The sequence below is a fragment of the Vibrio sinensis genome (genome assembly GCF_003605645.1).
Lineage (GTDB): Bacteria > Pseudomonadota > Gammaproteobacteria > Enterobacterales > Vibrionaceae > Vibrio > Vibrio sinensis.
The window spans coordinates 230686-288356 of record NZ_QVMU01000003.1; the positions used below are offsets into that span (position 1 = coordinate 230686).

General features: G+C 43.3%; 53 protein-coding genes (2 of these 53 only partly in view). 12 read left to right on the forward strand and 41 right to left on the reverse strand.

Features of this window, described 5'->3' with window-relative positions:
* A protein-coding gene (locus tag DZ860_RS06060) for a BCCT family transporter (protein ID WP_120030097.1) crosses the window boundary here: on the forward strand, positions 1-1806 show its 3' portion. 90 nt of this gene lie to the left of the window's left edge; 1806 of the gene's 1896 nt are visible here — the last part of the coding sequence; the start codon falls outside the window, past its left edge; the stop codon is at positions 1804-1806.
* A gap of 236 nt (positions 1807-2042) precedes the next feature.
* Here DZ860_RS06060 and DZ860_RS06065 read toward each other — a convergent pair whose 3' ends face one another.
* Both DZ860_RS06065 and DZ860_RS06070 read right to left on the reverse strand, forming a co-directional pair.
* Positions 2043-3719, reverse strand: coding sequence for a mechanosensitive ion channel family protein (locus DZ860_RS06065; RefSeq protein WP_439333099.1), 1677 nt, complete (start codon positions 3717-3719; stop codon positions 2043-2045).
* Between the two features lie 246 nt (positions 3720-3965).
* Positions 3966-4406 (reverse strand): YcgN family cysteine cluster protein, encoded by a 441-nt coding sequence (locus DZ860_RS06070; RefSeq protein WP_120030024.1) that lies wholly within the window; start codon positions 4404-4406, stop codon positions 3966-3968.
* A gap of 189 nt (positions 4407-4595) precedes the next feature.
* Here DZ860_RS06070 and DZ860_RS06075 point away from each other — a divergent pair, with 189 nt between their 5' ends.
* From DZ860_RS06075 to aqpZ, 3 genes are all read left to right on the forward strand, one after another.
* Entirely contained in the window at positions 4596-4847 is a 252-nt protein-coding gene (locus tag DZ860_RS06075; protein ID WP_120030025.1) for a GlsB/YeaQ/YmgE family stress response membrane protein, read from the forward strand.
* 168 nt (positions 4848-5015) lie between these two features.
* On the forward strand, positions 5016-5264 hold the full coding sequence (locus DZ860_RS06080; protein ID WP_120030026.1) for a YkgJ family cysteine cluster protein: 249 nt from the start codon (positions 5016-5018) through the stop codon (positions 5262-5264).
* 113 nt (positions 5265-5377) lie between these two features.
* Positions 5378-6073, forward strand: coding sequence for an aquaporin Z (gene aqpZ / locus DZ860_RS06085; protein ID WP_120030027.1), 696 nt, complete (start codon positions 5378-5380; stop codon positions 6071-6073).
* Between the two features lie 170 nt (positions 6074-6243).
* Here the strand turns inward: aqpZ and recR are convergent, their stop codons facing one another.
* The 7 genes from recR to DZ860_RS06120 all read right to left on the reverse strand — a co-directional run bounded on the left by recR (position 6244) and on the right by DZ860_RS06120 (position 12189).
* Positions 6244-6843, reverse strand: a complete 600-nt coding sequence (gene recR, locus DZ860_RS06090) for a recombination mediator RecR (protein WP_120030028.1) — start codon at positions 6841-6843, stop codon at positions 6244-6246.
* A gap of 15 nt (positions 6844-6858) precedes the next feature.
* Positions 6859-7188 carry a YbaB/EbfC family nucleoid-associated protein gene (locus DZ860_RS06095; RefSeq protein WP_120030029.1) on the reverse strand — a complete coding sequence of 110 codons (330 nt, stop codon included), beginning with the start codon at positions 7186-7188 and terminating at the stop codon, positions 6859-6861.
* Positions 7189-7265: 77 nt separating this feature from the next.
* Positions 7266-9503, reverse strand: a complete 2238-nt coding sequence (gene dnaX, locus DZ860_RS06100; RefSeq protein ID WP_120030030.1) for a DNA polymerase III subunit gamma/tau — start codon at positions 9501-9503, stop codon at positions 7266-7268.
* 12 nt (positions 9504-9515) lie between these two features.
* Positions 9516-10061, reverse strand: coding sequence for an adenine phosphoribosyltransferase (gene apt, locus DZ860_RS06105; RefSeq protein WP_120030031.1), 546 nt, complete (start codon positions 10059-10061; stop codon positions 9516-9518).
* A 182-nt stretch (positions 10062-10243) separates the two neighbouring features.
* Positions 10244-10609, reverse strand: coding sequence for a YbaN family protein (locus tag DZ860_RS06110; RefSeq protein WP_165862858.1), 366 nt, complete (start codon positions 10607-10609; stop codon positions 10244-10246).
* Positions 10610-10656: 47 nt separating this feature from the next.
* On the reverse strand, positions 10657-10788 hold the full coding sequence (locus DZ860_RS24875; protein ID WP_120030032.1) for a hypothetical protein: 132 nt from the start codon (positions 10786-10788) through the stop codon (positions 10657-10659).
* A 300-nt stretch (positions 10789-11088) separates the two neighbouring features.
* Positions 11089-12189: a response regulator gene (locus DZ860_RS06120; protein ID WP_120030033.1), complete on the reverse strand. Its 1101-nt coding sequence runs from the start codon at positions 12187-12189 to the stop codon at positions 11089-11091.
* Positions 12190-12436: 247 nt separating this feature from the next.
* Here DZ860_RS06120 and DZ860_RS06125 point away from each other — a divergent pair, with 247 nt between their 5' ends.
* On the forward strand, positions 12437-13312 hold the full coding sequence (locus tag DZ860_RS06125) for a LysR family transcriptional regulator (protein ID WP_120030034.1): 876 nt from the start codon (positions 12437-12439) through the stop codon (positions 13310-13312).
* Positions 13313-13359: 47 nt separating this feature from the next.
* On the opposite strand, the gene DZ860_RS06130 is transcribed toward DZ860_RS06125, so the two are convergent.
* The 4 genes from DZ860_RS06130 to fadI all read right to left on the reverse strand — a co-directional run bounded on the left by DZ860_RS06130 (position 13360) and on the right by fadI (position 19036).
* Positions 13360-13908 carry an NAD(P)H nitroreductase gene (locus DZ860_RS06130; protein WP_120030035.1) on the reverse strand — a complete coding sequence of 183 codons (549 nt, stop codon included), beginning with the start codon at positions 13906-13908 and terminating at the stop codon, positions 13360-13362.
* Positions 13909-14158: 250 nt separating this feature from the next.
* Entirely contained in the window at positions 14159-15382 is a 1224-nt protein-coding gene (trpB, locus tag DZ860_RS06135; RefSeq protein WP_120030036.1) for a tryptophan synthase subunit beta, read from the reverse strand.
* Between the two features lie 232 nt (positions 15383-15614).
* Positions 15615-17729, reverse strand: a complete 2115-nt coding sequence (gene fadJ, locus DZ860_RS06140; RefSeq protein ID WP_120030037.1) for a fatty acid oxidation complex subunit alpha FadJ — start codon at positions 17727-17729, stop codon at positions 15615-15617.
* Complete coding sequence (gene fadI, locus DZ860_RS06145) at positions 17729-19036, reverse strand: acetyl-CoA C-acyltransferase FadI (RefSeq protein WP_120030038.1); 1308 nt, start codon at positions 19034-19036, stop codon at positions 17729-17731. Before fadI ends, fadJ begins: the two co-directional genes overlap by 1 nt.
* 760 nt (positions 19037-19796) lie before the next feature.
* Between fadI and DZ860_RS06150 the strand changes: the two genes are divergently transcribed.
* The 4 genes from DZ860_RS06150 (at position 19797) to DZ860_RS06165 (ending at position 24117) form a co-directional block, all read left to right on the forward strand.
* Positions 19797-20303 (forward strand): sigma-70 family RNA polymerase sigma factor, encoded by a 507-nt coding sequence (locus DZ860_RS06150; protein WP_439333102.1) that lies wholly within the window; start codon positions 19797-19799, stop codon positions 20301-20303.
* Positions 20296-21027, forward strand: a complete 732-nt coding sequence (locus tag DZ860_RS06155) for a DUF3379 domain-containing protein (RefSeq protein WP_120030040.1) — start codon at positions 20296-20298, stop codon at positions 21025-21027. The genes DZ860_RS06150 and DZ860_RS06155 overlap by 8 nt, the downstream gene beginning before the upstream one ends.
* A 242-nt stretch (positions 21028-21269) precedes the next feature.
* Positions 21270-22499: an outer membrane protein transport protein gene (locus DZ860_RS06160; RefSeq protein WP_120030041.1), complete on the forward strand. Its 1230-nt coding sequence runs from the start codon at positions 21270-21272 to the stop codon at positions 22497-22499.
* Between the two features lie 328 nt (positions 22500-22827).
* Positions 22828-24117: an outer membrane protein transport protein gene (locus DZ860_RS06165; RefSeq protein ID WP_120030042.1), complete on the forward strand. Its 1290-nt coding sequence runs from the start codon at positions 22828-22830 to the stop codon at positions 24115-24117.
* Between the two features lie 471 nt (positions 24118-24588).
* On the opposite strand, the gene DZ860_RS06170 is transcribed toward DZ860_RS06165, so the two are convergent.
* From DZ860_RS06170 to sixA, 23 genes are all read right to left on the reverse strand, one after another.
* Positions 24589-25368: an MlaA family lipoprotein gene (locus DZ860_RS06170; protein WP_120030043.1), complete on the reverse strand. Its 780-nt coding sequence runs from the start codon at positions 25366-25368 to the stop codon at positions 24589-24591.
* A 69-nt stretch (positions 25369-25437) separates the two neighbouring features.
* Positions 25438-26655, reverse strand: coding sequence for a c-type cytochrome biogenesis protein CcmI (ccmI, locus tag DZ860_RS06175; RefSeq protein WP_120030044.1), 1218 nt, complete (start codon positions 26653-26655; stop codon positions 25438-25440).
* Positions 26655-27134 carry a cytochrome c-type biogenesis protein gene (locus tag DZ860_RS06180; protein ID WP_120030045.1) on the reverse strand — a complete coding sequence of 160 codons (480 nt, stop codon included), beginning with the start codon at positions 27132-27134 and terminating at the stop codon, positions 26655-26657. Before DZ860_RS06180 ends, ccmI begins: the two co-directional genes overlap by 1 nt.
* Positions 27131-27685 carry a DsbE family thiol:disulfide interchange protein gene (locus tag DZ860_RS06185; RefSeq protein WP_120030046.1) on the reverse strand — a complete coding sequence of 185 codons (555 nt, stop codon included), beginning with the start codon at positions 27683-27685 and terminating at the stop codon, positions 27131-27133. Before DZ860_RS06185 ends, DZ860_RS06180 begins: the two co-directional genes overlap by 4 nt.
* Positions 27686-29644 (reverse strand): heme lyase CcmF/NrfE family subunit, encoded by a 1959-nt coding sequence (locus DZ860_RS06190; RefSeq protein WP_120030047.1) that lies wholly within the window; start codon positions 29642-29644, stop codon positions 27686-27688.
* Positions 29641-30126 carry a cytochrome c maturation protein CcmE gene (gene ccmE / locus DZ860_RS06195; protein ID WP_120030048.1) on the reverse strand — a complete coding sequence of 162 codons (486 nt, stop codon included), beginning with the start codon at positions 30124-30126 and terminating at the stop codon, positions 29641-29643. The genes DZ860_RS06190 and ccmE overlap by 4 nt, the downstream gene beginning before the upstream one ends.
* On the reverse strand, positions 30123-30329 hold the full coding sequence (ccmD, locus tag DZ860_RS06200; RefSeq protein WP_120030049.1) for a heme exporter protein CcmD: 207 nt from the start codon (positions 30327-30329) through the stop codon (positions 30123-30125). The genes ccmE and ccmD overlap by 4 nt, the downstream gene beginning before the upstream one ends.
* Before the next feature lie 3 nt (positions 30330-30332).
* Complete coding sequence (locus tag DZ860_RS06205) at positions 30333-31085, reverse strand: heme ABC transporter permease (RefSeq protein WP_120030050.1); 753 nt, start codon at positions 31083-31085, stop codon at positions 30333-30335.
* A 107-nt stretch (positions 31086-31192) separates the two neighbouring features.
* On the reverse strand, positions 31193-31861 hold the full coding sequence (gene ccmB / locus DZ860_RS06210) for a heme exporter protein CcmB (RefSeq protein ID WP_120030051.1): 669 nt from the start codon (positions 31859-31861) through the stop codon (positions 31193-31195).
* A gap of 2 nt (positions 31862-31863) precedes the next feature.
* Positions 31864-32484: a cytochrome c biogenesis heme-transporting ATPase CcmA gene (ccmA, locus tag DZ860_RS06215; RefSeq protein ID WP_120030052.1), complete on the reverse strand. Its 621-nt coding sequence runs from the start codon at positions 32482-32484 to the stop codon at positions 31864-31866.
* Between the two features lie 192 nt (positions 32485-32676).
* A complete protein-coding gene (locus tag DZ860_RS06220) occupies positions 32677-33177 on the reverse strand; it encodes a DUF2802 domain-containing protein (RefSeq protein ID WP_120030053.1) in 501 nt (166 codons plus the stop codon).
* Positions 33177-33671 (reverse strand): chemotaxis protein CheW, encoded by a 495-nt coding sequence (locus DZ860_RS06225; protein ID WP_120030054.1) that lies wholly within the window; start codon positions 33669-33671, stop codon positions 33177-33179. Before DZ860_RS06225 ends, DZ860_RS06220 begins: the two co-directional genes overlap by 1 nt.
* A gap of 38 nt (positions 33672-33709) precedes the next feature.
* Positions 33710-34831 (reverse strand): chemotaxis protein CheW, encoded by a 1122-nt coding sequence (locus DZ860_RS06230; protein ID WP_120030055.1) that lies wholly within the window; start codon positions 34829-34831, stop codon positions 33710-33712.
* Positions 34824-35600: a ParA family protein gene (locus DZ860_RS06235; protein WP_120030056.1), complete on the reverse strand. Its 777-nt coding sequence runs from the start codon at positions 35598-35600 to the stop codon at positions 34824-34826. Before DZ860_RS06235 ends, DZ860_RS06230 begins: the two co-directional genes overlap by 8 nt.
* A gap of 10 nt (positions 35601-35610) precedes the next feature.
* Positions 35611-36762 (reverse strand): protein-glutamate methylesterase/protein-glutamine glutaminase, encoded by a 1152-nt coding sequence (locus DZ860_RS06240; protein WP_120030057.1) that lies wholly within the window; start codon positions 36760-36762, stop codon positions 35611-35613.
* A gap of 26 nt (positions 36763-36788) precedes the next feature.
* Complete coding sequence (locus DZ860_RS06245; RefSeq protein ID WP_120030058.1) at positions 36789-38990, reverse strand: chemotaxis protein CheA; 2202 nt, start codon at positions 38988-38990, stop codon at positions 36789-36791.
* 9 nt (positions 38991-38999) lie between these two features.
* Positions 39000-39719, reverse strand: coding sequence for a protein phosphatase CheZ (locus DZ860_RS06250; RefSeq protein WP_120030059.1), 720 nt, complete (start codon positions 39717-39719; stop codon positions 39000-39002).
* 45 nt (positions 39720-39764) lie between these two features.
* Complete coding sequence (gene cheY, locus DZ860_RS06255) at positions 39765-40133, reverse strand: chemotaxis response regulator CheY (RefSeq protein WP_120030060.1); 369 nt, start codon at positions 40131-40133, stop codon at positions 39765-39767.
* Between the two features lie 43 nt (positions 40134-40176).
* Entirely contained in the window at positions 40177-40911 is a 735-nt protein-coding gene (locus DZ860_RS06260) for an RNA polymerase sigma factor FliA (RefSeq protein ID WP_120030061.1), read from the reverse strand.
* Positions 40904-41797, reverse strand: coding sequence for a MinD/ParA family protein (locus DZ860_RS06265; RefSeq protein WP_120030100.1), 894 nt, complete (start codon positions 41795-41797; stop codon positions 40904-40906). The genes DZ860_RS06260 and DZ860_RS06265 overlap by 8 nt, the downstream gene beginning before the upstream one ends.
* Before the next feature lie 13 nt (positions 41798-41810).
* Positions 41811-43316 carry a flagellar biosynthesis GTPase FlhF gene (flhF, locus tag DZ860_RS06270; protein WP_120030062.1) on the reverse strand — a complete coding sequence of 502 codons (1506 nt, stop codon included), beginning with the start codon at positions 43314-43316 and terminating at the stop codon, positions 41811-41813.
* 30 nt (positions 43317-43346) lie between these two features.
* Complete coding sequence (flhA, locus tag DZ860_RS06275) at positions 43347-45440, reverse strand: flagellar biosynthesis protein FlhA (protein WP_120030063.1); 2094 nt, start codon at positions 45438-45440, stop codon at positions 43347-43349.
* 113 nt (positions 45441-45553) lie between these two features.
* Entirely contained in the window at positions 45554-46018 is a 465-nt protein-coding gene (gene sixA / locus DZ860_RS06280; RefSeq protein WP_120030064.1) for a phosphohistidine phosphatase SixA, read from the reverse strand.
* 331 nt (positions 46019-46349) lie between these two features.
* Between sixA and DZ860_RS06285 the strand changes: the two genes are divergently transcribed.
* Positions 46350-49124: an insulinase family protein gene (locus tag DZ860_RS06285; RefSeq protein ID WP_120030065.1), complete on the forward strand. Its 2775-nt coding sequence runs from the start codon at positions 46350-46352 to the stop codon at positions 49122-49124.
* Here the strand turns inward: DZ860_RS06285 and DZ860_RS06290 are convergent.
* Entirely contained in the window at positions 49116-49712 is a 597-nt protein-coding gene (locus DZ860_RS06290) for a VOC family protein (protein ID WP_120030066.1), read from the reverse strand. The genes DZ860_RS06285 and DZ860_RS06290 overlap by 9 nt on opposite strands.
* Before the next feature lie 210 nt (positions 49713-49922).
* Between DZ860_RS06290 and argS the strand changes: the two genes are divergently transcribed.
* Both argS and DZ860_RS06300 read left to right on the forward strand, forming a co-directional pair.
* Entirely contained in the window at positions 49923-51656 is a 1734-nt protein-coding gene (gene argS, locus DZ860_RS06295; RefSeq protein ID WP_120030067.1) for an arginine--tRNA ligase, read from the forward strand.
* A gap of 125 nt (positions 51657-51781) precedes the next feature.
* Entirely contained in the window at positions 51782-52210 is a 429-nt protein-coding gene (locus tag DZ860_RS06300; protein ID WP_165862857.1) for an HIT family protein, read from the forward strand.
* 132 nt (positions 52211-52342) lie between these two features.
* On the opposite strand, the gene DZ860_RS06305 is transcribed toward DZ860_RS06300, so the two are convergent.
* The 4 genes from DZ860_RS06305 to DZ860_RS06320 form a co-directional block, all read right to left on the reverse strand.
* Positions 52343-52573, reverse strand: coding sequence for a FeoC-like transcriptional regulator (locus DZ860_RS06305; protein WP_120030069.1), 231 nt, complete (start codon positions 52571-52573; stop codon positions 52343-52345).
* Positions 52570-54843: a Fe(2+) transporter permease subunit FeoB gene (gene feoB, locus DZ860_RS06310; RefSeq protein ID WP_120030070.1), complete on the reverse strand. Its 2274-nt coding sequence runs from the start codon at positions 54841-54843 to the stop codon at positions 52570-52572. Before feoB ends, DZ860_RS06305 begins: the two co-directional genes overlap by 4 nt.
* On the reverse strand, positions 54840-55070 hold the full coding sequence (locus tag DZ860_RS06315) for a FeoA family protein (RefSeq protein WP_120030071.1): 231 nt from the start codon (positions 55068-55070) through the stop codon (positions 54840-54842). Before DZ860_RS06315 ends, feoB begins: the two co-directional genes overlap by 4 nt.
* A 740-nt stretch (positions 55071-55810) precedes the next feature.
* Positions 55811-57671, reverse strand: partial view of a helix-turn-helix domain-containing protein gene (locus tag DZ860_RS06320; RefSeq protein WP_243641821.1) — the 3' portion only. It continues 1502 nt past the right edge of the window; only the last 1861 of its 3363 coding nucleotides appear in the window; the start codon falls outside the window, past its right edge; its stop codon occupies positions 55811-55813.

The window sequence follows — 57671 nt, forward strand, 5'->3', positions numbered from 1 at the left end:
CCTGAACAAGGGGCAGATTGGATTGCTATCGCCAAAACATTCATGACCGACAAACTCGGTTTTCTCTATCTGGCTCTAGGGATCAGCGCCCTATTTTTCATGATTTACGTTATCTTCAGTGATATGGGTCAAATCAAACTTGGTGAAGCCGACGAGAAACCTGAATTTACCACTGCCTCATGGGCAGCCATGCTTTTCTGTGGCGGTATCGGCGCTAGTATTCTTTACTGGGGCTGTATTGAGTGGGCTTACTATTACCAATCACCACCATTTCAACTAGAACCTGGCAGTGAAGAAGCGGTTAGATGGGCAGCAACCTATGGTATTTTCCACTGGGGTCCTATTGCTTGGTCAATCTATTTGATTCCAGCTCTTCCTATTGCTTACTTCTTCTATGTACGCAAACAACCTGTTCTCAAAGTTTCGAGTGCGTTAATGCCAGTATTAGGTGAAGAACGCAGTAAAGGTGCTTGGGGTAAAGTTGTCGATGTTCTATTTATCTTTGGTCTTTTAGGCGGCGCAGCGACCAGTTTAGGCCTCGCAGCACCACTGATTGGTGAAGGTCTTCACTATTTATTCGGTCTACCTAAAAACACGTTCAGCCAAGTACTCGTATTGTTGGTGTGTACTGCTATATTCGCTTATTCATCTTACGCTGGCCTAGAGAAAGGCATCAAAATCCTCAGTAACATCAACTTTTGGGGTGCGATGGGGCTATTGGCGTTCGTATTAGCGGCAGGTCCAACTATTTTCATGCTAGAAACGGGCTTAGATTCCATCGGCCGCATGCTGTCTAATTTCTTTGTCATGGCAACTTGGGCTGAACCATTCGGCGGCTATGGCTCGTTTGAAGATACCCACTTCCCACAAGATTGGACCATTTTCTACTGGGCATGGTGGTTAGTATTTGCACCAAGCATGGGACTATTTGTTGCTCGAATCTCTCGTGGTCGCACAATTAAACAGATGGTCGCAGGTTCTATTTTCTTCGGATCATTGGGCTGTTTCTTATTCTTTATGATTTTGGGTAACTACGGTTTATCTCTACAGTTATCTGGCGAACTCGATGTAGTAGGAATCCTCAATAGTGAGGGGGCGACCAAAGCTATATTCTCGATGCTTGAAGCTCTACCTATGGGGACAGCTGTTATCGCTGTGTTTACGGTACTTTGTATTATTTTTACCGCGACAACATTTGACTCTATTTCATACATTCTCGCGTCAGTAGTACAAAACAACGTCACTGAAGAGCCAATGCGCTGGAACCGTATGTTCTGGGCATTCACTCTATCATTCTTACCAACGGTATTAATGTTCATGGGTGGGTTGAGTACTCTACAAACGGCAGCGATCGTCGGTGGTTTACCTCTGCTTGGTATTTCTGTCATGCTGATGATCTCGGCGGTTCGTGCCACCAGTCACGATTTACGTCATCAAGAAGATTACGTTGAGCCAACAATCAATATTGAAGATCTCCCAGATATTGACCCATGGTCAGCTGAGGGCATGGCATTAGCACGCTTTGAGCGTAGCCGCGATGCTGCGCAAGAAGCGGCTGAGCTTGAGCGTGAAGCTATGGCTGCTGTTATTAGTGTGAAGAAACGTATTCGAGCCTTTGCACTTGAGCACTCTCTGGATGAAGCTTTTGCCGATCATCATATTCCTCAAGACTTGCAAGAAGCCTTACAGGCCGCTTTAGGCAATGTAATGAAAGCACAAGACAACAAACGCAATGCTTCAGAACAAGCCCAACTGGCGCGTATGGAATTTAATGAGTCCGTACTGGTAGCAAGTGCCGCCACTTAATTGGCATAACAAATCCTTCCATTAAGACAAAACCCACCATTCGGTGGGTTTTTTTTGAGCAAGATTTAATTCATTCAATCTCTCGAGCTAAAGCAAGCCTGTCCGTATCACATCAGCTGTTATTAGATAGTAAGTTTGGGGTACTGGTGTTAATGATTTTGACCAACACCCTCAGCACTTTAAATCAAACTATCTGACTTGCTTAGCTTTTTACTTTTTACTTTTTACTTTTTACTTTATTTAGCATCTTGCTGAACCATGTGTAAGTGAACATCCTGTTGAGGGAATGGAATTGAAATACCCTCTCGGTCAAACCTTAGTTTTACTTCTTTAGTGACATCCCAATACACATCCCAGTAATCCTCTGTTTTCACCCATGGTCGAACAATGAAATCAACGGAAGAGGTATTCAGCGTATGTACCTTAATCATCGGCTCAGGTGTACGTAATACCGAGGGGTGAGAGGTGATAATATCGATTAGAACGGCTTCAGCTTGAAGCAAATCATCGCTGTATCCAATACCAAACACCATATCAACACGACGAATACGTTCATGAGTGACATTCTTGATAACATCTCCCCATATTTTACTGTTCGGCACAATGATGATTTGGTTATCAAAGGTACGAATCGTGGTATTGACTAAGCTCATGTGGCTCACCTTGCCATCAACACCGCCAGCGTAGACAAAATCACCAACATCAAATGGACGATAAATCAGTAGCATCATACCCGCAGCGAAATTAGACAGTGTATCTTGCAACGCAAAACCAACAATCACCCCGGCAATACCGAAACCCGTCAGCACCGGAGCTAAGTTCAGACCGATTTGCGATAGCCCGATTAAGATACCAATCACCCATACGATATTCCCCGACATCGAAACAAAAAAGTCCTGCATCAATTGGGAAAACTTCAGGTTTTTAGAGGTAACGGCTTTGGCAACGACCTTACGTGTCAATTTGGCAAGAGATCGAGCCACCAGCAAGATAAGAGCGAAAACAAACAGCTGGAATAATTGTTGTGGTGCGTTTTGGCCAATCCAATCGAACGCGGAATTGGACCAATGGCTCAATATGGAAAGGATCACCTTTGAATTGAGAATGTCGTGAGTAATATTCCCGGTCACTTCAAATATCAGACGCTTATATTCTGAGGTTTCAATTCCCATCTTATCAGCGATGGTGATCAATGAACGTAAACTGTCAGTTGCAATCCCTAAGCGTTGTTTAATGATTAACTGGCTTAGTTGTAAAGTCGCTTTCTCGGATTCTGGGCTAGCGGTAACTTGCTTATCAACAATACCTACCTGTTGGTTAAAATATTCCACGGATGCCGACAGTAACCGCATTCGGCTTGCAACGAGATCACTTAATGTTGCTTCAGCAACTTTATCTTGAACTCCTAACTGTTTTAACCAATTTAAGTTCTGCCAGCGCCCCTCGTATACCGAGTCTAGGTAATGCTGCAGCTCTTGATAGCTGTTAAGCAAAGAGAGTTTCTCATCATCCTTGGCTGTATCAATCGCCTCATTCAATGCTTTGATTTTCTCTTCTAGATAAGCCGTCGCGCCTTCCGAATACTTCTGCTGAATTTTGACTTGAGCAATCAGTTGCTTTTTAGGGATAACGTCACGCTTAATAGCAGAGGAGAGCTGCTCACGTAGTGCTTCATTTTTTTGGAATAGTTGTAACTGAATCGCATCTCGCTCATCACCGCTAGCTTGCTCTAAGCTTTCTGATAATTGTTTAATCTCGTTATTTACAGCAGCAATTGCTTGCTCCGTTTTACTTATTGATGGCGGTGATTCTTGCTCTGCAAAAGCGCTTCCTGCAATAGAGATCGCCAGCGCAATCATCAATACAGTCACATAAGATTTAAAGTGATCATAAAATCGTGCGATAAACGTCATTTTACCTGTTCCTTCATTGGGTTGAGTGTAAATAACACTCACGAATGACTTAGTTTACACTGGCAGTACAAATAAAAATGTCAGATGCAGTTCAATAACAATAGGTTATTTTTGACGCATAAGAGAAATACTGAAATTTGAGGACGCTTGAATTTAAAAAGAGGTGTGGGAGCGTGGGGAGTGAAGTATCAAACAAGAAAACAAAGACTTACTACTCAAGGTGAGTAGTAAGTCTGCAAAGCTCAATTAAGCGCGATTAGGATGATTCAAAATGTGGTCTTCCCAATTGACGACATCGATTTCATACACGACTTTGTCACGAACACTTTCGCCAGCTTTGTGCATTTCAGACTTTGAGCCCGTAATTAGAGGGTGCCATTCTGGTAATGGTTCGCCAGCTGCCAATAATCGATAAGCACACGTATGTGGCAACCAATTAAAGTCATCAATATCCTCACGAGTGAGCTTGGTGCACTCCTCTCCTGAGGTAAAACGATTTATATAATCTTTACAAGAACAAGTCTTACTGTTTAACCAACTACACGCAACGTTGGTGTAATAGATCTCATCAGTATCCTCATCCATCAGTTTATGTAAACAGCACTTACCACAGCCATCGCAGAGTCCTTCCCACTCTTCTTCTGTCATCTGTTCTAGTTTTTTACTTTGCCAATAGGGTGTGCTCATAAACTCGTACTACGTTATCGGGATAAGGGTGCGTTTTATACCGCTACCAAAAAAAAAGTGCAAGCCCACAGGATAAGTTTGTCTAAACCCTAACACCTCGTTACTCTACTCGAAATCTCGTATCTTGAAGTCACTTATGTATAGCTGTTCTATTCTTATAAAGTGTTTTTCAACTTCAAAGGTAACAGCATGGGCATCATTTCATGGATCATACTCGGGTTAATCGCAGGTGCATTGGCAAAATGGCTAATGCCCGGCAATGATGGTGGTGGCTGGATCGCAACGATGGCTCTAGGTATTGGGGGCGCGTTTGTCGGCGGCTGGCTTGGAGGCTTTCTTGGTTTTGGTGGTGCCGATGGCATCAATATAGGTAGTATCATCACGGCGACGATTGGCGCTTTCGTTTTGTTGTTCATCTACAATCGTTTTTTAAGGGGCTAGCCCCATTTACGCAGTATTATAGGGTGAAGCCATTAGGTTTCACCTGCCCCAACTCTCAGTTGTATTCTCTCTGTAGTAGCCGCTCTGAATAAGAGTTTTCTGCACAACACTTCCATTCTCAAACAAAATACTGATAATAGCCTCCTTATTTTTTCAAGAGGCTTCATTATGGACTGCCGATTAGGCTGTGGTGCTTGCTGCATTGCTCCAAGTATTTCGTCATCGATCCCCGGTATGCCAAATGGCAAGCCTGCGGGCGTTCGATGCATCCAACTAAATGACAATAATTTGTGTAAACTTTTTGGTCAGCCTGAGCGTCCAAAAGTATGTCACGACTTTAAGGCCTGCCCAATTGTTTGTGGTTCAACTAATCAAGAAGCTCTCGACAACATTACTGAACTAGAGCAACTCACTTAGTCTCATATTCGATTCCTACATGCCATTCGTTTTATCTTAGTCATAGAATTTTTGTAGCGACGCTATTTGTCGACTATGTTCAAGGGTGTTTCTATTAAAAAGCAGGAACCCTCATGAATAAATATATTGCAGAAGCATTCGGTACATTTTGGCTCGTACTTGGCGGTTGTGGTAGCGCCGTTCTAGCTGCTGGTTTTCCCGAAGTTGGTATTGGGCTACTCGGTGTTGCCTTTGCATTCGGTCTCACCGTCCTCACCATGGCTTTTGCTATCGGTCATATTTCAGGTTGTCACCTCAACCCTGCCATTACTCTTGGTTTATGGGTCGGTGGTCGATTTGAAGCTAAAGATGTTATTCCTTACATCGTAGCTCAACTGATTGGCGGTATCATTGCCGGTGGGGTCTTAGCGGTTATCGCTTCAGGGCAAGCAGGGTTTGATGTCGCAGCCTCTGGATTTGCAGCCAATGGTTACGGCGAACACTCACCAGGGCATTACAATTTAACCTCTGCACTCGTAACTGAAATCGTTATGACCATGATGTTCCTGATCGTCATCATGGGGGCAACGGATTCTCGAGCTCCACAAGGTTTTGCACCCATCGCGATCGGTCTTTGTTTAACTCTTATCCATCTCATTTCTATTCCGGTCACGAACACATCTGTTAACCCTGCTCGAAGTACAGGGGTCGCGGTTTACGTGGGTGATTGGGCGATTAGCCAGCTGTGGTTGTTCTGGGTTGCTCCTATTATTGGCGCTATTTTAGGTGCTCTTATCTATAAGTCACTGTTGAGTGGACGAAGCGATTGATAAATCACTTAAAACTCAACCAATATAGAGCGTATTGAAATAAAAGAGACAAATTGAAGAGACAAAAAAGCCGTTCGATAATAAGAACGGCTTTGTTTATCTCAATGACTTCAAACAATTGAATATATTTCAATATGCACTGATGTCAGTCAGCTAGCACTGAAAGCACATTACAGCCTATGACGACCAAGTAATGAGTGAGACAAAGTCGTCCCATCAACGAGCTCTAACTCTCCACCGACAGGAACGCCATGTGCAATGCGACTAGCAACCACTTGGTGTTCACGACAAAGATCGGCAATATAGTGAGCCGTCGCTTCGCCCTCCACCGTTGGGTTGGTTGCTAAGATAACTTCGCTCACATCACCACGACGTAAACGATAATCCAGCACATCAAGGCCGATATCGCTTGGACCGATACCATCAAGTGGTGATAGGTGTCCCATCAACACGAAGTAACGTCCAGAATATTGCCCAGTTGCTTCCACCGCAGCGATATCTGCTGGGCTTTCCACCACACAAATCTGACCATTTTCCTGTCGTTTAGGATTAGTACAGATATGACAAGTATCTTCTTCAGTGAACGTTCGGCACTCGTTACAATGGCCTATTTCTGTCATTGCATGATTCAATGACTCGGCCAGTTGTAATCCACCTTTTCTATCGCGCTGTAACAAATAAAAGGCCATACGTTGTGCAGACTTAGGACCAACCCCAGGTAAGCAACGTAAGGCCTCCATTAATTGCTCCAGCATATGACTGGTGCGCATTAAATACCTACTCGATTAGAATGGCATTTTCATGCCTGGTGGTAATTGCATACCGCCAGTCACTGATGCCATTTTTTCTTTTTGCGTTTCTTCAACGCGACGCGCTGCATCGTTAAATGCCGCTGCGATAAGATCTTCAAGCATCTCTTTGTCGTCTTCCATCAAGCTTTCGTCAATTTCAACACGACGAACGCTGTGGCTACCAGTGATAGTTACTTTCACTAGGCCAGCACCTGACTCACCTGTGATTTCCATATTTGCGATTTCTTCTTGAAGCTTTTGCATGCGATCTTGCATTTGCTGGGCTTGCTTCATCAGGTTGCCCATACCGCCTTTACCAAACATGATTATCTCTCTGATTAGTTAGCTTGTTTCGTTATTAAATGGGGCTGAACAGATAAAATTCAACCCAATTTCGTAGATTAAATCGGTCTTACACTATCGTTGTCTAACTCAGCAGCAAAACGGCGTTGAATGAAATTAACGTTCTCATCCGACGCTAGACTACTAAATGCCGTTTTTAGTTTTGTCTGATAGAGTTTTTCACGCAGCTCTAACGGCGTTTCACCTTGGTCGCCGACAGTCACTGACAGATGACACTCTTCACCTAATACTCGGTTCAGAGCATCAAGCAGTTCACCTTGAGCACGCTCAGTATTCAAATGAGCTTGCTGAGGGCGCAATGTTAACAGAATCGACGATCCATTTTTCTCGTAGTATGAATTTAATGCCAACTGTTGAGTAAGCTTTGCTGTATCAAGGGACTGTACTAAAGCAGACCAAGAGTCTTGCGCGACACTTTCTTGCAACAATTTTTCCGCCATCTCTGGCGTTTTTTCGTGCTCCAATGCTCGCTTTAGCTGCGTTGGCGTTAGCTCTTGAACCACAACGCTTTCTTGTGGCAAAGAAGCTTTCCATCGATAAGCTTCATCTTTACTTGAATCGGGAACTTGCTGATGCTGAGCAAAGTGTTTTGGCGACACCTGCCCTGCCTTGCCGTGCTTTTGTGCTACACGTTCAAGAACAGATTCTGACTTTGCAGATGCCGCATTAACCTTTTTTGATGTTTGACTGCTCGCTGCTTGGCTTGACGCATTAGACAAACCGTTACGTTGCGATCGCAGTTGATGCCTTAAACCACTGGCCGGAGACGTTGAACGCGTCGTAACTTGCACACGCTCTTGAGTGGGAATAGCCTGAGTTGCCGGCGGCGTATTCTCTGAATACGTCGGCATACTTTGATATTCATTGGATAGATGCTCTGGTGGCATCATATCGTAATCTGGTTGTCCCACATCAGACGGCATCGATGAATGAGCCTGATACTGTGGCGGTTCATTATAAACAGGAGCGCTTTGAGTCGCCGCTCTTGGTGCTGACGGAGCTTGATGAACACTAGGTTGAGCCATTGTTGACGCTGGTTGATGCCCTGCAACTGTCCCTTGGGTAGCCCCTTGGATTGGTTGACGTTGAGCAGCATGAACTTGAGTCGCGTTAACTTGAGTGGTATTTGCTTGACTAGCGCTTACTTGAGTTACATTCGTTTGCGTCGATATGACGTTTGCCTGCACATTAGTGACAGGGCGAAACGCTAACATACGCAGCATAACCATCTCTAATCCAATTCGCTCAGATGGCGCCATTGGTAAATCTTGACGACCTTTTAGAGCAATTTGATAGTAAAGCTGAACATCTTCTGGAGAAAGCGCACGAGCCAATAGCGTCACTTTTTCAGCATCAGGTTGTGTATTGTCTAATGTTGATGGCAACGCTTGGTACATAGCTAAACGGTGTAACTGTGTCGCTAATTGTTGTAACAACCCATCCCACTCTACGCCATTTTGCGCAAGTTTCTGAACGCTATCGAGCACCGCTTGCGGATCTTTCGCGCTGATCGCTTCGAGTAGATGAATCGCTTGGTCCGTATCTAAGGTCCCAAGCATTTGAGTAACAAGATCCGTTTCAACGACGCCATTACCCAACGCAATTGCTTGGTCGGTGAGGCTAAGCGCATCTCGCATACTGCCATCAGCCGCATGAGCTATCATGCCTAAGGCTCTGTTTTCCGCCGTAACATTCTCTTTAGAGAGAATATTTTCAAGCTGCTCACGAATAACATCAACGCTGATAGGTTTTAGATGAAACTGTAGGCATCGTGACAAAATAGTCACAGGAAGCTTTTGAGGATCCGTCGTAGCCAATATAAATTTCACATACTCAGGCGGCTCTTCAAGCGTTTTCAGTAACGCGTTAAAGCTGTGACGCGAGAGCATGTGAACTTCATCAATCAGATAAACTTTAAATCGACCACGAGCAGGTTTGTACTGGACGTTATCGAGTAATTCACGAGTATCTTCAACTTTGGTACGTGACGCAGCATCGATCTCGAGTAAGTCAACAAAACGACCTTCATCGATCTCTTTACACGTCGCACACTCTCCACACGGAGTCGCAGTAATGCCCGTTTCGCAATTCAGTCCTTTAGCAAACAAACGCCCAATAGACGTTTTACCCACACCTCGCGTCCCACTAAATAGGTACGCGTGATGCAGACGATTTTGTGCCAAGGCATTTTCTAATGCGGTTAATACATGGGCTTGGCCAACCACTTCTTTAAACTTGGTCGGACGCCATTTTCGCGCTAAGGCAAGATAACTCATGAAAACTTCCGATTAATGACCGTCAAACTCACAAATGCTGTAAACGTTTAGGCCTAATGCCTCTAAACGTTTGTCACCACCAATTTCTGGCAGATTGATAACGAATGCAGCGTGATCGACAACACCACCCAACTGACGGATCAATTTAGTTGTTGCTTCAATCGTACCGCCGGTTGCTAGTAAGTCATCAACCATTAATACTTTGTCGCCCTCAGAAATCGCATCGACATGGATTTCTAACGTATCAACGCCGTACTCTAGCTCGTAAGTTTGAGCAATCGTCTTACGTGGCAGTTTACCCGGTTTACGTACTGGCACAAAACCAACACCCAGTTCAAGAGCAAGAGGTGCACCAAACAAGAAACCACGTGCTTCTGTACCCACTACTTTTGTGAAGCCCATATCTTTGTACTTTTCAACAAGCAGTTGGATAGTTGCTCGGTATGCTTGTGCATCTTCCATTAGGCTAGTTACGTCGCGGAACAAAATACCCGCTTTAGGATAATCTGGAATGCTCTTGATGCTTGATTTGATCAATGCGATTGTTTCAGTAGTCATAACTCTATACTTGAATTCATTTGGCCCTGTCTAACAACATAAGTGGCTATCAGTCCAATGTAATGGCTCTCGACACAACAACGTATTCATTCGTAGAAAATAGGACTTCCGACAAAATGCTTGGTCTATTGTGCTGAAAAAACAAACGCCCGCTCGAAGAGCAGGCACACTTCCCTTCAATCTTAGTGATTTTCTTCTCTGTCAGCAAGGCACTCGACCACTGGTAAGCGAGAAAACCAAGTAACCAAAACCACCATCATAAGAACTAGGCTAATCTTTAGCCAAACTTGAGGGACGATCCAAATTGAAAAACAAAAACTGGCCACCATAACCAAAATGCCACGTTGTTTGACTTTGATACTTACCGCACGGTGCTGAGACCAATTATCGATGATCGGACCAAAGGTTTTATGTTGGATTAACCAGTTGTGAAACTTAGGGCTGCTGCGCATAAAGCATGCACTAGCGAGGAGTACGAATGGAGTTGTAGGGAGGACAGGAAGAAATATACCCAAAAAACCGAGGCATAAGCTCAAGCCGCCAACAATATTTAAACCGAGTTTACGAATACTGATGGCAAGCTCCAGTAAGGTATTTAAAAACCAGCATACCCTTTCATCACTCGAATCCAAGTCAGTGTTGCGGGAAGGGTTGGGATCAGAAGGACTGCAATAAATCCTAAAAAGTAAAATACATTATAAGGTTCTTTAAAATCTTTGTCTGCCATGGTTTGCTTCTCTTTGAATCGCTGATTGATGAACTACTGCATAAGTTAATAACTGGTTACTTAAATGCTTTATTATTGTTTCAGCCATTTACTATACCCGAGACAATCACGGTTAAACACGGATGAAAAATAGGGTTATAACAAAAGCGTGATCTCTAAATGTCCAAACATCGTTTACCGTTTCAGGGAACATACCATCGTATAAACGCCATTATTATTAATTCTGTTACTTGTTGGTTGATACTGTTTGTCGGCATCACCAAGAGCCTACGCTCATTACGAAACGGTTACACTGACCGATTAGGTGATTCTATTACGATAAATATCAAAGCTAAAACTGCTTGAACCAAGTCGGCTCATCGTTAACTTGCAGCTTTCATGGATAGGCAGATCCTTGACCACTGCATTTTTTAGGCTCTGGGATCCCAATAGATTACCAGCAAAAATATGTTTATTTTTACCCGAACCAGCCCATTGAGCTTGCAAACCAGCAGGTAAAATATCTAATGTCCCCTCACTCAAATCAGCTAACCCAAATAGTGATCTGACTGGATCTGCACTCGCCATGCAACTCATGCCATTTTCTAGTAGCTCAGCAATATCTTTGAGATCAGCATTAAACGATTTCAAATTTCGCAAGTAGTCATTGAACAGCGCTCGCACCAATAAAGTTGCCGCTACACCATTATTGGTCTCATTTTGAGAATCAACAAGGTAGAAGATGAATTGACCATTCATTAGCCATGCATAATCAAAAATCAACGGCATGGTATCAGTCGATTGCAACAACCGATAAGCACATTTCCATTGCCCTTGAGCTGTGTCTTTCTCTGGTAACAATGCATGAAGAAGATCTTTAGCTGCGTTAGGGTTATTTTGTAAATATTCGAGATGCCAGTGCAGCTCTTGATCCTCGGGCATATCACCACTATCGATACGAAACCACTGACTAGAAAAATCACGCTGGTCGCACAAGTAATTATCAGCATCGTGGAGGGTACTTTCTATCGCTTTACCAAGATTGCCAAAATTACTGATGGGTTTGGGTAGAAAATCTTTTATGCCAAATTTTAAAGCTTGAGCCACATCGGACATTTCATCGGTCGCGGATACGACGATGACGGGCAAGGACGGATATTCCAAACTGATTTCCGCTACTAATTCGATACCATCCATTACAGGCATAGATAAATCACAAATTACAAGCTCTGGACTGACGTCTCGAATCACTCGTAGCCCTTCCAGCCCGTCATTAGCTTCATGCACAAGATAGCCTTGAGCCTTCAAATATTCACTCGTGATACAACGAAAAATAGGGTCATCATCGATCAATGCGATTCGTTTTTCTTGAATAGACCGATCTGCAGATGGTAATGTGGCTGTCTGATAAAGCTTATACATACACCTACGCCTCACACAACTTCAGGAGGGACCTGAATTGTTTATTATTATTTTTATAAATTATTTTAAATGACTCATTCAAAAATAGTCTGGAAAAGCCATTTATACAAATCTTCCCCTGTGCAGGCTTGTTGCATACTATATGTATGAAATGTGAAAGATTGCGTGACTTGTTGACGTGACTCAACTTTTAGCATTTGATATCAATATAAATTAGTTAAAATCGTAAAAAAGTGTGTCCTAGCCGATGAAATTAGATGATCTAAACCTGTTTCGCTTAGTTGTCGAAAATGGGAGCTACACTGCAACGTCCCGAAAAACCTCGATCCCTGTTGCAACTATTACAAGACGTATCCAAGCATTGGAGGACTCGCTGAACCTGAGGCTACTCAATCGCCATGCAAGGAAGCTAACATTAACTGAGGCAGGCGAACGCTTCTATAACGAGTGCTCTCCACTATTACAACGCCTATCTATAACCGCTGAAGAAATTACCGACGACTGTCGTGGTGCTGCTGGTAAGATTAGAATTTCAGCCCCATCAAACCTGACCAAGCGTATGATGATGCCGATGTTCTCTGAGTTCATGAAACAGTTTCCTGATATTTATATTGAACTCACCACCAGCAATCATGCCGATCAACTCGATCCAACTGAATGGGATGTTATTTTCCGCGTTGGTCCGCAAAGAGATTCCAGTCTCATTGCACGTAAAATCAGCTCAGTAAAAGATATTCTGATCGCAAGCCCTGAATACTTACAAGCGCATCCAGCGCCTAAGCATGCTGAAGATCTCCATAGCCACTCGCTGCTAAAAGGCCACCCACTAATGAAGTGGCAACTGATGAATGAAAGTGGCGAAAGCATTATTAATAACGATCAAGGTCGATTTGAAGCCAATGCGCTTAACGTCGTGCGCAACGCTTGCTCAGACGGTTTAGGGATCACATTGATGCCTGACGTCATGATTAAAGAGTTCATTGCCGACGGTAGCTTGGTTCAGGTGTTAGCCGACTGGAGTGCTAACCCTCGTGATATTTACATGCTGTACAACCATAAAGATCACTTGCCAGAAAAAGTTCGTTTGTTCATTGACTTCGTCATTGCTTACAACATCCATTAATTTGCTGGCCTGTAAAAAAAATGCCTACTGAAAAGTAGGCATTTTTTTTACAGATACTCAACGAAGCGACTCAAATCTCGATCCGGAACCTTCATTGCACTGCAACCCGCAGTACCTAAATAAAGAAAACCAACGATCTCATCCTGACCTTGTAGTTGAAATGCTTGCCTTACTTCATCATTGAACATCCACTTCCCTGAACGCCAAAAGCCTTGAAAACCTTGAGCAACCGCTGCCATTTGCATCGCTTGAACCGCGCAGCCTGCGGATAAGTGTTGCTCAATGACAGGAACTTTTTCATGTGGTGTCACTTTAGCAATTACTGTAATCACCATCGGTGCTCGATACGGCGCTTTTTTAACTTTCTCAACAATGGCCTCTTCACTTTTCTCAGCCACCGCAGCCCGAACCAGAATATCAGACAGCTTATGTAAGCCCTCTCCTTGGGCAATAACAAATCGCCACGGTGTTAATCCCGCATGATCAGGCGCTCTTAAACCAGCACGTATAATATTTTCAAGAACAACACCCTCGGGAGCCGGCTGCGATAACTTAGCGATTGAGCGACGATTTAGCAGCAGATCTAATGCATCCATTTGAATTCCTTACCGACTTTTAGTTCTATTTATTAATTACTTGTATTCAGACTCTTATCCCATGTAACTTCGAAACACTTGGGTATAGTACCGGTACAGATTTGTGCTCCTTAAGCGATTCTATCTATAAACCCGCCATGCTACGAAGACTAAATAACTCATCATTAATATAAAGTGTTAAAAATGTGATCAAAAAAGCCAGCGTCATGGCACTGGCTTGATTCGTCAAAATTTAGCGGAACACTCGAACTTAAATCAAGCTTTCGATACCATAATCACAGCCATAGTTTTCCACCACAAAGTCGATATCTTTATCACCACGACCCGATAAGTTTAATAAAATCGAGCCTTGTTCACCTTGCTGTGCCAGTTTAATCGCGTAAGCAACCGCATGTGCTGATTCAATCGCAGGAATGATGCCCTCACAACGAGACAGCTCAAAAAACGCATCAATCGCTTCTTGATCATTGGCGGTACCATATTGGACTCGACCTGAATCTTTAAGATAACTATGTTGTGGGCCAACTGACGGGTAATCTAAACCACTCGCCACCGAATGAACCAATTGTGGTTCACCTTGCTCATCTTTCAACATATAAGATTTAAAGCCGTGCATCACACCAGGCTCACCTAAACTTAAAGTGGCCGCATGCTCACCAACCTGTGTTAAAGATCGCCCTGCAGGCTCAACACCATGAATGGCGACTGACTTATCCTCTAGAAACGCAGTAAATAATCCCATCGCATTAGAGCCACCACCCACACACGCCACCAAATTATCTGGCAAGGTACCGGTCATTTCTTGAAATTGAACGCGAGCTTCATTACCAATGATGGATTGGAAATCACGAACCATCATCGGGAAAGGATGTGGACCAACAACCGAACCGATTGCATATAACTGATTAATTGGGTCTTTTAAATACGCTTCAAACGCTGCATCAACCGCTTCTTTTAATGTTTTACGTCCATGTGTCGCTGGAATCACGTTGGCACCTAGAATACGCATTCGCACGACATTTGGGTGCTCTTTCGCGATATCCACTTCGCCCATGTAGATATCACACTCCAAACCAACTAAAGCTGCTGCTGTGGCAAGTGCAACCCCATGTTGACCCGCCCCAGTTTCTGCAATCAGCTTCTGCTTACCCATTTTTTTGGCAATAAGAGCTTCGCCTAAACAGTGGTTAATTTTGTGAGCCCCAGTATGGTTTAGATCCTCACGTTTTAAGTAAATCGGTGTACCGTATTTCTTGGAAAGGTTTTCAGCATGAAAAATAGGGCTAGGTCGACCAACAAAGTGCTTATAAAGACGAGCCAATTCACTTTGAAATTCAGGGTCTTGACGACATTCATTGTAAGCCGTATTGATGTCATCCATCACTTTTTGTAACTCTTCAGGAATAAAGCTCCCGCCATATTCGCCGAAATATCCTTGAGCGTTAGGTAACGCATGTTCAAATGTATTCTTCATTGAAACTCCTTGTCCTACTCAACTAGTACACCAACGCTATCTTAAAGTTTCTTTTTACTGACGACAAACGCAACTAGTCACTTATCTAGCTGCTTCACACTTTTAACGTTTTTCATTCAGTAAATATGTCTACTCTTTAAAAAGATAAAAGAACGGCGAGCTAAAAAGCCCGCCGCACACTTATTACAAACCATCTCTATTATGGTTTTCTATCTACTCTATTTTCTATCAACTAATAGAAACTATGTCCCAGCTCAGCTCGAGTTAACAAACCATCACAAGGTGCAAAGCGATCACCGTATTTCTGTGCATGTTCATTCATTTTAGCGACAACTTCACGAACACCTATTTGATCAATGCAACGGAATGGGCCACCTAAGAATGGAGGGAAGCCGATGCCAAAAATAGCACCAATATCACCGTCTCTTGGACTTCGGATAATCCCCTCATCTAAGCATCGTACCGCTTCATTCAGCATGGGTAACACACAACGCCATGCAATATCTTGTTCTGAAAGTGAAGCTTCCGGCGTTAAGCTAAGCAATTGGTAAACGCTTTTATCTACCTGCTTTTTCTTACCTTTGTATTCATAGAAACCTTTACCACTCTTACGACCTTTACGGCCATCGTTTAGCAAAGTGTCAAAGACATCGGGGCCTTGGAAACGTTCGCCTAATTCTTGAACAAGTATCGGCATGATTTTCGAACCAACATCGACACCCACTTCATCAAGCAAAGTAATTGGCCCGACAGGGAACCCAAAATTTAACAACGCCATGTCAAGATGTTCGATAGGCTCACCACCCATCAGGACTTGAGCAGCTTCATTCATATAAGGAGCTAAGATGCGATTGACATAAAACCCAGCACAATCTTTAACGACAATCGGCGTTTTACCCTGCTTACGAGCAAATTCAACCACGGTTGAAATGGTTTGCTCCGATGTCGTTTCGTGGGGAATCACTTCAACCAATGGCATTTTTTCTGCCGGGCTAAAGTAATGCAAACCAACTACATTTTCTGGTCGTTGCGCGTACTGAGCAATCTTATGAATAGGTAAAGATGAGGTATTGGTAGCGAAAATCGTATCATGTGAGGTGTTCTCCTCGATATCGGCAACCATTTTTTGCTTCAATTCGAGATCTTCAAATACGGCTTCAACAACCAAGTCGATGCGCTCAAAGCTGGTAAAATCAATACCACCAGAGAGTTGTAGCATCTTACTTTGCAGATCAGCTCGGCTCAAAATACGGCGTTTTCTTTGCTTATCAAACAACTTATAGTTGTAATTTAAAGCATTTAAAACCCCATCATTGGAGACGTCTTTAATCCGTGTAGGTACTTTAGCTTTGGCCACACTGACATGGCTAATCCCCGCGCCCATGAGACCGCCGCCCAACACACCGACACGTTCAATGGCTAATGGCTTTGCTTCTGCACCGTGTTCTTTCTTCATTTCTGTCATAGCAAAGAAGATTGAACGCTGTGCTTTTGATTCTGGTGTCATCACTAATTGACCAAAACAAGAGGCTTCCTGTTCTAGTCCTTTCTTAAAGCCATGCTCCAACCCATATTTGATCACATCAAGGATCGCATCCGCCGCGGGGTAATTGCCTCTCGTTTGTTCTTTGGTTTTCTTAGCTGCCTGTTCAAAGATAACTTTACGCCCAAGCCCAGTGTGCGACATTAGCTTCTCTTTAGTTGACACTTTTTGCTTACGGCGACTCTCATGTTTAGCAATATATTGCTGAGCAACGTCAAGCAAAATGGACTCAGGAACACAGGCATCCACTACACCCAATTTTTTCGCTTTTTTGGCTCGTAGCTGTTTGCCCGTCAAAATCAAATCAAGAGCTGGAAGTAAACCGATCAAACGTGGAAGACGTTGTGTACCACCCGAACCGGGTAACAGTCCTAGCTGAACTTCAGGTAAGCCCAAACGCGTAATATCAGCATCACTACAAACGCGGTAATCACACGATAGAGCAAGCTCTAACCCACCACCAAGACAAGGGCCATGGATAGCCGCGACCACTGGAAATGGGAAATCTGCTAGCGTCTGGAACATAACTTGCCCTTGACGAGCCAAATCTTCTGCTTCTTGAGCAGATTGACAGGCATCAAGCATGCGAACATCAGCGCCAGCAATAAAATTATCTGGCTTTAATGAATGAATAATCAATCCTTTAAGCTGCGATTTTTGCTCTTCGAGCTGGGCAAAAATCACTTGTATCTCTTCTGCGAACGTTGCTTGTAACGTATTCATACGTTCGCCGGGAACATCTATCGATAACCACCCGATATTCTGCTCATCAACACTTAGGTTAAATGCTTTAAGTTCCGTCATTATTCAACCTCCAAGATCATCGCCGCACCCAGTCCACCAGCAGCACAGGCGGTATTTAGCGCTAAACCGCCACCTCTGCGTTTTAACTCTCTTAACGTCTGGGTAATCATACGTGCACCTGTTGCGGCAAATGGGTGTCCGTAAGCAATAGAGCCACCAAGAACGTTGAACTTATCCATATCAATTTCACCAATCGCCGATGCTCGTCCAAGGTGCTCTTGGGCAAATTTATCACTCGCGAACATTTTAACGTTCGATAGCGCTTGCGCAGCGAATGCTTCATGCATATCAATCAAGGTAAGATCGGCCAGCGTAATACCTGCACGATCAAGTGCGATTGGCGTTGCAAATGATGGCCCCATCAACATATCTTTTTCTACACCGATAGCAGAAAACGCATAAGAACGAACGTAGCCAAGAATTTCCAAACCTAACTCTTTTGCTCGCCCCTCGCGCATAAGCATGATCGCGGCTGCACCATCAGTTAATGGCGTACTGTTTGCAGCTGTCACGCTACCAAACTGGCGATCGAATGCTGGTCTTAATTTAGCGTAACCTTCGAGGGTTGAGTCATGTCGAATATTGTTATCTTCGGCAATCCACTGTTTATAAGGCGCTGGAAATGCTGTCATCACTTCATCGTGAATTTTTCCCTCTCGCCAAGCTTGAGATGCCAAAGTATGTGAACGGTGAGCTAACGCATCTTGCTCTGCACGTGTAATGCCGTGGCTCTTTGCCATCTGCTCCGCGGTTTGGCCCATTGAAAGCCCAGTGGAATATTCTGCAACTGCTGGCGGAACCGGCATCAGATCTTTAAAAGAGAGGGTCTTTAATAATTTTAATTTTTGGCCCATCGTCTTAGTTTTACTCAGAGCGAGTAGATTCGCCGCCAACGTTTTTGATACCCCAATTGGTAGAACAGATGATGAATCTGCCCCTCCAGCAATACCAATATCCGCGGTTCCCGCCATGATGCTTTCTGCTACATTCACGACCGATTGAAAACTCGTCGCACAAGCACGAGTAACACTATAAGCATCGGTATGAACGTTCATTCCCGTGCCCAGTACAATTTCACGCGCGATATTCGGTGCTTCAGGCATCTGAACCACTTGGCCAAAGACCAGTTGGTCGATCAATTTAGGATCGATTTGAGTTCTTGCCAACATTTCACTGACAACCATTTTGCCGAGGTCAACTGCTGGCACTTGGCTAAATTCGGTACTCTGCCGCGCAAACGGGGTACGCAACCCTGCAACGATTGCAACACGCTCTCCTGAACGCGTAATGACTTCCTGCTTGCTCATTGTATCTCCTTAACAATAAGAGGTCTGACCTCAATGATTGTAACGATATTGTTAACTCAATCAAACATCTGTTTGAATAAACGTGATGTCGCATAACAAAGTGCTAAAAAGCCAAAGAAAAAAAACCAGAACAATAATAGGAATTCATCATTAAAATACGACAAGAGTGAAGTGTTAGGACAAACGTTACGCAAAACCTTTATCGCCAATTAATCAGAGCGGTTACAAGACTCATCAATTTGTTGAATAGTATGAGAATAAAGATTGCTGAGTGTTAATAATTCACTATAGTTATTAGTGGAAAAAATGGCGGCAATAAAATAACAGCAAAAAAAAACCACACAAGATTGTGTGGTCGGAATGTATAAAGCAATTAACTTACGCCAATTGAAATAATCAGTTTCCTGATTAGGAGAAAGTAAAGTCAGCCTTCAAAAGGAAGTGTCATCTTGCTCAACTGTCAACCACAAGGGTTAACTAGACGACAAGATGTACTATAACGGCTCCTATTGGACACTTTTTGAATTAGATCAATTTTTGGTTGGTTTTCTCCATCAATGTACGAATAGGCGGTTTTGGCTCCGCTTTCTTTTACAACCTACAACGCGAACATTAATAGCTTGGTAACCGAATCGCTACAAACCGTCAAAACTACTCATAATGAGTAATACGTGACTAAATTGTCTGCCCATCGGAGGCTCACGTGTCAATTATTCAATTTTTTGGAAAGAAAAAGTCTACCTCTCCGGTCAACTCGGATATGGACAAACAAAGAAAATATGAAGCTCTTGTGCGAGCTTATCATCGAGATCTCTATCGCTACGCCTACTGGCTGTGCAAAGACAAAACCATTGCGGAAGATCTGGTTCAAGAAACCTGTCTACGCGCTTGGAAGTCTCTTGACAGTTTACAAGATGAAAAAGCGGCAAAATCTTGGCTAATTACAATATTACGCCGAGAAAATGCTCGCCGTTTTGAACGCAAGCAATTTGATCTGGTTGATATCGATGATTATGGTAATGATGCTAAAGTCAGCGACGATGCCCACCACCAATCAGAGTGGGTTCATGCTCAAATTATGCAGCTTGAAGAGGATTATCGTGAACCTCTCTTTCTCCAGGTCGTTGGTGGCTTTAGCGGGGATGAGATTAGTACGATATTAGGATTAAACAAAAACACGGTCATGACGCGTCTTTTCAGAGCGAGGAATCAGCTAAAAGAGAGACTGGATTCTGAGACCAATCATAGAGGGCAGCAAAATGGATGAACTGGAATTTCGCCGCCGCATCATGTCCGATCCAAAGCAGCGTGACGCTGATCTCTTGGACGCGATAAAAACCAATGACGCAAACAGTAAATTTGCCGATGATATTTTCGACCTTGACGCACAAATCAGCAAAGCGATGAACGTGGACGTTCCTGAAGATTTAGTTGACCGAATTTTGTTCAATCAATCTTCATCAATGGAATCTAATGTAATTAAACCGGATTTTGTTAAACGTTCAATGGCAATGGCCGCTTCCGTCGCTTTTGTCGTTGGCTTACTCGTCGGACAGGTAAACTGGGGAAATGTTGTTGTTACACCTGCACAAGCGAGCTTAGCCGATACGGCAATACAGCACGTTTTAGAAGAGCAACCGTTTATTGATAATCTTGATGAACAAGTGAGCGTGGCACAAATCAACGCTAAGATGTCACCCTTTGAGCATCATCTAGGGCATAACTTCCCATACCATGTCTATTACTTAAACCACTGTGGGTTTGGCAACTCCAATGCTCTGCATATGGTTTTTCAAGGTGAAAAAGGCAAGGTCACTCTCTTTTTGACCAACAAAACGAGTCAGAAAGTGGAAGATTTTACTCAACAAGGGATGTCTGGCGTCATCGAACCGATTGGCAATACCAGTTTAATTCTGGTGGGCGACAAAGGTGAAGATGTTGCTAAAATCAGCGAAAAAATCGCAAATCTTATAAAGCCCGGCAATATATAGAAATTAGGCCTGAACATGAATTTCAGGCCAATTTTTTAAAGCAAAAGTAGAGCATAGACTCTAAAAAGGCTAGTTTTCCAGCTTTTTCCTGCAAGATGACCATCATTTCATTAATTTTCCCCTCAAATTTGGCAATGGTCGGATTTGTTTATTCTATACTCCAGACTAGGATCAGCCCCACTGAGCATTTGCTCAAGTGTAACGCCCATTTAGAGGCGATATATAAAAAGGAAAAAGCAAAAATGAACAACTCGCGTCTGTTTAAAAAATCACTATTAGCAGTGACGATTGCAACAACTACACTAGCCTCTCAGCAAGCTCTTGCTGCTGGCTTCCAACTTAATGCGCAATCAGCAACCGGCATCGGCCGTGCATTTGCTGGTGACGCAGTTATCGCTGATAACGCCTCTGTAATGGCACGTAACCCTGCAGCGATGGCACTATTTGACAAAATGGAACTGTCTGTTGGTTTCGAAAGCATCACTTCTTTGATTGATGTTAAAGATGCCAAGTATTTTGGCCAACCTGTAGCTGATACTGATGATGTCGGTGGTACTTCAATTGCACCTAACATCCACCTTATCGTTCCAGTTAATGACAAATTCGCTTGGGGTGTAGACCTTTACTCAAATTTTGGCACCAAAACTGAATTTGCTGATGACTACGCGGCTGAAGTATATGGTGGCTTAACTGATGTTAAAAGCTTCAATATTGGCCTAGCAGGCTCTTACCGTGTTAACGAGCAACTTTCATTCGGTGCTGGTTTAGACATCATCTATGGCCAAGGTACAATGAAGCGTTCAGCTCCTGGTTCGAAAGGAACTGTTAACCTTCTAAATGTGGATAAAGCTGATGGTTGGGCACTCGGTTTTAACGTTGGTACGGTTTATGAAGTGGATGAAAATAACCGTTTTGGTTTAGCGTACCACTACAGCCCAGAATTCGAAGCTGAAGATGATAAAGGCCAAAAAATTACACTGCCTTTACCAAGTATTGCTGAATTCTCTGGTTTCCACAAAATCGAAGAGACTAAATTTGCGGTCCACTACTCGATTCAGTACATTGGCTGGAGTGACTTCGATCAAATTGAATTCCGCAATTTAGATCTACAAACTTCACCAATCGGCGGTATGGCTGGTTCTTATGACAAGCCTTACCAATGGCAAGATGGTTGGCACTACGCAATTGGTGGTACTTACTATCTAAACCGCGATTGGACGCTACGCGCAGGTTACATGTACGACACGAGCGCACAAGACCAAGTAACTTCAATCTCTGTACCTGATTCTGATCGCCAATGGCTATCGGCTGGCTTCACATACAACATCAATGAAGCATCAAATGTTGACTTTGGTTTCACTTACCTAATGGGTGATGATGTTGAAGTAAGTGAAACTGCAGCTGGTCCATTAACAGCGACAACACATGCTGACGCAATCCTAATGGGCCTACAATACAGCCGCAGCTTCTAATTTAAGCGAACGCAACTAACTTCAAAGGCTGGTTTTTCCAGCCTTTTTTATATCTAAAAACACTCGCACAATCTCTCTTCACTAAAAACATATCTCACATTTCGCTATTTGAGCGTACATCCGTACATATAAACACAAGTTTCACATAACAAATGTACGCCGAAAAGAGACTGGTTCGACCTGTTAAACCAGATTTATTCACTTTAAAATGATTTTTGTGTCGAATTTTATTCTAAATTCTCACAATTTTGACTTTTTCATTTCTAAAGTAATAACTCTAAAACTATCATCTCGCCACCATATAAAACGACATTCAGCGAACATTATAATGAAAATGAATAAGACTCTTCTGTCACTAGCAGTGGCTTGTGGTTTGGTAACAACGTCAGCAAGCGTTAACGCAGCAGGCTTTCAGCTTGCAGAATACTCAGCGACAGGCTTAGGCCGTGCGTACGCTGGTGAAGCGGCAATGGCTGACAATGCAAGCTCACAATGGCGTAACCCAGCGTTGCTGACTTACCTAGAAGGTACTCAAATTTCGACTGGTGCGATTTATGTGAACCCAAATATTGATATCAATGGTACAAGCACTTACGCCAAAAATGCACTACCAGCAAGCTCTGATGATTTTGCTCACGATGCTGTTATCCCAAACTTCTATGTTTCTCATAAATACTCAGATAAATTTGCTATTGGTTTTGCTTTAGGCACCAACTACGGAATGGAAACCGACCTTGGCAAAGATTTTGCGGCTGCCAATCACGGCAACCAAGCGAGCGTTTATTCTGTAGAAGCAAACCTAAATGCCGCTTATCAACTAACTAACGCTGTTAGCATTGGTGGTGGCGTACGTTACATCACTGCTGACGGTAGCTTTGGTGCAGTAGCATCACCTCAGAACCAAATTCCATTAGTTAAGCCAGGTTCAAACCTCAAATATATGGAAGGCGAAGATACGGCTTGGGGTTGGCAAGTGGGTTCTGTTTGGCAAATCAATGAAGCTAACCGCGTTGGCTTTACCTACAAATCTGAGGTTGACTTAACTCTTGAAGGTCATGCTACTGGTGCTGGTTTCAATCTATTTAAGCCTGCAAAGCATGATATTCAAATTCCAGGCTCAATGAAGCTTGCATTACCAGCTACTGCTGAACTTGCTAGTTTCCATCAGCTAACTGATAAATTAGCGATTCACACTAGCATCAACTGGACAGATTGGAGCAGCTTCAAAAAGTTAGAAGCTAACTTATCAGATAGAAGTGATCCTGTATTAATCAAAGAAGAAAACTGGGAAGACAATTACCGCTTTGCAATTGGTTCTACTTACCAGATGAATTCCAAATTATCACTACGTACAGGTGTTGCTTATGATACATCTGCAGTGAGTGAAGAACATCGCACCGCCACTATTCCAGAAACTGATCGCCTATGGTTGAGCCTAGGTGCAGGTTACCAATGGTCAGAACAACTTAACTTAGATGCTGGCTTCACTTACATCATTGCGAAAGATGCAAAAATGTCTGAGTCGGATTTAGGTGCAGATATGTTTGGTGGTTCATTTGACGGTGAAGTAACAGGTAGTATCTGGCTAATCGGTGTGCAAGCGAACTACAAGTTCTAAGCATACAAACACCTATTAGATATGAGAAAGGCTTGGTAAATACCAAGCCTTTTTTATACCAATCAGGATAAGTAAGTGGTCAGAAAATTGCGCAAGGAAAATCGCTTAGAACTAGGCGCAGATTGCCGCTAACTAGTTATTCTAATTACAAAATCTGCAACAACGTTATCAGCGATTTTAATCAGCAAGAATGATCAAAGACTTATGCTGATTGGTATTACGTTCGTTACTTCGAGAATAACCAACCTGTCCAAAAGTAAGCAACTTCTGTAAACAACTCTCGCCATTCAACTCTCTTTCTCAAAAGCAAAATACCCAAGTAATTGGCGTTGCTACTAGGCGACAAGCGAATGAATCCCTATGAGCATAGATAACGATACATAAAATATGGTGACTAGCGTGAAAGAGTGCAGTCAACAACATATCACTGTAGCAACACAGCAACGTCAAGTACGACGTTAGTACACAGAGTTATAGGTCCTCTAAATACTCATCCAAATACGCTTCCTCTTGCGCGTCATAATCATCCCCTGTCACCTCAGCTTTAAAATCTTGGCGCTGAAGATAAACATCACGAGTTAACACGTATGGATCTGGCGAATTTTCGAGTTGCGCTTCTTGGTTCACGAGTGCTGCACGAGTTTCCATGCCCTCTAATGCCCATTTGCCAATACCTGCCCAAATATTCAGATAAGAGAGCGGTACATACAAACCATCCACGACATCGACACTTTCACGTACTGTCCATGGACCATAGCCTGGGACCATGACGTAAGGGCCGTTACCTACCCCATAGTGCCCGACTGCATCACTAAAGGCGCGGTCATCCTGATCCTTGATGCCAGCTGCTGTGGCAATATCAAAGATGCCGAAAATACCAAAGCCGGTATTAATCCAGAAACGGTTAAAATTATCGAGTGCTTGTCGACCATTTCCCATCAATAAGTTATTCACCATACTAGATGGTTCATCTAAGTTTCCTAATACGTTGGCAACTCCAGTTCTAATCGGACTAGGGACGTAATTGACATAAGCGAGGGAAACGGGGCGAACTAGGTATGGGTCAAGGTAATCATAATTAATTGCCCACATTGAACGGTTAAACCCTTCAAACGGGTCATAGACTTGAGACGTTGTTATTTCGGCTTGGTTTTCGTTGTCATTGTCACTTTTTTCAGGCGCGCTGGCACAACCGGCTAATAACGCCACTGACAATAACGATATCCATATACGAGAATTAGAGCTATTCATTATTATAATTTCCATAAAAAAACCGGTGAAAATCACCGGCTTTTATCAAGCGTTCATAAGCAACAATGATTAATACTGCTTATCAACGATAACTTCAACTGGCTCACCCATTTTAGCGGTTTCGCTCTCACCAAACCAGTCCCCATCTTTAGTAGCGACATTACCATCACTATCCAAACGGACTCGAACGATATATTCCTCTAGCTGAGACAACTTTCGCCCTTGCATCATGCTGTTTGTATCATCTAATACCACAGTACGAGGGAACGTTCCTAGCGGATAACGAGCTGCAGCAACTGGCATTGGTGAACCATCTGCAGTATGAACTGAGACAATCACCACAGCATCATCAGTCGTATTAACTTGATCAGCCAATGAGATAGTAACCGGTACTGATGTACCTTTAATACTCGTTGCGCCCATTTGCTTCTGAGCGTTTTCGATACTGCGTGACAACATTTCGTAACGCTCATCTTGCGGGCCGATCATTTGCTGCATAATGCTCCAATAACGCACGGCTGCATCAAAGTCTTTACGCTGGTACGCATCAAAAGCGAGCAATGAGAATACACGAATGTCTACATAGTCATGCTGAATCAAGTTACCTAACAATGAACGAGCTTTATCTTGATCGACATCGTCTTGAGATAACATCAACGCTTGTGCGTAACCCAATTGAATATCTTGGTTTGTGTTATCCAACTCATAGGCTTTTTTCATAGAGCCGATTGCAGTAGTTACGTCGCGGTTTGCTAATGCAATTCGACCTAACAACAACCATCCTGTTGAATCATTAGGTTCATAGTACAGACGGGTACGTAGTGCGAGAGTTAGATCTTCCATCTCATCAGTGCTCAGTTCACCACTTTGTGGCGACATAAGCTTTTTCGACAATGCTGGTAAATTGCCACTCACATCTTGCCACTGCTTAACTGCATCAGCCGCACCAAATTTCGCGTACATACCATAAGATAGAGCAACCACTAGCACCACTGACGGTATCAATACCGCAAGGGGATGAATGCTGGTTTCTTCTGATTTCGCTGCCTCATTGGGGATGTCATCCAATAGAGACTGCTTTAGGTCAGCGATTAAATCCTGCTGATTTTCAACAAGACCTTCTTCCGTCTCCTCTTTCAACTCTGAAAGACGATCCTTATAAAGGGCTTTATTTAGCTCATCACGCAACGCTTCATCATGATTTGATTTTTTGTTAATGATTGGCAATGCAATCAAAACAATACTCATCACTATGAGAATGATCGAAGCTATCCAAAATAACGTCATTATTGCTTGTCTCCGTCATTCTTTTCGTCAAGTAAGGCGTTAAAGCGATCTTCTTTACTCGAATCCCAATTTGCCTCAGCCAATTTCGCTTTTTTGTTGCGTCGGCTACGAACAATGATAAAACCAAACCCAATAACAACCACGGCCAGAGGCCCTAGCCATAGTATTGAGGTTAATGGCGTCAAAGGAGGATTGTAAGTCACAAAGTTACCATAACGAGCAATCATGTAATCGACGATTTCGTCTTCTGATTTGCCCTGCTTTGTCATTTCATACACTTTATGACGCAAGTCTTGTGCAAGCTCTGCATTTGAATCTGCGATGGTGTTATTTTGACACTTAGGACAGCGCAAGGTATTACCCAAGTCTTTGAATTGCTGTTCTTGCTCAACACTATCAAACTCATACACCTCTATGGCAGCGCTCGCTACCATAGAAAATGTTAGAGAGGCAATAAGGGCTAACATTAGCTTTTTCATTGCTTCGCTTCCTCAATCAACTGATCGTACATTGGCTTTAGTTTTTCGCTCCAATTACGAGGGTTCACATCCCCCACATGGCGATAGCGAATCACACCATTTGCGTCAATCAAAAATGTTTCAGGGGCTCCATAGACACCTAAATCAAGACCAAGCATCCCATTGCCATCAAATAAGCTGATCAAATACGGATTACCTAAGTCGTTCAACCAACCCACCGCTTTATCACGCTGATCTTTATAGTTCAGGCCGATAATTTTAACGCCCTGACCAGCAAGTTGATTTAAGTATTGGTGCTCTGCATAACAGGTTGGGCACCAGGTTGCCCATACATTGAGCAACAATGGTTCACCTTTAAAAATAGCCTGATCGTAAACCTTACCTGGTTCCGCTAAATCTTCTAAGTGGAACTCAGGGACTGTTTTACCAACTAAAACTGATTCAAGTTTTGTTGGATCATCGCCCTCTGAATTCTTAACCAATTGAGTCGCAAAAATTGCAACTAGGCCTAAAAAGACAATCAGTGGAATAAATAGAGATTTCTTCATTATTTAGGCCTCCTGCTTCTTGTCGGTTTTTCTGAAACGGTAGCGTTTATCACTAATAGATACTGCACCACCAATCGCCATCAAAAATGCACCCGCCCAAATCCAGTTTACAAATGGTTTGTAGTACATACGTACTGCCCACGATTTGTTATCGCCTAAGCGTTCGCCAAGGGCGATGTACAAGTCACGAGTCACGCCGCTATCGATAGCCGCTTCAGTCATCATCGAACGAGCAGTGCTATAAAAACGTTTCTCTGCATGTAGCGTATTGATGAATTTACCATCACGAGTGATGGTGAAATCTGCGATGTAGCCGTCATAGTTCGGGCCATCTTTATCTCTTACACCTGAGAAATAGAAATCATAATCCATCATTTGGAAATGCTCACCAGGAGCAAGTCTCACATCGCGTTCAATACTGTGAGTCTGAACCATTGCGATACCAATAATTGAAACCGCAAGACCGATATGCCCAAGCATCATCGCCCAATGGCTACGTTGAAGCTTGCGAACGCCAACCATAAATGTATGACGATGTGTTGCGCGCTGGTGTAACTCATAAGCGTGTAAACAAACGATCCACATCGCCATTAACCAACCTAGGAAGGTCATGAAGACAAATCGATCAGAGAATATAAAGTTAAACAAGCCAGCAAGAACAAGTGATAGCACACCTGAGATAATTAAAGGCTTAGTTAAACTAGAGAGCTCATCGCGTTTCCAGCGGATTAGTGGACCAATACCCAATAGGAATGAAAATGGGATCATTAGCCAAGCAAACAGCATGTCAAAGAATGGCGCACCGATAGAAACCGAGCCCAAACCAATTTGTTTGTGAACCAACGGCAGTAACGTACCGACCAAAACAACCACTAATGCTGCAATGATTAGGATGTTGTTGCCCAACAGAGCATTTTCACGTGATACCAAGTCAAAGTTGCCACGAACGCGAACCGAAGAACCTTTTAATGCAAACAGCAGTAATGAACCGCCGATAACAAAGACTAGGAAACCTAGAATAAACATCCCGCGAGATGGATCAGAGGCAAAAGCGTGAACCGAAACCAAGATGCCTGAACGAACTAAGAAAGTACCAAGCAAACTTAAAGAGAACGCAGAGATAGCCAATAACACTGTCCAAGCTTTAAAGGTACCGCGTTTCTCTGTTACTGCTAACGAGTGCATCAATGCCGTACCCGCTAACCAAGGCATAAACGAAGCGTTTTCTACTGGATCCCAGAACCACCAGCCACCCCAGCCAAGTTCGTAATAAGCCCACCATGAACCTAGTGCGATACCCAATGTTAGGAATGCCCAAGCAGCGGTTGTCCAAGGACGAGACCAACGAGCCCATGCTGTATCTAAACGACCAGTCATTAGTGATGCTATTGCAAACGAGAATGCAACAGAGAAACCTACGTAGCCCATGTACAGCATTGGCGGGTGGATAATCAGACCCGGGTCTTGAAGTAATGGGTTAAGGTCACGCCCATCAACAGGGAAGAAAGGTAGTGTGCGTAAGAATGGGTTTGAAGTCACAATAATGAACAGTAGGAAACCAACACTGATCATCCCCATCACAGCTAAAACACGAGCAACTGATTCTTGCGGCATGCCTCGGCTAAAAGTAGCAACTGCGACGGTCCAACCAGCTTGAATCAGCACCCATAGTAGTAACGAGCCCTCGTGAGCCCCCCATACCGCTGTTAATCGGTAATACCATGGAAGTTGGCTATTCGAGTTATTAGCGACGTAATCAAGTGTGAAATCGTTACTATAGAAAGCCCATAATAAAATACAAAATGAAACCATTAACATCAGGAACATACCCCAAGACAGAGGTCTTGCAGTATTCATCAACATGATGTTGTTTTTTGAAGCGCCAACCAAAGGCAATATGCTTAACAGCACAGCCATGGCCAGCGACACGATCATGGCAAAATGGCCAATTTCAGCAATCATTGACCGCTTCCTTGTTTTTGTTCTTGTGAGTATTCAAGAGGTTGGTGAGTCTTCTTCATTGCTTCGGCAACTTCTGGCGGCATGTACTCTTCATCATGCTTCGCTAACACTTCAAATGCTTCGATAGTCGTAGCATCTTTCAGTACACCTTGAGCAACGATACCCTGCCCCTCACGGAATAAGTCCGGTAAGATTCCCTCATAAACGATGGTCACTTTAGGACCAACATCATTAAGATCAAACGAAACGAGTAGTGAATCAGGATCACGCTTAACTGTGCCAGGAACAACCATACCGCCAATTCGTAAACGCTGACCTACGTAAGGTTTACTTCCATCATCTTTACCGTTGACGATCTCAGTTGGGGTATAAAATAAATCCATGTTTTGGCTTAATGCATAGAGCATTAAACCGACCGTGGCACTAATACCAATAAAGATCGCCAGCACAATGCCGAGCCTCTTTTTACGTCTTGGGTTCATAGCGTATTCTCCAAATTTTTTGCGGCGTCAATTCTAGCTTGGCGGTCTATTTTTGCCACGACTTCATTCATTAGCGTTTTGCCCTGTCTTAGGCTAATCACCAATATTCCAATCATTACTCCAAAAGTAATACCAAAAGCGGCCCAGACGTAACCGGCGTAGCCACCCATCGCTAAGAAATCACTAAACGATTCAAAATGCATAACTTAGTTACCTCTACGAGCTTGTTCAGACGCCAACTTCATGACCCAAGGTCGATGGCTTTCTTTACTGATGATTTCATTTCGCAAACGCAGCATCGTGACTGAACCGAAGAAGAATGCGAAACCAAAAATATTCAGAAGTAAGGGCCAAAGCATGTCGTTCGAAATTGATGGTTTGTCGAACTTAGTAATGGTGGCGCCTTGGTGGAGTGTGTTCCACCATTCAACAGAGAAGTGAATAATCGGTAGGTTCACAACGCCGACAATAGCCAGAATACCCGCAGCTTTAGCGGCTGTTTTCTGATCATCAAATGCGTTGTACAGCGCAATTACACCTAAATAGAGGAATAAAAGAATCAGTTCTGATGTTAGGCGAGCATCCCATACCCACCAAGCGCCCCACATAGGTTTTCCCCAAATTGCGCCAGTAAGTAACGCAATAAAGGTATACACAGCGCCAATAGGAGCCATAGCAGAAGCTGCCATGCTCGATAATCTAACTTGCCAAACTAATCCGATAAATGCGGCAATCGCCATAGACATATATACACCCATCGACCAAATAGCAGATGGCACATGAATATAGATAATTCTAAAGCTGTCCCCTTGCTGATAATCTGATGGTGCATACGCTAACCCCCATACTGTCCCGGCAGACAAGCACAGTAATGCTAGTATCGAAAACCACGGTAGCAACTTACCGCACAGCTGGTAAGCTGACTCAGGCTTCGCGTATGGATGGAGCCATTTCCACATATTTTATTCTCACTTTTGCTTCGCAATGTCTTGCACGCAATTAAGGTGCGACAGTCTTCGTGTTGTAATTTATATAAAGAAAAAACTTGTTACTTGATCAAACACAATTAATTCACACTTACTCGTAATGCGGCACTAATTGCAAATGGTGTTAATGTCATTGAACCCATTAACATCGCGCCTAGAATTGCTAATTGTCCGTTGTATGCCATCCCTAATGAAGCCGCATCAATCGCGGAAGTCGCAAAGATTAGGATTGGGATGTAAAGCGGCAATACTAGCAAACTCAATAAAACGCCCCCTTTTTGCAAACCAACAGTCAGAGCCACACCAATCGCGCCGATAAAGCTTAATGTCGGTGTACCCAAGACCAATGTCAGTACAACCGCTAACCAAGTATTAAAATCTAATGACAGCAATACCGCTAGTAATGGGCTAATGAGTAACAGAGGTAGCCCGGTCAATAACCAATGAGCGACCACTTTGGAAATAACCACAACCGAAAGCGGAACTGGCATGAGCATCATTTGCTCTAGCGAGCCATCTTGGAAGTCATCTCTAAACAAGCGTTCCAATGAGAGCAAAGCGGCTAATAAAGCCGCCACCCAAACAATACCCGCTGCAATTCGCGCCAATAGATTCGGCTCGGGCCCAATACTCAATGGGAACAAGGTAATCACTATGATGAAAAACCACAGTGGGTTAAAAATGTCCGCTTGTCGTCTAAACGCGATTAGCAATTCTCTACGAATGACACTACTCATTACTGACAACATGATTAATTACCTAGTTTGATTTTTCTTAATTTTAAATTGTCAGCAAACATGTCTTGATGCGTAGTGAGCATCACAATGCCACCTTTATCCGCATGTTCTAAAAATAATGATTCCAACACTTTCACGCCTTGTTTATCAATTGCGGTCAAAGGTTCATCTAAAATCCATAACTTATGGTCGCTGAGCCATAAACGAGCCAATGCTACCCGTCTTTGTTGTCCAGCTGATAACTGCCCTGCTGGGACATCTTCTCTACCCGCTAAGCCCACTTTAATCAATGCGTTGTAAATAGCATCTTTACTATGTTTTATTTTGCTATGAACACTAAGATGAAACCTTAAGTTCTCATAGGCTGTAAGCTCTCTTTTGACTCCGGTTTGGTGGCCAAGAAAGAGTAAATCTTGATGAAATGCTTCCCGATTAGATTCAACGCTTTCATCATTCCAAAGTACATCACCGTCATCTCTATCGCCTAAACCTGCAATAATCCTGAGTAATGTGGTTTTTCCGGTACCATTACGACCTTCAACTTGCACTAATTCACCACAATTGACAGTAAAGGACAGAGATTCAAACAGTATTCTTTCATCTCTTATGGCTGTAAGTTGTTTTACTTGTAACATGAGTGATCACTAAGCGGGAATTGAGCGGCTATATTACCACAGACATTTTTTGACGACATAGTGTTACACCTTTACGAGTCACGAAACTACGTAAGAATCTGTTAATATATTGCTGTATTTTTTATTAATTACTCAAATCTGGCTACATTGGATCATAAAAAAAGGGATGCTCAATGCATCCCTTCGATTCTATTAACGTTTTATCGGATTTCGGATCGGAGTCCTACGCTGAGCGCTTCGCTCAGGCATTGCGCCTAATGGTGGAATTTTTTCTTTGCCGGTCAGTTTATTTTGCAAAGACATCATCAATTCAGCTTCCGCTTTTGGTAACTCGCATTCTTGGATAAGTTCATTAATATCCGCGCCAAGTTGTACCATTTTGCTAGCCCTTGAATACATTCGACCATCACCATCCGCCTGTTCAAGCTCGGAAATACGTTCGGTCAAATGCTGCATAATGTCATGTTGCTCATTCACTCGCTGACCAAGCCCCACCACTACAGAACGAACTTCTAACAACTGCTTGCTGCTTTTCTGAAGTTCATTACTCAACTGGCGGTTTTGTTGGCGCAATTGATCACTTACTAATTGAGACTTTCGATTAATACGAAAAACGCTCATTAGCAACAATAGAAACAGTAATACGCTAACTCCAGCAAGGACTGGAGCACTGGTCATTAAGCTAATGTCCATTACAGGTGAGCCATCTCATCCCATTCGTCATCACTTAGCAGTTTATTCAGGTCAACCAAGATCAGCAATTTGCCCTCGCGGTTACTTACACCTTGAATAAATTTCGTACTTTCATCAGTACCAACACTTGGCGTGGTATCAATTTCAGATGAACGCAAGTAAACCACTTCGGCAACACTATCCACCAAGATACCAATCACTTGGTGCTCAGATTCAATAACGATAATGCGTGTATTATCCGTAATTTCACCTTCAACTAGACCAAAACGTGAACGAGTGTCAATAACTGTAACTACGTTTCCACGCAAGTTGATGATACCCAAAACATAATCAGGAGCACCAGGTACAGGCGCAATTTCTGTATAACGCAGTACTTCACGCACCTGCATTACATTGATACCGTAAGTTTCTTCTTCCAACTGGAACGTCACCCACTGAAGCACTTCGTCATTCATTTGGTCTTTTCTTACGTCCAGTTCACTAGTATGAGACATACCTTTACCTCTCTAAGCCTTTAAATTGGCATCACTTGCTATTTGTTTAATGCTTTTACATCAAGTCCAGCGCTGAGCATAGTGATTAATGCTTCAACATGGATCAGAGCGCACATTTTTTCTTTTACCATACCGGCAAGCCAAGGACGCTTCCCTGCCATTTCGCGCCAACGAACGCTATCGGTATGTAATAATTCGGTGCCTTTCAGTTGCGTAGATGCAAGGCCCCACTTACTTTCACCTAACATGACGATATATTGGTATTCGTCCTTGTAGGTATCATCTTTCAATTTGTCCGCCATCACCCATTTTGCTGTGTCGACGACGTCCAACTGGGCTTCGCGACTTGACTGTAAGCCTAAATACCATGCAGGGCGGCCAATCAAATGGCTGAGTTCACCAAGACGATGAATACCGCCAAGCTCATCAAGCGGAACTGCGAATAGAACGCCATTCACATCAAAATACAACACCTGAAAAGCTTGCGAACGTTGAGTCGATACCCAACTATCAGCCTCAGTTTCATGAGAAAGCGTTTTAAGTTCGGATGCTGTGCTAACTTCATGAGCAATAGTCGTCTCGACCGCTTCCAACGGTTTAGGTGGCACGATTTCAACCACTTCCGCTGGTGCATTATCAATCGTGTCTAGTTGAACCTGCTGATCAAGTGACAAAACAGAATCACTTTCCTCTATCACCCAGTCTTGAATTTCATCATCAAGCTCTGTCACAACGGGCACATGCACTTTTTCCGCTGCGAGTTTAGCAGTATTTTGTTGCATCATTTCTTCAATCTGCGATTCCTCTACGGGATTCGAAGATTCAAGCTGCTTTAGCAAACGCTCTACATCTTGAAGGTTAGGTACCTCTATATCGACTAAAGCGGTTGGATACTGAACAGAATAGTCGCTTTCAACCAGTTGTGGCTTCAGTTCAAAGTCTGCGGCATACGATGACGACTCGTTTGAATAAGAAACAACCTCGGCCTCGCACTCTACTTTAGCCTGAAGCTCAACTTCAGAATGGAACGATTGCTTATGTTCGATAGTTGGTTCAACTGTCTCGACGATATCTTCGTCAAATGGAAGTTGCTCATCTAACAAAGAGGCAAAATAATCATCGAGTGCTTGTTCACCGGATAGAATGCTCCGCTCACTCATTGATCGCTAACCTTTCTAAGTGAATTAATAGCTGCTTATAAGCAAACACACCACGGCTACCTGACGCAAAATGAGAAACAGGTAAATGCTTTAAGCTCGCATCACGGAATTTAGTATCAATTGGCACGGCAGAAGACCACACCTCATCCGGATAATCTCGCTTAAGTTGTTGCAATGTTTGTAACGAAGCTTTAGTGCGTTTATCGTACATTGTAGGAACAATCGTCACCTTAAATGAACGATTTCGTGATTTTTGCATTATCGCCAAAGTGCGGACCATACGCTCTAGCCCTTTCATGGCTAAGAACTCAGTCTGTACTGGAATAAGAATACGATCGCTTGCTGCTAACGCATTCACCATCATGACTCCAAGAATCGGTGGGCAATCGATAAGAACGTAATCATAGTTCTCTCTCAACACCAGCAGAGCGCGCTTTAAGATTAGCCCCATTCCGCTGCGATTGCCCATTACTCGGTCAAGCGTCGCCAGCGACATATGTGCGGGAATTAAATCAATCCCCTCAATATTTGTCGTCATGATGACAGGATTTACTGTCGTCTCGGTAAACTCACGTAACTGAAAAAGATCGAATAAACTTTTAGGCACATGATCCGAATCAAAACCTAAATAGGTTGTCAGTGAGCCATGCGGATCGGTATCCACAAGCAAGACACGCTTTCCCTGCTGGCTTAATAAACCCGCTAAAGTAATGGTTGTGGTTGTTTTCCCCACACCACCTTTTTGGTTGGCGATACTCCAAACTATCATCGCACTTCCTCTATGCTAGACCAACTTCAACTAACATACGCTCGGCAATGCGCTCTAATGGCAGATCTTCAGTCGAAATCCCAGCTTTCGCTACGGCTTGAGGCATACCATACACCACACAACTTTCTTCATCTTGAGCCCAAATCGTCGCACCAGCACTCTTTAACATACGAGCCCCTTCACGACCATCGGCTCCCATGCCAGTTAAGATCATTGACAATACTTTATCGCCATAAACTTTCGCAGCACTACCAAATGTTACGTCCACGCAAGGCTTATAATTCATGCGCTCACCACCATCGATAATTCTCAATCGAGCAGAACCAGGACGACCATCCAACATCATTTGTTTACCACCAGGCGCTAAATAAGCCACACCGGGTTTAAGCATGTCACCATCTTGCGCTTCTCTCACTTCGATTTTACACAGTGAATTTAGTCGACTTGCAAATGCGGCGGTAAAAGTGGCTGGCATGTGTTGAATCAGCACAATCGGATGAGGATAGTTAACCGGTAAATTGGTTAGTATCTTTTGTAGAGCAACAGGTCCACCCGTTGAGGTTCCAATAGCCGTCAACTGATACTTTTTGCCACTTGGCTTAAAACGACTGCCAATGCTTGAAGTGCTCGCTATCGACTGAGGCGCTGTTGCTGTAGCACTTGGAGTGGTACGTAAAGGACGTGCAATTGGAGCAACTCGAGAGGTGGTTGGCATCGCTGTCGTTGTCGTTCGCGCAGAAATCGGCGTTCGACGCACAAAAGCACGTCGAGAAGCGATTTGTAGAACGCGTTGTTGTAACAACAGGACCGCTTCATCGCGATTTCGAGCGATGTCTTCAAATTTCTTTGGTAAAAAGTCCAACGCACCAGCTTCTAACGCATCTAGCGTTGCTTTCGCGCCATCATGAGTCAGTGAAGAGAACATGAGAATAGGAATAGGCATTTTAGCCATGATTTCACGAACAGCGGTAATACCGTCCATGACTGGCATTTCTATATCCATAGTAATCACGTCTGGCTTTAGAAGCAGTGCTTTTTCAACCGCTTCTTTACCATTCATTGCGACATCAATCACTTCTAACCGAGCGTCAGAGTTAATGATTTCACTCACTCGACGGMGGAAAAAACTTGAATCGTCTACGACCAAAACTCTAATCGCCATGTGTTTCCTTTTTTATTATCAACGACTTAAATGCGAGACGCAGCTGCGTATTGCTTTAGCAAATCTGGAACATCAAGAATCAGAGCAATATGACCATCACTAGTAATCGTTGCACCTGCCATACCCGGTGTACCTTGTAGTAGATTATCAAGCGGCTTGATCACCACTTCTTCTTGCCCGATCAATGTATCTACAACAAAACCAACACGTTGGCTACCGATCTGAACAATAACAACATGACCATGTCCTTTACGAAGTTCGACTTTCCCAGCTTGTGGTGCAAGCCAGTTTTGTAAATAGAATAGTGGTAAAGATTTATCACGTACGATGATCGTTAACTGACCATCAACCACATTGGTTCGACTTAAATCGAGGTGGAAAATTTCATTTACACTCGCCAGCGGTAAAGCAAATGGATGTCCGGCAACGCCAACCATAAGTGTTGGCAAAATAGCCAATGTAAGAGGAACTTTGATGGTTATTTGGGTTCCTTTACCCATTTCAGAATCGATATCAATCGAGCCATTCAGCGTGTTAATGGCGGTTTTAACAACATCCATACCTACGCCACGTCCTGAAATGTCTGAAATCTTTTCTTTGCTTGAAAACCCTGGCGCAAAAATCAGGTTAAAACACTCTTTGTCGGTTAAACGTGATGCGGCATCTTCATCCATCATTCCACGCTTAACGGCAATACCCCGTAGTTTATTCGGGTCCATACCGCCGCCATCATCAACGATCGCAAGCTGAATATGGTCTCCCTCTTGCGCAGCAGAAAGAATCACTTTACCTGTACGAGATTTACCCGCTTTCACGCGGTCTTCTGGCATTTCAATACCATGGTCAACAGAATTTCGTACCAAGTGAATCAATGGATCCGCAAGTGCTTCAACCAAGTTTTTATCAAGGTCTGTCTCTTCACCACGCATTTCAAGATTAATATCCTTATTGAGGCTACGAGCAAGATCTCGAACTACGCGAGGGAAGCGACCAAAAACTTTCTTAATTGGTTGCATACGCGTTTTCATTACTGCGCCTTGTAGGTCAGCCGTTACAACATCAAGGTTAGAGACCGCTTTCGACATCTCTTCATCATTGCTGTTAAGACCAAGGCTCAATAATCGGTTACGAACCAATACCAACTCACCGACCATATTCATAATGGTATCGAGCGTCGATGTATCAACACGTACCGTCGCTTCTGCTTGAGATTTTTTCGCTGGCGCTGATGCTTCTTTCTTTACCGGTGGTTTAGGAGCCGATACCGGAGCAACTGGTGCTGGTTCTGGCGCCACAACGGTAGGGGCCGTAATAGGTTCAGTTACAGGAGACATCGTTTGAACTGCAGGCTTAGTCGCCATTTCCAGTTCTTCTACAGATGGCCCTTTGCCTGAACCATGCAACTCATCCAATAATTTTTCAAATTCTTCATCGGTCATCAGATCTTCATCTAACGATGAAAAACTCGATGTCGCTGGAGTTGAAACTGGCGCGACGACAGGAGTAGGTTCAACAGGAATATTTTTCCCCGGAGCCTTACCTATACCATGAAGTTCATCAAGTAACTTTTCAAATTCATCATCGGTAATATCTCCGCCCATTTCCATCGGTGTGCTTTGTGGTGCACTTTCTACTGGAGCTGGTGTGGCTTTTCCACTCGGAGAGCTTCCCTTACCATGTAATTCATCAAGCAATTTTTCAAATTCATCTTGGGTTATCTCATCGATTGAATTTGCAGCCGTTTGAGCATCTTGATCCTCAACTGAGCCTTGAGGCTCTGAAAGATCCATAATTGGTTCTACAACAACTGGCGCTGGCATTTCTGGCACATCTTCAGAAGCTGGACGACTTAAACGATGAAGCTCATTCAGTAAGCTATGCTCCGCTGGCGTTAATGGTTCTTGATTTTGTACAGCTCGAAACTGTTCGTTGACAGTATCAAGAGCAGATAACATCGTATCCATCAAACCCGCATCTACGGAACGTTGACCATTTCTCAACGTATCAAAAACGTTTTCCGCACCATGACAAGTGTCGACTAACTCAGTCAATGCCAAGAAGCCAGCACCACCTTTTACAGTATGAAACCCGCGGAAAATAGCGTTAAGAAGATCGCGGTCATCTGGGTTGTTTTCTAGTTCAACTAACTGCTCGGATAGCAGCTCTAGAATTTCACCCGCCTCGACTAAAAAGTCCTGAAGAATATCTTCGTCTAAATCGTAGCTCATAAGTAACCTCTAAAACCCAAGACTTGAGAGTAAGTCATCGACTTCGTCTTGTGATGAAACCGCATCCTCGCGCTCAAGAGGGTTCAAAATCGGTCCCTCCGGGTCTGTAGATGCTTTCTTATTGTTGTTTGTCGGCTCTGCTCGTTGATTGGTGCTGAAAACGGTCAGAATTTCAACTAAACGCGTCTCTACTTCATTGACTAACGTAATGACTCTTCGAATGATTTGACCCGTTAAGTCTTGGAAATCTTGTGCCATCAAAATATCAGTAAGTTGACCTCGCAACTCACTACTATTGCCCTCGACATGTCCAAGCATCTCATCGATACGATGGCACAACGCTTTAAACTCAGCGAGTTCAATGCGACCACGCATCAATTCATTCCATTGTGGGCGAACTTGCAGCAATCCCTCATGTAGATTGTCAGCAATCGGCATACAACGATCGACAGCGTCCATCGTACGATTCGCCGCATCCTCTGTTTTCTCAATAACATATTGAAGGCGATCACGGGCATCAGGAATTTCGTCATTTGCGATCTGGTTCATACGCGTATCAAGACTGAACTGCTTGAGTGACTCATGCAGATCGCGCGTAAGTTCGCCGACTTCCTTTAACACCGGATTATCTGGAGAATCTGCGATTTGAATGACAAGACGATCAGCATCATCTTGTCTTCCTTGCTCCAATAATTCGACAAGTTGTTTTGCTTGTTCTAATGAAATCATCCTAAATTAGCCTTTAGTCAACTGGCACTTGAGTCAAAGCAATGACTATAAGCGGTCAAAAATTTTGTCTAATTTTTCTTTTAACGTCGCTGCCGTAAATGGCTTAACGATGTAACCGTTTACGCCCGCTTGCGCCGCTTCGATAATTTGTTCACGTTTCGCTTCAGCTGTGATCATCAAAACTGGCAAGTGTTTTAAATCAGCATCAGCACGGATGTGTTTCAATAGGTCGATACCTTGCATGCCTGGCATATTCCAGTCAGTCACTACAAAGTCAAATCCACCTTTTTTAAGCATTGGGAGTGCGGTTAAGCCATCATCGGCTTCTTGGGTGTTATTGAAACCCAAATCGCGAAGTAGGTTTTTAACAATACGGCGCATTGTTGAGAAATCGTCAACAATAAGGATTTTCATGTTTTTATTCAAAATAGCCTCCACTGAGTTCTATATCAGTGTCTTAGTCATTATTTGTCCACGCGCTAAGCTTAACTCGTAGACGCTGCATTGATTGGCTTAGTATTTGGCTTACGCGAGATTCGCTGACCCCAATAACTTCACCGATTTCTTTCAAATTTAATTCTTCATCGTAATAAAGAGAGAGCACCAATGCTTCACGCTCTGGCAGTGATTTTATCGAATCAATCAATGCCTTGCGAAACATTTCATCAGCAACTCCCTTAAACGGTGTATTCTCTTCGCTATCCTCTTCCGAAGTAATAACATCTTCGGATACTCCGAGGTCTTCAATGCCGACCAAACGTGAACAGTTTATGTCAGTTAACGCTCGATGATATTGGTCCAAACTTAGCTCAAGAAATTGAGCTACTTCGCTATCAGTCGGATCTCGGTTTAATTCACCTTCCAGCACAGAAATAGCGTGACTGATTTCGCGACTGTGTTTATGAACGGAACGAGGAACCCAATCTCCTCTGCGGATATCATCCAGCATTGCGCCGCGAATTCGAATACCCGCATAGGTTTCGAAACTCGCGCCCTTACTGCCATCATAGTTCTTTTGTGCTTCAAGAAGGCCAATCATTCCTGACTGAATTAAGTCATCAACTTGTACACTTGGTGGTAGGCGTCCTAACAAATGATGAGCAATACGCTTTACCAACACAGAGTATTTTTCTAAAAATACTTTCTGGCTGTTGTGATTCGCATATTGGTCATAGGTCAGTGCCTTATTCACCAAATGGTCCCTCTATATCTACATTGTCTACTCGGTTTAGTAGACGTTCTACGAAAAATTCCAGATGTCCACTTGGTGTTTTAGGTATAGGCCAAGTGAGTGCTTTGTTTGCCAGTGAACCGATGGCCAAAGCCGCAGGTGAGCGAGGGAATGCATCTACAACAATTTTTTGCTTTTTAACCGCTTGGCGAACCTTATCATCTAAAGGGATACAGGCTACGAGCTCAAGGCTCACATTTAAGAATCTCTCTGTGACTAAGGTCAATTTTGCAAACAATTCTCGGCCCTCTCGATAGCTTCGAACCATATTTGCAACGATTTTAAAACGTTGTACTTGATGCTCTTTACTCAAAAGCTTGATTAGAGCATATGCATCAGTTATCGATGTGGGTTCATCACATACCACGACAACCACGTCTTGCGCGGCGCGTGAAAAGCTGATCACCATATCAGATATCCCAGCTGCAGTATCAACCAACAGAACATCCATTTCATCTTCAAGACTGCCGAAAGCACGAATCAATCCAACATGTTGAGCGTGAGTCAATTCTGTCATCGACTGAGTGCCTGACGTTGCTGGGATGATCTTAATTCCGTAAGGTCCTTCGACGATTGCATCGGGTAAGTCACACTCACCAGCCAACACATGACCTAGGTTACGTTTTGGACGAATTCCTAGCATCACATCGATGTTTGCTAATCCCAAATCGGCATCCAGTACCATGACTTTTTTACCTTGGCGAGCCATACAGATCGCTAGACCCAAAGTCACATTCGATTTCCCCACACCACCTTTGCCGCCAGTTACCGAAATAACCTTAGTCAATGATGGCTGTGTTAAGCGGCGTAGTCCGCTTGCTTGATCTTGTATCATATTATTTGTCATCATCGTCCGCCGCTTAGAACCTTTCAGATTCACTATTCCAGTAGTGTGGTTCATCATCCGCCGATTTCTCTAGTAATTCGTTCGCTTTTGCGACCATGTATTTTGGTTGCGCTATCACGATATCTTCTGGAACTCGTTGACCATTTGCGATGTAAGCCACTGGTAGGGCATTTTGTACCACTACACTGACAAACTCGCCCAAACTCAATGATTCATCCAGCTTAGTCATAATGCATCCAGAAAGAGGGATACGTTTAAAATGTTCGATTGTTTCTTGTAACACTTTTCGTTGAGCTGTCGCCGGCAATACTAAGTAACTATGGATAACTTCTCCGCTATCGTGCATCAAGGTATCCAGTTGTTCAGACAATCGAACATCACGTTGTCCCATACCTGCTGTGTCCACTAACACTAAACGGCGATTACGTAGCTGATATATTACTTCGGCCAATTCATCAGAATCTTTAGCTACTTTTACCGGACACCCCATAATTCGACCATAAATTGCGAGCTGCTCGTGGGCGCCAATACGGTAAGTATCAGTTGTCACCAATGCCACATTGTCTGCACCGAACTCCATCGCAGCGCGTGCAGCCAATTTTGCAACAGTCGTGGTTTTTCCTACACCGGTAGGACCTAGCAGAGCAACAACTCCACCGCGTTTTAATATATCGACTCTTGAAATTGGGATTTGATCAGCAACAAGCCCCAGTAATGCTTTCCACGCCTTAGTTGGCGGAGTGTCTTCTGGGATATAACACGCTAACTGATCAGCAAGCTCTGCTGATACGCCCATTCGTTCCAAACGCTTAATTAGCATTGCACGCAACGGTTCACGTCGTTCAACTTCTTGCCACATCAAACCTGAGACCTGGTGCTCCAAGAGTCGTCGGATTGAGGTCATTTCTTCGCGCATGTCTTCCAATTCTTCGTTCTGAACTGGCGCTCTTTCTTTGCTGCCACGCTCATAACGAGATGGGTCTAATCTTGGTGCTGGTCGATCAATTCGACGATCTTCTGCAATCAAACGAGCAAGAGGCGAGTCATCTTTAACTTGCACATCGCTGAGTTGTCTATCGTTTTGTGGTCTATCACTGCGGTCATGGCGAGCGTTCGATTGACGCTTGAGCAATGCCGCAAGAGAATCATCTTGAACAGGCTCTTCAACATCATGTTCACCACGCCCCGAACTGTAGTGTTTGAGCATGTTGGCAAAACGTTTAGTCATTGAACGCCCGGAATCGCCACTGGCCTGCAAGCTCACCCGATCATCGTCCAACTGACGTTGATTCGTTGACTGAGCAAGGCGAGGTGATACCTGAGTATGAGCGGTTCGAGGTTGCGAGTTATAATTGGTTGTTAGCCGAGCTGGGGCACTTTCGCCATCCACGGCCGCAACTATTTCTACGCCACCCGCGACTTTTTTATTAGACATGATCACGGCATCCGACCCTAACTCCTCTTTAACTTGGAGTAGAGCCATGCGCATATCTTTGGCAAAAAATCGTTTTATCTTCAAAGGTTAACATCCGTCATTCAACGCAACGTATCAGTTTCCTACAGCCTGTACGATGCGTATTTGTTTTTCATCTGGTATCTCTTGATAAGAGAGTACTCGCAGGGAAGGAATCGTATTTTTTACAAATCGAGCCAACGTTGAACGCAATACGCCTGACGTCAGTAAGACTGCAGGTTCGCCTTTTAGCTCTTGCTCTTGAGTTGCACGACTCAAGGATGCTTGCATTCGCTCTGCTAAACCTGGCTCGATACCAGCCGATTCCCCACCGGACGCTTGCATTGTTTGATGCAATATTTGTTCCAACTCAGGAATCAAGGTTATCACGGGCAATTCTGGCTCTATGCCATTGATTTCTTGAACAATAAGTCGCTTAAGGGAGATCCGAGCTGCCGCTGTTAGGATGTCAGGTTCTTGACTCTTACTCGAATATTCGGACAACGTTTGTACAATGGTTCGAATATCTCGGATCGGGACCGCTTCGTTGAGCAAGTTTTGTAAAACTTTTACAACACAGCCTAAAGGCAGTTGATCAGGAACAAAACTCTCCACCAATTTCGGCGCACTACGAGCTAACATTTCTAATAAGTTTTGTACCTCTTCATGGCCTATAAGCTGAGAAGCATTGTTCGTGAGTAGTTGACTCATGTGGGTCGCTAACACGGTAGAAGAATCCACTACGGTATAACCTAGTGCTTGAGCATGTTCTCGGTTATCTTCTCGGATCCAAACTGCTTCCAAACCAAATGCAGGATCGATGGTTTGTTCACCATCAATCAAGCCATACACTTGCCCCGGGTTGATTGCCAGTTCCATGTCTGGACGGATTTCAGCTTCACCAACCGCAACCCCCATTAAAGTGATTCGGTAGCTATTTGGTGTCAGTTCGAGGTTGTCTCTAATGTGTACCGCTGGAATAAGAAAACCAAAATCTTGAGACAGTTTTTTCCGAACCCCTTTAACTCGCTCTAGAAGTTCTCCACCCTGATCCCTATCGACTAATGGAATCAGACGATAACCCACTTCCAGACCGATAATATCGACTGGCTGTACATCATCCCATGACAATTCTTTCGGTGTTGGGGCTTCAGTCTCTCGAGTAACAGGAAGACTGGGAGCTTCTGACGCTTTCTGTTGCTTACGATGAATCCAGTAAGCCGCACCACCAGCTACCATGGCTAAAGATAAGAATGAAAAGTGCGGCATACCCGGCACAATACCCATAATGCCCAAAATGATCGCGGTGATCATGAGCGCCTTAGGGTTATCAAATAGCTGGAAGACAACGACTTGCCCCATATCTTCATCAGTATTTTGACGAGTAACCATGATTGCTGCTCCAATCGACAACAAAAGCGATGGAATTTGAGCAACCAGACCGTCACCAATCGTCAGCAAGATATAAATTTGCAGAGCTTGAGAGAATGCTAAATCGTATTGAACCATACCGATGGCCAAGCCACCGATGATGTTAATGAATAGAATTAAAATACCGGCAATCGCATCGCCTTTTACGAATTTAGAAGCACCATCCATTGAACCGTAAAAATCCGCTTCTTTGGTTACTTCCTGACGACGGGTACGCGCTTGTTCTTGGTCAATCAAACCCGCATTCAAATCAGCGTCAATCGCCATCTGTTTACCTGGTAAAGCATCCAACGTAAATCGCGCACTCACTTCTGAAATACGCCCGGCACCTTTGGTTACGACCATGAAGTTAATGATCATCAAGATCAAAAACACCACCAAACCAACCGCATAGTTACCGCCGATAACTACGTTACCAAATGCTTCGATAACGTTACCCGCAGCACCAGAGCCCTCGTGACCATAGAGTAGTACCACACGAGTTGAGGCAACGTTCAGCGCCAAACGTAGCAAAGTCGCGATAAGCAATACAGTTGGAAAGGCTGCAAAATCAAGCGGTCGACGTGTGTAAACTGTTACTAATAAAACCACCATGGATAAGGCGATGTTAAAGGTAAAGAAAAGGTCGAGCAAAAACGCTGGGATGGGTAGAACCACCATCGCCAACGTTGAGAGAACCATAACCGGAGCGCCAATGGCAGGCATGCTTCTTTGAGGAATAGAGGGTAATCTATCCGAAAAAGGCAGAGTAAACTTCATAAATTCAGTGGGTACATTGTCGCGAAATTAGAAAGACTTACCAACAGCATGCAAGTTTTAGTCCATGAACTATGTCAATTAAATGGCTTATGCGGTAAGTCTTTAGGGAAAAATTATGAGTGAACATTCCATAAAATTTCGCCACTACGGGAGATAGGGTCGTAATCGATGCAGATCATACCCGATGTCGGGAACATAGGTGGTGCGATATCTTTTACAAATTCCGCCGTCAAATATCCGACCAATGGTAGATGTGACACCAAAAGTAATGATTCGATGTTTTCTAGCTCTATACGTGCAGATAGGTACTCAAATAACTGTTCAGACTCACCATAAGGGGTTATGTCTTCGCTTGTTTCTACCGCTTGGGCTTTGAAACAACCAGAAATTTCCTGCCAAGTTTGTTGGGCTCTAAGGTAAGGGCTCACTAATACCTTGTCGATCTCGATGATGCCTTGCTCATTACAAGCTCGCGCTACAGCAACTGACGTCGTACGACCGTTTTGGGTAAGGGCTCTCTCTGCATCACTCGCGGCGTAATGTTCCGCCTCACCGTGACGCATAATCATAAGTTTCATATTATCATCCTGATAGAAAGTACTCGTCGTTACTTCCCATTATATTTTTTTGGTTTTGCGTTTCTCACTCGGCCAATTCTTCCATTGGTCGTCGTTACTTAGCATTGAATCTCTTGGGCGTAAAAATAATTATATCAAGTAACTTGCTAAAGACTCGGACTTTCTTAACAATCTAAATATATTAACTAAATATATGAATAATTTTTGTTCATCACTCATCGATGGGTAAATTAAGTGAAACGTGTCAGAAAAAAGATTGCATTCTTGTTAATGTTTGCAGTCGTCAATTTCGCGTACATACTTAACTCTATGCCCTTATTGGAGACATACTGTGCACTTAAGTCCAAACGACACTAATCAATACCGTTACGTTACATTAGAAAATGGCTTAAGGGTGCTATTGATCCATGATAGCGATGCTCAGAAATCAGCCGCTGCATTGGCTGTCAACGTTGGCCATTTTGACGATCCAATCGATCGCGAGGGGCTGGCACATTACCTTGAACATATGCTTTTTCTTGGAACAGAAAAATATCCAAAAATTGGCGAATTTCAAAGTTATATTAACCAACATGGCGGAAGCAATAACGCCTGGACTGGTACGGAGCATACTTGTTTCTTTTTTGATGTATCTCCAAGTGCGTTCGAAAACAGTTTAAGCCGATTCAGCCAATTTTTCACGGCCCCACTATTTAACGACGAAGCACTTGATAAAGAACGTAATGCAGTTGAGTCTGAATATAAACTCAAATTAAAAGATGATGGACGCCGTCTTTATCAAGTACATAAAGAAACGATAAATCCTCAGCATCCATTTTCTAAATTCTCTGTCGGAAATCTAGAAACACTAGGCGATCGAAATGGCAGCAGTATTCGAGATGAAATCATTGCATTTCATAGCAGCCACTATTCCGCTGACCTGATGACACTCTCTGTTGTTGGTCCGCAAGATTTAGATGAGCTTTATCGCTGGGTTAATGGCTTTTTTTCTGCCATACCTAATCTTAAGTTAGCTGGGAAATCACTTCAAATACCCTATATTGACGAGCATTCGACCGGAATTTCAATTGCCGTTGAGCCAATAAAAGAAGTCCGAAAGTTGATTTTAACTTTCCCGATGGAAAGTATGGATGCCCATTACCAAACTAAGCCTCTCTCCTATTTTGCCCATCTACTTGGCTATGAAGGGGAAAATAGTTTGATGTTGGCATTAAAAGAGCACGGATGGATTACCTCTTTAACTGCTGGAGGTGGCTCAAGTGGTAGTAATTACCGCGAGTTTACTGTGAGTTGTAGTTTGACAGAGCAAGGCTTAGCGCACACTGACGATATCATTCAGTCTATATTCACGTACATTCGACACATCAAGCATCAAGGCCTTGAAGAATGGCGCTATCTTGAAAAGCAAGCGGTTCTAGAGTCCGCATTTCGTTTCCAAGAACCCACTCGTCCTCTTGATCTAGTGAGTCATCTGGTTGTGAATATGCAGCACTACCAAGCTCAAGACACCATTTATGGTGACTTTATGATGAGTGAGTATCAAGAATCCGTATTGCTCTCACTGCTTGACTATTTTACTCCTGAAAACTTAAGAATTACCCTGATTGCTCAAGGGCAGCAGTTTGACCGTGAAGCGAAATGGTATTTCACCCCTTATTCAGTCACTCCACTGAGCCCAGCTCAAATTGCTCTATTCCATCGAGACTCGGATTTAGCATTTAGCTTACCTGCTCGTAATCCTTTTATCTGCTATGACTTAACCACGCAACCTTTAGAAGCAAAGCAAGCGTTACCGACGGTTTTAGAAGAGTTACCCGGTTTCAAACTTTGGCACATGCAAGACCATGAGTTCCGAGTTCCAAAAGGCGTGGTGTATGTCGCCATCGATAGCCCTCATGCCATCGCTAACCCACGCAACATTGTTAAAACTCGTTTATGCGTAGAGATGTTCCTCGACTCGTTGGCAACCGAAACTTATCCAGCCGAGATAGCAGGATTGGGTTACAACATGTATGCCCATCAAGGCGGCGTCACCTTAACCATATCGGGTTTTACCCAAAAACAGCCTGAACTCATGCGCATGATCTTAGAGCGCTTTGCCAAGCGCGATTTTAGCGATAAGCGTTTTGATACAATCAAAACACAATTATTGCGTAATTGGCGAAATTCGGCTCAAGATCGCCCTATGTCACAGCTTTTTAATTCTATGACTGGCTTACTGCAACCTAACAATCCACCTTATGCAACCTTAGTGGAAGCCCTTGAAAGCATCAAAGTGGATGAATTGCCAAGCTTTGTTGATGCCATTTTGGCTGAATTACATGTGGAAATGTTCGTTTATGGCGACTGGACCAAATCTGACGCCCTCACGCTTGGAACAACATTAAAAGACGCACTTCGAGTTAAAAATCAGCAATACGAAGAAGCGCTGCGCCCTTTAATCATGTTAGGCTCCAGCGGCACATTTCAACGAGAAGTCTATTGCGATCAAGAAGATTCAGCCATTGTATTGTACTACCAATGTGATGATACGGAGGCTAAGAGCATTGCCCTCTACTCACTTGCCAACCACCTGATGTCAGCGACTTTCTTTCACGAGATTAGAACAAAACAACAATTGGGATATATGGTCGGTACGGGTAACCTGCCACTAAATCGACACCCGGGTATTGTTCTGTATGTTCAATCTCCCAATGCCGCACCGATTGATTTACTCACATCTATCGATGAATTCCTCAATGCGTTTTATATGGTGCTGTTGGAGTTAAGTGATTATCAATGGCATAGCAGTAAACGAGGTTTATGGAATCAAATTGCGACGCCAGATACCACGCTACGTGGGCGTGCTCAGCGACTTTGGGTTGCCATAGGCAACAAAGACAGTAATTTTGACCAAAGAGAGCGCGTATTAGAAGAGCTAAAAGGGCTAACAAAAAGCGATATGATTCGATTTGTTGTCAGCGAACTGAAACCACGTATGGCGAACCGTCTGATTATGCACACGCAGGGCAATGCGCATCACGATTCGCCATCTCTTGATGTGGGCATGGAAATTGGCTCTATTGAAGAGTTCCAATTACGCCCTAAAGATGTCGAGCTAGGCTAATTCTGACACCACGATGTCCTTTAATGAATGCGGGTGGAGCTTGATGCACACCCCATTGTATTTGAATGCTACCGTCGGATTATTCAAACGCTCCCCCTCACCTTTCGGGCTCGATAATTTCACTTTGACGCCCAAAGCTGACAATTGTTCGAAATTAGCGGCAAATAGAGGAAATTGACCCATCAAATCCTGTAGATACTCTTCCGCGGTTTCAGCTTGGGAGGGAATCACAAATTCAATATGTTCCCAACTCTCAGTTGGGTAGTGTTTTCCAAGCGCTGGATAAGGCAATTCTAGACACTCAATGCTCCACCCATGACTCATTAATGGATTATCAAATTCAATAACAATGATGGGGCGACCATTAATTTTGGCTTGCGAGATCACTTGACCATATTGAGACCAAGCTTGATGAGCTTGAGCCGCTATTTCTGCATCGTTAATACGCAAGGCAATATGGTCAGCCTGCGCTAAACTCAAATCAAGCTTGATTCGAGAAGCGAGTTCCGAAATATTTTCAACAAACCCGTCCAAATCTTGCTGCATTTGTATTGGTGCCAAACGTTTTGCTTCCAATTGTGCCGTCATTTCTATTCTCATTGTTATCGGAAATGGAGATGGCCATAGTAATACCAAACCTTAGGAATATCTATCGAGGAGAAAAAGTCTAAATTTCACCTACTCCTCTCTATATGGAACGCAATAAAATTGTTATCATTGGCCCCATTTTTGTGAACTCCAACAGAGCTCGGCCATAATCATGCCGAGTTCTTCGTCCTTGAAATGAAGGAAACGCGTGTGAATATCCAAGCACTGATTAATGACAAAGTATCTCAGGCTCTAGAAGCCGCTGGCGCACCTGCAGGCAGCCCTGCTGTAGTCCGTCAATCCGCAAAACCACAGTTTGGCGATTACCAAGCAAACGGTGTAATGGGCGTTGCTAAGCAACTTGGCACTAACCCTCGAGAGTTTGCGCAGAAAGTACTGGATGTTCTAGACCTAGACGGTATCGCAAGCAAAATGGAAATCGCTGGCCCAGGTTTCATTAACATCTTCCTAAGCGAAGAGTTTCTAGCGAAACAAGCGGATGCGGCTCTAGCAGACGAACGTCTTGGCGTTTCTGTTGATAAAGCACAAAACATCGTCGCTGACTACTCTGCACCAAACGTAGCGAAAGAAATGCACGTAGGCCACCTACGTTCAACCATCATTGGTGATGCCGTTGTTCGTACTCTTGAATTCCTAGGCCACAATGTAACTCGTGCTAACCACATTGGTGACTGGGGTACTCAGTTCGGTATGCTTATCGCAAACCTTGAGCGTGTACAGCAAGAGTCTGGTGAAGTATCGATGGAACTGGCTGACCTAGAAGGCTTCTATCGTGAATCAAAGAAACTGTATGATGAAGACGAAGAATTTGCCGTAAAAGCTCGTGGCTACGTTGTTAAATTGCAAGGTGGCGATGAATTCTGCGCAGACATGTGGAAGAAGTTGGTTGATGTCACCATGATTCAAAACCAACGCAACTACGATCGCCTAAACGTATCACTGACTCGTGATGATGTGATGGGTGAAAGTATGTACAACGACATGCTGCCAAAAATTGTTGCTGATCTTCAAGCACAAGGGCTTGCAGTAGAAAGCGATGGTGCACAAGTTGTATTCCTAGACGAATACAAAAACAAAGACGGCGAAGCAATGGGCGTTATCGTTCAAAAACGTGACGGCGGCTTCCTATACACGACAACAGATATTGCGTGTGCAAAATACCGTTATGAACAACTAGGCGCTGATCGCGTTCTTTACTTCATCGATTCACGTCAGCATCAGCATTTAATGCAAGCTTGGACTATCGTACGTAAAGCGGGTTACGTTCCAGAATCTGTCTCTCTTGAGCACCACGCATTTGGTATGATGCTAGGCAAAGATGGTCGTCCATTTAAGACTCGCGCAGGCGGTACAGTTCGTCTAGCTGATCTATTAGATGAAGCAGAAGAACGTGCTGCAAAACTGATCGAATCGAAAAACCCGACGCTAGATGCAGAAGAAAAAGCGAAAATCGCTAACACTGTTGCAATGGCGGCGGTTAAATACGCAGATCTATCTAAACACCGTACTACTGATTACGTGTTTGACTGGGAAAACATGCTTGCGTTCGAAGGTAACACTGCGCCATACATGCAGTATGCTTACACTCGTGTTGCTTCTATCTTCGCTAAAGCTGGCGTATCGATGGATGAGCTTCAGGGTGAAATCAAAGTTACTGACGAAAAAGAAAAAGCATTAATCGCTAAACTTTTACAATTTGAAGAAGCAGTACAATCTGTTGCTCGCGAAGGTCAACCACACATTATGTGTAGCTACCTATTCGAACTAGCAGGTCAATTCTCAAGCTTCTACGAAGCATGCCCAATTCTAATTGCCGAAGACGAAAGTGTGAAACAGAGTCGTCTAAGACTAGCTGCTCTAACAGCGAAGACCATCAAACAAGGTCTGTCTCTATTAGGTATTGATACTCTAGAGCGTATGTAATTGATGTTTTTTATACATTAATTATATTCTCTTCTAGGAACAAATTAAAAAGGTTGACGTGAAAGCGTCAACCTTTTGTTTTATCTGCAGTATACTGTGATGAACTCTCTTCACTGGACTACATTATGAGTTTTGAACTTCACCCTCAGCTTGCTAAAGATACGACACTGATCGGTCATTTTCCTTTATGTGTCGCTCTACTAAGCAAAGACAATGCTGCACCTTGGGTTATTCTTGTTCCTAAACGAGAAAACCTAAAAGAACTCCACCATCTTCCGATGAAAGAACAACAGCAATTTTTGTTAGAGTCGCAAGCCGTTAGCCAAGCACTAGAAGCGATTTTTTGCCCAGACAAGCTTAATCTAGGTGCATTAGGAAACATGGTTCCTCAATTACACATTCATCATATTGCACGTTTTAAAGATGACGTAGCATGGCCTGGACCAATCTGGGGCAACACACGTGCAGAACAACGTAGTGAAGAAGAACAACAGGTGATTCTAACTCGAATCAAAAATGTATTATCACTAAGCTCGTTGTTTCAAAAAGCGTAGTCATAATTCGTCCTCAATGTGTAAACACATTTCAGGACAGAACCACAGCTCAATAACAATCAATCGCTCAATAAAAAAGCCGCATCATCAATCAATGCGGCTTTTTCAGATTAACTTGTTACGTGACACTTTTTACATAGTGACAGTGAGAGATAAGCTATCTTTTTTTGTCTCGGCATAACGAACCCGAGTCACGACTTGAGCTTTATTGGTATCAACTAATCGAGAAAGCTTTCCCTTTTTAATCCAAACAGACAGCATTGCATCTACCCCGTCTTCGCTCATGTGAAATTTTTTCGCTAATTCCGCACGACTACTAACACCATGAGTTTCGATATACTGTTTAAGCTCAGTCAAAATCATACCGCTTGAACCTCAAATGTCGTTTGTTGTTTTTTACCAGCCTGTTTAAGGGCACGGTAAACCAACGCACTGATGATAAGAATCAATGCTATCCAAATGCTACTTGTCATTGGATCATCAGTAAAGTGTGTTACTTGGTAATATAATGTTGCACTACCGTACGCTAAGCCCATCGTCCAAACAGCAATGAATCGTGCGTATTTCTGTCCGAATTCGCGGACATATGCACCCATTGCCGCAACACATGGGGTGTAGAGCAAAATAAAAATCAAGTAAGCGAACGCAGCATTACCAGTAACAAAGTAACTTTTTAAGTTGCCGAAGATTGACGTATCTACGCCTTGCTCATCAGCCACCGCTTGCGTATTCGTTAAGTCGCCCACTTCAACACCCAGTGGATCTGCGTAGCTTAAACCCATTAGGTTGTCAGGAATAGTCATCACAGCTTCGTGCAAACTACCTAGCAGATCAAACTCAGCATCATCACCCTCGCTTGGTGCGTAAAGGCTATTCAACGTGCCCACAACCGCTTCTTTCGCGAAGATACCAGTAATGATACCTACCGTTGCTGGCCAGTTGTCATCTTTAATGCCAATCGGAGCAAACACTGGTGTCACAACTTGAGCAACCTTCGATAAAACAGAGTTCTCACTGTCTTCGTTACCAAAGCTACCATCAGTACCAATCGAGTTAAGGAAACTTAGCATTGTCACAACAACAACAATCGTTTTACCTGCGCCAAGCACAAAGCGCTTCAATTTTTGCCATGTTTTAATCAACACGTTCTGTAATGTTGGAAGCTCGTAGTCTGGCATTTCCATAACAAGGCTATCACTTGAACCAGGGTACAACGTGTGCTTAAGAATTAAACCAGTAAATACAGCCGCGACGATGCCAAGTAAGTACAAGATAAACACGATATCTTGGCCATTTTCAGGGAAAAATGCAGCTGCAAATAGTGCGTAAACTGGTAGTCGCGCACCACATGACATGAATGGTGCCATTGATGCCGCAAGCTTACGCTCACGCTCTTGATCTAGTGTACGGGTCGCCATAATTGACGGAACGTTACAACCAAAACCAAGAACCAATGGAACAAATGCTTTACCCGGCAAACCAATTTTTTGCATCACTTTATCTAGAACGAATGCTGCTCTAGACATGTAGCCTGAACTTTCAAGTAAGGCTAGGAATAAGTACAAACAAGCAATCACTGGAATGAAAGTTGCGACAGTTTGAATACCGCCACCGACACCATCAGCAATCAATGTCACTAGCCATACGGGTAGATGATCGTCTAACAAGTAGTGGCCGCCATCAACTAACAGCGCACCTACACCAATGTCAAAAAAGTCAATGAATGCGCTACCGATATTGATAGAGAACATGAACATCAGATACATCACAACAAAAAAGAACGGTACACCGATCCATTTATTTAAAATGATATTGTCTACTTTTTCAGTAAAGCTGTGACTTAGCTTACCTTCAGAGCGACGAACTTTCTGACACTGTTCATGCAAAAATGTGTATTTCGTATCGGCTACATGTAAATCGATATCAATGGTGATTCCAAGCTGCTCTTTACTGATCGTATCGCGTTCAGCTTGTGGCAATGCATTAATGACCAATAAGTCATTTTCTAGTGCACGAATCGCTAATGCTCTTTCGGTAATTTTTTCATCTTTAAACAAAACCGATACACGTTTAATTGCGGCTTCAAACTCGTCATCATATTGTAGAGAGAAATCATCCAGCGCAACGCCTTGCACCAGTACCTTGTGTAGTTTCTCTTTTAAGCGCAACACTTGGTTGCGGCTATTCGCAGATAGCGAAAAGACCGGACAGCCCAGCATTTTTTCCAATGCTTTCATGTCAATTGTTTGACGGTCTCGTTTTAGTGCATCCATTTTGTTTAGGATCACCACCATCGGGCGACCTAACTCTCTCAATTGCAAAGTCATATAAAGACTGCGCTCAAGACAAGTTGCATCAACGACGTTAATGATGAGATCCGCTGGATGCGTTAAAACAGCGCGGGAAGCGATAGATTCATCAATGCTGTTACCATCATTTCCGCTATCTAGTGCGTAAATACCTGGAAGGTCCGTCAGAAAGAAATCATCTCCAGAATGATGATAACGACCCGTTTTCTTCTCAACGGTTACACCAGCCCAGTTGCCGACTTGTTGTTTCGCACCAGTCAGGCCGTTAAATAACGTTGTTTTCCCACTATTTGGGTTACCAACGGTTAAAATTTGGTAGTTCATTTACTCACCTCAACCAAGATCGAATCAGCCGTCGCTTTGCGAATGGCTAGTGACACTCCACGGACTTCCACTTGAAGTGGGTCACCAAGAGGAGCCTGTCGAACAATACGAACCGTGGTATTGGGTAGTAACCCCATAACCATAAGCTTTTTACGGATATCACTTGGAAGAGAAGTGAAGCCTTTAATGGTCGCTGTTTGACCATGTTGTAACTGTGACAAATGCATAGGTAGGCCCAGTCAGATAGCTGTGAAAGTGAGAAGTATTTTTATTTAGATTTAGATTTTACGCGCAAATCTTGCCAACTTTATTGCGTAAAATCAATAAACCTGTGCAGATTCACGTAAATTACGTCAAAACCATTCATGTTAAAAATGTTAAAACCCACAAAAACACAACAATATATTTAACAATACGTATGCGGTCATTTAACCAGCGCTGTTAGGTAATAATTAAATTCATTTAAAAACAACAACTTAAAACCATGTCGTTTTTGTCATGTAACAATGGCGTTAATTTAATAAGTAAAAGAAATCATTACCTTTATATTGATTCCATCGAGACGGTTATCCGGTATCGAATTTAAAATTCCAGAAGTGGTGCTTAGGCGCTACTCCGGCAGCAAGCGAAGGTGTCCTTGACATCCGTGGTATAGTCCCCCCGGCTATACCACGATATTTTTTTCTACTCTCTATTCCAAAAAACAAATCCAAACAAACTTACTCTTTTTCCCTTACTTCAAAAATCTAAGTTTCAGCCTCACCATAAAACATGTCTATACCACATCTAATTGGCCCTTCAACCATCCATTAAAAGCAAGTGTTTAGTGTTTCACTGCTTATGATGTTATACATCTAAATCACCTTAGAACCCTTATCTATCAACTTATAGATAGACAGATGTAACAAAGCTCTCCTACATGCTATACATATAAGAGAGCTAAAAAGAGGAGAATTAAGAGTCGTTACTAGAGATCGGTAAGTTCTGGTTTATACTCACGATCTTCAACAAATTGTGTCGGAGGGACCCCAAAGCGGTGTTTAAATCGTTTACTAAAATAGGATGGATCATTAAAGCCGCATTCAAATGCCGCATCAGAAACTTTGTCACCTGCGAGTAAACGTCGGCAAGCATGATCTAATCGAACTTCATTAAGATAATCCGTAAATGTTCTTGTTGTTGCACTCTTAAAACGACGCTGCAAACTACGTTCAGACACAAACATCATTTTTGCTGCAGCCGAAGTACTAAATTCTGAATCTGAAAAATTATCGGCGACCAGTTTTTCCAATTTTTCAATCCATGGATCCGAATCCTGTTCTGAGCATAATCTATTCAACTGAACACTATCGACTTCAAAAACAGACATTTCATCGAACGCTAAGCCACATAGCCACGTTAATTCAATGATATTTTTCTCGTCTGTGCAGAACATTTTTGCATCTCCGCCACTTTTTGTTACGAGTGAGCGAATATCATTCCATTGGTGACTCTGATGATATTGCTCATCAATGCGAGAACCATAATCTGTCATTATGAGTGTTAATTTATCTTCCAAGGTATTAGATGAAAAATAGACAACTTGTTCACGACTACATCGCCGTAACACACCATCAAAAAGTAAATTAAACACCTCATCAAGATTAAAGTAATCCAATGTGACGTATTGCTGCTTTTCAAGAGATGAATGGACATCAATAGAAATGCCCTCTTTAGTAAACTCTTCAGTCCAACCGTTAATCGCTGAATCTAATATTAACGAAAGATTATAAACGGGCACGGCTTTATCTTGTGCTGCTCTTACGTTCAGTAATAACTCAAGCTGGGCCGAAATCTGGTCACTAATCCGAATTTTAAGCGCAATTTCATCATCGCTCATATCAAAGGATCTTTGTTGTAATCGTTCCTTAAAAGAGATAATAGCTTGAGAAAAGATCAATCGTCGGACATGAAGTTGCTTTCTTAATTTATGGTTATTACTAAGCAGTATTCGACTTTGGTGACGTAACTGTTCGGTTTTTAACGCTATTTGAGCTTTTAGATCACGATTGGCTCGCCTCATGCGACGAGAACGCCATAAAGTAAAACTTACACCAAGAGTCAATAGTGCGAAAACATAACTAGCAATAGCATAAGAAGAGATAAACCATGGTTTAGATACGGAAAAATAGTAGCTACTAATACTTCCTCTTGGGTTCCCCCCCAAAGTTGGACGAATATCGATTCTATAATCACCGGGGAGCAATCGAGCAAACGTCAGTTTCGCCCCATCAAAAGATTTCCACTGAATTTCATCGTTTATACGATACTCCAAAACCACATTGCCAATCTGTGGTAATACTCCAAATTGAAAATCGATTGAGTCACCGTATGAAATATTTGTTCGTCCTGTCTTAGCAACCCCTAAGCCGACCAAAGATTGGTTTACTCGAATTTGACTAAGAATCACTCGAGAAGATGGCAATTTACTTACGGATAATGCATCAGTATCAACATAAATTAAGTTGTATAAGGAACCAAGCACTAATAGGGATGATTTATCTGTCGCCGTGGAGCAAAAACCGGCCACAAATTCATTATTAATCAATCCAAATGGTTGACCATAATGTCCAATTTTTTCGCCCTCTATATTGTATCGACTAAGTCCCATTGATGAGGTAACCCACACACCACTATCGTTTTTCATTAAGCATTTTGGTGTTGCATGTTCATCAACCATAGGGAGTGAGAGAAGTTGATCTTGTGCTAAATCGAATTGAAATAGACCATAATTACTTGCGACCCAAAGTACATTATCTTGCACTTCAATAATGCTGATAACACGGCCA

Excerpts from the sequence above, each read along its gene's own strand:
- aqpZ (WP_120030027.1), top strand. The coding sequence starts at position 5,378 with ATGAATAAATATATTGCAGAAGCATTCGGTACATTTTGGCTCGTACTT.
- apt (WP_120030031.1), bottom strand. The coding sequence starts at position 10,061 with ATGACTACTGAAACAATCGCATTGATCAAATCAAGCATCAAGAGCATT.
- DZ860_RS06150 (WP_439333102.1), top strand. The coding sequence starts at position 19,797 with ATGGACAAACAAAGAAAATATGAAGCTCTTGTGCGAGCTTATCATCGA.
- DZ860_RS06180 (WP_120030045.1), bottom strand. The coding sequence starts at position 27,134 with ATGAAAAAGCTAATGTTAGCCCTTATTGCCTCTCTAACATTTTCTATG.
- DZ860_RS06070 (WP_120030024.1), bottom strand. The coding sequence starts at position 4,406 with ATGAGCACACCCTATTGGCAAAGTAAAAAACTAGAACAGATGACAGAA.
- DZ860_RS06080 (WP_120030026.1), top strand. The coding sequence starts at position 5,016 with ATGGACTGCCGATTAGGCTGTGGTGCTTGCTGCATTGCTCCAAGTATT.
- fadI (WP_120030038.1), bottom strand. The coding sequence starts at position 19,036 with ATGAGCAAGCAGGAAGTCATTACGCGTTCAGGAGAGCGTGTTGCAATC.
- feoB (WP_120030070.1), bottom strand. The coding sequence starts at position 54,843 with ATGAACTACCAAATTTTAACCGTTGGTAACCCAAATAGTGGGAAAACA.
- recR (WP_120030028.1), bottom strand. The coding sequence starts at position 6,843 with ATGCGCACCAGTCATATGCTGGAGCAATTAATGGAGGCCTTACGTTGC.
- DZ860_RS06305 (WP_120030069.1), bottom strand. The coding sequence starts at position 52,573 with ATGATTTTGACTGAGCTTAAACAGTATATCGAAACTCATGGTGTTAGT.
- ccmE (WP_120030048.1), bottom strand. The coding sequence starts at position 30,126 with ATGAACCCAAGACGTAAAAAGAGGCTCGGCATTGTGCTGGCGATCTTT.
- flhA (WP_120030063.1), bottom strand. The coding sequence starts at position 45,440 with ATGAAGTTTACTCTGCCTTTTTCGGATAGATTACCCTCTATTCCTCAA.
- DZ860_RS06245 (WP_120030058.1), bottom strand. The coding sequence starts at position 38,990 with ATGAGCTACGATTTAGACGAAGATATTCTTCAGGACTTTTTAGTCGAG.
- DZ860_RS06265 (WP_120030100.1), bottom strand. The coding sequence starts at position 41,797 with ATGACAAATAATATGATACAAGATCAAGCAAGCGGACTACGCCGCTTA.
- ccmA (WP_120030052.1), bottom strand. The coding sequence starts at position 32,484 with ATGTTACAAGTAAAACAACTTACAGCCATAAGAGATGAAAGAATACTG.
- DZ860_RS06190 (WP_120030047.1), bottom strand. The coding sequence starts at position 29,644 with ATGATTGCTGAAATTGGCCATTTTGCCATGATCGTGTCGCTGGCCATG.
- ccmI (WP_120030044.1), bottom strand. The coding sequence starts at position 26,655 with ATGACGTTATTTTGGATAGCTTCGATCATTCTCATAGTGATGAGTATT.
- DZ860_RS06160 (WP_120030041.1), top strand. The coding sequence starts at position 21,270 with ATGAACAACTCGCGTCTGTTTAAAAAATCACTATTAGCAGTGACGATT.
- DZ860_RS06235 (WP_120030056.1), bottom strand. The coding sequence starts at position 35,600 with ATGATAGTTTGGAGTATCGCCAACCAAAAAGGTGGTGTGGGGAAAACA.
- DZ860_RS06125 (WP_120030034.1), top strand. The coding sequence starts at position 12,437 with ATGAAATTAGATGATCTAAACCTGTTTCGCTTAGTTGTCGAAAATGGG.
- DZ860_RS24875 (WP_120030032.1), bottom strand. The coding sequence starts at position 10,788 with ATGGCAGACAAAGATTTTAAAGAACCTTATAATGTATTTTACTTTTTA.
- DZ860_RS06290 (WP_120030066.1), bottom strand. The coding sequence starts at position 49,712 with ATGACGGCACAATTGGAAGCAAAACGTTTGGCACCAATACAAATGCAG.
- trpB (WP_120030036.1), bottom strand. The coding sequence starts at position 15,382 with ATGAAGAATACATTTGAACATGCGTTACCTAACGCTCAAGGATATTTC.
- DZ860_RS06170 (WP_120030043.1), bottom strand. The coding sequence starts at position 25,368 with ATGAATAGCTCTAATTCTCGTATATGGATATCGTTATTGTCAGTGGCG.
- DZ860_RS06095 (WP_120030029.1), bottom strand. The coding sequence starts at position 7,188 with ATGTTTGGTAAAGGCGGTATGGGCAACCTGATGAAGCAAGCCCAGCAA.
- DZ860_RS06165 (WP_120030042.1), top strand. The coding sequence starts at position 22,828 with ATGAAAATGAATAAGACTCTTCTGTCACTAGCAGTGGCTTGTGGTTTG.
- DZ860_RS06205 (WP_120030050.1), bottom strand. The coding sequence starts at position 31,085 with ATGTGGAAATGGCTCCATCCATACGCGAAGCCTGAGTCAGCTTACCAG.
- fadJ (WP_120030037.1), bottom strand. The coding sequence starts at position 17,729 with ATGACGGAACTTAAAGCATTTAACCTAAGTGTTGATGAGCAGAATATC.
- DZ860_RS06155 (WP_120030040.1), top strand. The coding sequence starts at position 20,296 with ATGGATGAACTGGAATTTCGCCGCCGCATCATGTCCGATCCAAAGCAG.
- DZ860_RS06220 (WP_120030053.1), bottom strand. The coding sequence starts at position 33,177 with ATGGACATTAGCTTAATGACCAGTGCTCCAGTCCTTGCTGGAGTTAGC.
- DZ860_RS06300 (WP_165862857.1), top strand. The coding sequence starts at position 51,782 with ATGAGTTTTGAACTTCACCCTCAGCTTGCTAAAGATACGACACTGATC.
- dnaX (WP_120030030.1), bottom strand. The coding sequence starts at position 9,503 with ATGAGTTATCTTGCCTTAGCGCGAAAATGGCGTCCGACCAAGTTTAAA.
- DZ860_RS06130 (WP_120030035.1), bottom strand. The coding sequence starts at position 13,908 with ATGGATGCATTAGATCTGCTGCTAAATCGTCGCTCAATCGCTAAGTTA.
- DZ860_RS06075 (WP_120030025.1), top strand. The coding sequence starts at position 4,596 with ATGGGCATCATTTCATGGATCATACTCGGGTTAATCGCAGGTGCATTG.
- DZ860_RS06230 (WP_120030055.1), bottom strand. The coding sequence starts at position 34,831 with ATGAGTGAGCGGAGCATTCTATCCGGTGAACAAGCACTCGATGATTAT.
- DZ860_RS06065 (WP_439333099.1), bottom strand. The coding sequence starts at position 3,719 with ATGACGTTTATCGCACGATTTTATGATCACTTTAAATCTTATGTGACT.
- DZ860_RS06225 (WP_120030054.1), bottom strand. The coding sequence starts at position 33,671 with ATGTCTCATACTAGTGAACTGGACGTAAGAAAAGACCAAATGAATGAC.
- ccmD (WP_120030049.1), bottom strand. The coding sequence starts at position 30,329 with ATGCATTTTGAATCGTTTAGTGATTTCTTAGCGATGGGTGGCTACGCC.
- DZ860_RS06315 (WP_120030071.1), bottom strand. The coding sequence starts at position 55,070 with ATGCATTTGTCACAGTTACAACATGGTCAAACAGCGACCATTAAAGGC.
- DZ860_RS06120 (WP_120030033.1), bottom strand. The coding sequence starts at position 12,189 with ATGTATAAGCTTTATCAGACAGCCACATTACCATCTGCAGATCGGTCT.
- cheY (WP_120030060.1), bottom strand. The coding sequence starts at position 40,133 with ATGAAAATCCTTATTGTTGACGATTTCTCAACAATGCGCCGTATTGTT.
- DZ860_RS06250 (WP_120030059.1), bottom strand. The coding sequence starts at position 39,719 with ATGATTTCATTAGAACAAGCAAAACAACTTGTCGAATTATTGGAGCAA.
- ccmB (WP_120030051.1), bottom strand. The coding sequence starts at position 31,861 with ATGTTGTCAGTAATGAGTAGTGTCATTCGTAGAGAATTGCTAATCGCG.
- sixA (WP_120030064.1), bottom strand. The coding sequence starts at position 46,018 with ATGAAACTTATGATTATGCGTCACGGTGAGGCGGAACATTACGCCGCG.